This is a genomic window from Stenotrophomonas sp. YJH_SMC_73, from assembly GCF_059370155.1.
Window position 1 is genome coordinate 56077 of sequence record NZ_JCAFTJ010000014.1, and the last position, 56190, is coordinate 112266.

General features: G+C 67.6%; 51 protein-coding genes and 7 tRNA genes (2 of these 58 cut by a window edge). 32 read left to right on the forward strand and 26 right to left on the reverse strand.

The features are described from left to right. Positions 1–129, reverse strand: the beginning of a protein-coding gene (locus tag AC5P8R_RS19185) for an MFS transporter (protein ID WP_142234901.1). Its footprint begins 1230 nt before the window's first position; only the first 129 of its 1359 coding nucleotides appear in the window; the start codon lies at positions 127–129; its stop codon lies off the left edge, out of view. A 105-nt stretch (positions 130–234) separates the two neighbouring features. Here AC5P8R_RS19185 and AC5P8R_RS19190 point away from each other — a divergent pair, with 105 nt between their 5' ends. Continuing rightward, positions 235–1131 (forward strand): LysR family transcriptional regulator, encoded by an 897-nt coding sequence (locus tag AC5P8R_RS19190; protein ID WP_014647501.1) that lies wholly within the window; start codon positions 235–237, stop codon positions 1129–1131. 98 nt (positions 1132–1229) lie between these two features. Here AC5P8R_RS19190 and AC5P8R_RS19195 read toward each other — a convergent pair whose 3' ends face one another. Then, positions 1230–4025, reverse strand: a complete 2796-nt coding sequence (locus AC5P8R_RS19195) for a beta-glucosidase family protein (protein WP_169410357.1) — start codon at positions 4023–4025, stop codon at positions 1230–1232. Between the two features lie 337 nt (positions 4026–4362). Here AC5P8R_RS19195 and AC5P8R_RS19200 point away from each other — a divergent pair, with 337 nt between their 5' ends. Together AC5P8R_RS19200 and AC5P8R_RS19205 are read left to right on the forward strand one after the other, a co-directional pair. Beyond that, on the forward strand, positions 4363–4797 hold the full coding sequence (locus AC5P8R_RS19200; RefSeq protein ID WP_014647503.1) for a VOC family protein: 435 nt from the start codon (positions 4363–4365) through the stop codon (positions 4795–4797). Positions 4798–4962: 165 nt separating this feature from the next. Then, positions 4963–5667 (forward strand): AraC family transcriptional regulator, encoded by a 705-nt coding sequence (locus tag AC5P8R_RS19205; RefSeq protein WP_169410356.1) that lies wholly within the window; start codon positions 4963–4965, stop codon positions 5665–5667. Between the two features lie 9 nt (positions 5668–5676). Here AC5P8R_RS19205 and AC5P8R_RS19210 read toward each other — a convergent pair whose 3' ends face one another. Beyond that, a complete protein-coding gene (locus tag AC5P8R_RS19210) occupies positions 5677–6567 on the reverse strand; it encodes a sterol desaturase family protein (protein WP_046431202.1) in 891 nt (296 codons plus the stop codon). 177 nt (positions 6568–6744) lie between these two features. On the opposite strand from AC5P8R_RS19210, the gene AC5P8R_RS19215 reads away from it, so the two are divergent. The 7 genes from AC5P8R_RS19215 to AC5P8R_RS19245 all read left to right on the forward strand — a co-directional run bounded on the left by AC5P8R_RS19215 (position 6745) and on the right by AC5P8R_RS19245 (position 15395). Next, positions 6745–7650: a LysR family transcriptional regulator gene (locus tag AC5P8R_RS19215; protein WP_041864222.1), complete on the forward strand. Its 906-nt coding sequence runs from the start codon at positions 6745–6747 to the stop codon at positions 7648–7650. 92 nt (positions 7651–7742) lie between these two features. Continuing rightward, entirely contained in the window at positions 7743–8393 is a 651-nt protein-coding gene (locus AC5P8R_RS19220; RefSeq protein WP_053496081.1) for a DsbA family oxidoreductase, read from the forward strand. A gap of 36 nt (positions 8394–8429) precedes the next feature. Continuing rightward, complete coding sequence (locus tag AC5P8R_RS19225) at positions 8430–9437, forward strand: cyclase family protein (RefSeq protein ID WP_049418880.1); 1008 nt, start codon at positions 8430–8432, stop codon at positions 9435–9437. A gap of 219 nt (positions 9438–9656) precedes the next feature. After that, a complete protein-coding gene (gene imuA / locus AC5P8R_RS19230; RefSeq protein ID WP_014647509.1) occupies positions 9657–10271 on the forward strand; it encodes a translesion DNA synthesis-associated protein ImuA in 615 nt (204 codons plus the stop codon). 9 nt (positions 10272–10280) lie between these two features. Further along, positions 10281–11690, forward strand: coding sequence for a Y-family DNA polymerase (locus AC5P8R_RS19235; RefSeq protein ID WP_046431214.1), 1410 nt, complete (start codon positions 10281–10283; stop codon positions 11688–11690). Between the two features lie 6 nt (positions 11691–11696). Next, the gene (locus tag AC5P8R_RS19240) at positions 11697–14807 is read left to right on the forward strand and encodes an error-prone DNA polymerase (RefSeq protein ID WP_053496085.1); all 3111 of its coding nucleotides are present in this window, start codon (positions 11697–11699) and stop codon (positions 14805–14807) included. Positions 14808–14888: 81 nt separating this feature from the next. After that, complete coding sequence (locus AC5P8R_RS19245) at positions 14889–15395, forward strand: hypothetical protein (protein ID WP_032957269.1); 507 nt, start codon at positions 14889–14891, stop codon at positions 15393–15395. 102 nt (positions 15396–15497) lie between these two features. On the opposite strand, the gene ptsJ is transcribed toward AC5P8R_RS19245, so the two are convergent. After that, positions 15498–16784, reverse strand: a complete 1287-nt coding sequence (ptsJ, locus tag AC5P8R_RS19250) for a MocR-like B6 salvage transcription factor PtsJ (RefSeq protein ID WP_046431219.1) — start codon at positions 16782–16784, stop codon at positions 15498–15500. 76 nt (positions 16785–16860) lie between these two features. Here ptsJ and AC5P8R_RS19255 point away from each other — a divergent pair, with 76 nt between their 5' ends. From AC5P8R_RS19255 to AC5P8R_RS19295, 9 genes are all read left to right on the forward strand, one after another. After that, complete coding sequence (locus AC5P8R_RS19255; RefSeq protein ID WP_164167525.1) at positions 16861–17634, forward strand: YggS family pyridoxal phosphate-dependent enzyme; 774 nt, start codon at positions 16861–16863, stop codon at positions 17632–17634. Further along, entirely contained in the window at positions 17631–18332 is a 702-nt protein-coding gene (locus tag AC5P8R_RS19260; protein ID WP_329889983.1) for a glutamine amidotransferase, read from the forward strand. The genes AC5P8R_RS19255 and AC5P8R_RS19260 overlap by 4 nt, the downstream gene beginning before the upstream one ends. Then, the gene (locus AC5P8R_RS19265) at positions 18329–18553 is read left to right on the forward strand and encodes a hypothetical protein (RefSeq protein ID WP_329889984.1); all 225 of its coding nucleotides are present in this window, start codon (positions 18329–18331) and stop codon (positions 18551–18553) included. Before AC5P8R_RS19260 ends, AC5P8R_RS19265 begins: the two co-directional genes overlap by 4 nt. Before the next feature lie 98 nt (positions 18554–18651). Continuing rightward, positions 18652–19158, forward strand: coding sequence for a hypothetical protein (locus AC5P8R_RS19270; RefSeq protein WP_495223738.1), 507 nt, complete (start codon positions 18652–18654; stop codon positions 19156–19158). 122 nt (positions 19159–19280) lie between these two features. Beyond that, complete coding sequence (locus AC5P8R_RS19275; RefSeq protein WP_014647518.1) at positions 19281–19790, forward strand: RNA polymerase sigma factor; 510 nt, start codon at positions 19281–19283, stop codon at positions 19788–19790. Beyond that, positions 19787–20713 carry a FecR family protein gene (locus AC5P8R_RS19280; RefSeq protein WP_495223739.1) on the forward strand — a complete coding sequence of 309 codons (927 nt, stop codon included), beginning with the start codon at positions 19787–19789 and terminating at the stop codon, positions 20711–20713. Before AC5P8R_RS19275 ends, AC5P8R_RS19280 begins: the two co-directional genes overlap by 4 nt. A 64-nt stretch (positions 20714–20777) precedes the next feature. Further along, positions 20778–23249 carry a TonB-dependent receptor gene (locus AC5P8R_RS19285; protein WP_495223740.1) on the forward strand — a complete coding sequence of 824 codons (2472 nt, stop codon included), beginning with the start codon at positions 20778–20780 and terminating at the stop codon, positions 23247–23249. Continuing rightward, positions 23236–24036, forward strand: a complete 801-nt coding sequence (locus AC5P8R_RS19290; RefSeq protein ID WP_014647521.1) for a ChaN family lipoprotein — start codon at positions 23236–23238, stop codon at positions 24034–24036. The genes AC5P8R_RS19285 and AC5P8R_RS19290 overlap by 14 nt, the downstream gene beginning before the upstream one ends. Beyond that, positions 24029–24742, forward strand: a complete 714-nt coding sequence (locus AC5P8R_RS19295) for an energy transducer TonB family protein (RefSeq protein WP_495223741.1) — start codon at positions 24029–24031, stop codon at positions 24740–24742. The genes AC5P8R_RS19290 and AC5P8R_RS19295 overlap by 8 nt, the downstream gene beginning before the upstream one ends. On the opposite strand, the gene AC5P8R_RS19300 is transcribed toward AC5P8R_RS19295, so the two are convergent. From AC5P8R_RS19300 to AC5P8R_RS19335, 8 genes are all read right to left on the reverse strand, one after another. Continuing rightward, positions 24739–25173 (reverse strand): RidA family protein, encoded by a 435-nt coding sequence (locus AC5P8R_RS19300; protein ID WP_014647523.1) that lies wholly within the window; start codon positions 25171–25173, stop codon positions 24739–24741. The genes AC5P8R_RS19295 and AC5P8R_RS19300 overlap by 4 nt on opposite strands. A 185-nt stretch (positions 25174–25358) precedes the next feature. Then, positions 25359–26261, reverse strand: a complete 903-nt coding sequence (locus AC5P8R_RS19305) for a cation diffusion facilitator family transporter (protein ID WP_014647524.1) — start codon at positions 26259–26261, stop codon at positions 25359–25361. Between the two features lie 28 nt (positions 26262–26289). Beyond that, a complete protein-coding gene (locus AC5P8R_RS19310; protein ID WP_014647525.1) occupies positions 26290–28578 on the reverse strand; it encodes an Orn/Lys/Arg family decarboxylase in 2289 nt (762 codons plus the stop codon). A 20-nt stretch (positions 28579–28598) separates the two neighbouring features. Next, positions 28599–29951: an arginine/agmatine antiporter gene (gene adiC / locus AC5P8R_RS19315; protein ID WP_021204506.1), complete on the reverse strand. Its 1353-nt coding sequence runs from the start codon at positions 29949–29951 to the stop codon at positions 28599–28601. A gap of 76 nt (positions 29952–30027) precedes the next feature. Next, entirely contained in the window at positions 30028–31461 is a 1434-nt protein-coding gene (locus AC5P8R_RS19320; protein ID WP_495223742.1) for a DcaP family trimeric outer membrane transporter, read from the reverse strand. 525 nt (positions 31462–31986) lie between these two features. Further along, positions 31987–32829, reverse strand: coding sequence for a thiol:disulfide interchange protein DsbG (gene dsbG, locus AC5P8R_RS19325; protein WP_014647528.1), 843 nt, complete (start codon positions 32827–32829; stop codon positions 31987–31989). 30 nt (positions 32830–32859) lie between these two features. Further along, positions 32860–33663: a redoxin family protein gene (locus AC5P8R_RS19330; RefSeq protein WP_041863574.1), complete on the reverse strand. Its 804-nt coding sequence runs from the start codon at positions 33661–33663 to the stop codon at positions 32860–32862. Between the two features lie 81 nt (positions 33664–33744). Further along, positions 33745–34812: a GlxA family transcriptional regulator gene (locus AC5P8R_RS19335; protein WP_014647530.1), complete on the reverse strand. Its 1068-nt coding sequence runs from the start codon at positions 34810–34812 to the stop codon at positions 33745–33747. Between the two features lie 186 nt (positions 34813–34998). Here AC5P8R_RS19335 and AC5P8R_RS19340 point away from each other — a divergent pair, with 186 nt between their 5' ends. The 7 genes from AC5P8R_RS19340 (at position 34999) to AC5P8R_RS19370 (ending at position 36310) form a co-directional block, all read left to right on the forward strand. Beyond that, on the forward strand, positions 34999–35397 hold the full coding sequence (locus AC5P8R_RS19340; protein WP_032957298.1) for a heavy metal-responsive transcriptional regulator: 399 nt from the start codon (positions 34999–35001) through the stop codon (positions 35395–35397). A 78-nt stretch (positions 35398–35475) separates the two neighbouring features. Continuing rightward, a tRNA-Ala gene (locus AC5P8R_RS19345) sits at positions 35476–35551 on the forward strand. Between the two features lie 54 nt (positions 35552–35605). After that, positions 35606–35681, forward strand: a tRNA-Glu gene (locus AC5P8R_RS19350). Between the two features lie 184 nt (positions 35682–35865). Continuing rightward, positions 35866–35941, forward strand: a tRNA-Ala gene (locus AC5P8R_RS19355). A 49-nt stretch (positions 35942–35990) separates the two neighbouring features. Beyond that, positions 35991–36066 (forward strand) — tRNA-Glu (locus AC5P8R_RS19360). 45 nt (positions 36067–36111) lie between these two features. Then, a tRNA-Ala gene (locus AC5P8R_RS19365) sits at positions 36112–36187 on the forward strand. A gap of 47 nt (positions 36188–36234) precedes the next feature. Then, a tRNA-Glu gene (locus AC5P8R_RS19370) sits at positions 36235–36310 on the forward strand. A gap of 101 nt (positions 36311–36411) precedes the next feature. Here the strand turns inward: AC5P8R_RS19370 and AC5P8R_RS19375 are convergent. Next, positions 36412–36828, reverse strand: a complete 417-nt coding sequence (locus AC5P8R_RS19375; RefSeq protein ID WP_014647532.1) for a GNAT family N-acetyltransferase — start codon at positions 36826–36828, stop codon at positions 36412–36414. Between the two features lie 76 nt (positions 36829–36904). Between AC5P8R_RS19375 and AC5P8R_RS19380 the strand changes: the two genes are divergently transcribed. Further along, positions 36905–37861 (forward strand): SOS response-associated peptidase family protein, encoded by a 957-nt coding sequence (locus AC5P8R_RS19380; protein WP_049420855.1) that lies wholly within the window; start codon positions 36905–36907, stop codon positions 37859–37861. Between the two features lie 123 nt (positions 37862–37984). Here AC5P8R_RS19380 and AC5P8R_RS19385 read toward each other — a convergent pair whose 3' ends face one another. Beyond that, complete coding sequence (locus tag AC5P8R_RS19385; protein WP_032957303.1) at positions 37985–38365, reverse strand: response regulator; 381 nt, start codon at positions 38363–38365, stop codon at positions 37985–37987. A 132-nt stretch (positions 38366–38497) separates the two neighbouring features. Between AC5P8R_RS19385 and AC5P8R_RS19390 the strand changes: the two genes are divergently transcribed. Beyond that, a tRNA-Leu gene (locus AC5P8R_RS19390) sits at positions 38498–38583 on the forward strand. Between the two features lie 305 nt (positions 38584–38888). After that, the gene (locus AC5P8R_RS19395) at positions 38889–40328 is read left to right on the forward strand and encodes a GGDEF domain-containing protein (RefSeq protein WP_495223743.1); all 1440 of its coding nucleotides are present in this window, start codon (positions 38889–38891) and stop codon (positions 40326–40328) included. Here the strand turns inward: AC5P8R_RS19395 and AC5P8R_RS19400 are convergent. Continuing rightward, positions 40325–42151 carry a methyl-accepting chemotaxis protein gene (locus AC5P8R_RS19400; RefSeq protein ID WP_014647536.1) on the reverse strand — a complete coding sequence of 609 codons (1827 nt, stop codon included), beginning with the start codon at positions 42149–42151 and terminating at the stop codon, positions 40325–40327. The two genes, AC5P8R_RS19395 and AC5P8R_RS19400, sit on opposite strands and share 4 nt — an antisense overlap. Before the next feature lie 580 nt (positions 42152–42731). Here AC5P8R_RS19400 and AC5P8R_RS19405 point away from each other — a divergent pair. From AC5P8R_RS19405 to AC5P8R_RS19415, 3 genes are all read left to right on the forward strand, one after another. Further along, the gene (locus tag AC5P8R_RS19405) at positions 42732–43820 is read left to right on the forward strand and encodes a DUF5694 domain-containing protein (protein WP_014647537.1); all 1089 of its coding nucleotides are present in this window, start codon (positions 42732–42734) and stop codon (positions 43818–43820) included. 62 nt (positions 43821–43882) lie between these two features. After that, positions 43883–44173, forward strand: coding sequence for a putative quinol monooxygenase (locus tag AC5P8R_RS19410; protein ID WP_046431272.1), 291 nt, complete (start codon positions 43883–43885; stop codon positions 44171–44173). Positions 44174–44192: 19 nt separating this feature from the next. Further along, a complete protein-coding gene (locus AC5P8R_RS19415; RefSeq protein WP_154582529.1) occupies positions 44193–44339 on the forward strand; it encodes a hypothetical protein in 147 nt (48 codons plus the stop codon). A gap of 140 nt (positions 44340–44479) precedes the next feature. On the opposite strand, the gene AC5P8R_RS19420 is transcribed toward AC5P8R_RS19415, so the two are convergent. From AC5P8R_RS19420 to AC5P8R_RS19470, 11 genes are all read right to left on the reverse strand, one after another. Continuing rightward, positions 44480–46669 carry a PAS domain S-box protein gene (locus AC5P8R_RS19420; protein WP_495223744.1) on the reverse strand — a complete coding sequence of 730 codons (2190 nt, stop codon included), beginning with the start codon at positions 46667–46669 and terminating at the stop codon, positions 44480–44482. Positions 46670–46876: 207 nt separating this feature from the next. Continuing rightward, entirely contained in the window at positions 46877–49264 is a 2388-nt protein-coding gene (locus AC5P8R_RS19425) for a Tex family protein (protein ID WP_312580953.1), read from the reverse strand. A 207-nt stretch (positions 49265–49471) separates the two neighbouring features. Then, the gene (locus AC5P8R_RS19430) at positions 49472–49687 is read right to left on the reverse strand and encodes a hypothetical protein (protein ID WP_006452005.1); all 216 of its coding nucleotides are present in this window, start codon (positions 49685–49687) and stop codon (positions 49472–49474) included. Between the two features lie 564 nt (positions 49688–50251). Then, the gene (locus AC5P8R_RS19435) at positions 50252–50704 is read right to left on the reverse strand and encodes a hypothetical protein (protein WP_495223745.1); all 453 of its coding nucleotides are present in this window, start codon (positions 50702–50704) and stop codon (positions 50252–50254) included. Continuing rightward, positions 50701–50904, reverse strand: a complete 204-nt coding sequence (locus AC5P8R_RS19440) for a PspC domain-containing protein (RefSeq protein WP_014647543.1) — start codon at positions 50902–50904, stop codon at positions 50701–50703. Before AC5P8R_RS19440 ends, AC5P8R_RS19435 begins: the two co-directional genes overlap by 4 nt. 64 nt (positions 50905–50968) lie before the next feature. Further along, positions 50969–51337: a YfeK family protein gene (locus tag AC5P8R_RS19445; RefSeq protein ID WP_049408149.1), complete on the reverse strand. Its 369-nt coding sequence runs from the start codon at positions 51335–51337 to the stop codon at positions 50969–50971. A gap of 33 nt (positions 51338–51370) precedes the next feature. After that, on the reverse strand, positions 51371–52438 hold the full coding sequence (gene phaC / locus AC5P8R_RS19450; protein WP_032956096.1) for a class III poly(R)-hydroxyalkanoic acid synthase subunit PhaC: 1068 nt from the start codon (positions 52436–52438) through the stop codon (positions 51371–51373). Then, positions 52435–53499 carry a class III poly(R)-hydroxyalkanoic acid synthase subunit PhaE gene (gene phaE / locus AC5P8R_RS19455; protein WP_262225318.1) on the reverse strand — a complete coding sequence of 355 codons (1065 nt, stop codon included), beginning with the start codon at positions 53497–53499 and terminating at the stop codon, positions 52435–52437. The genes phaC and phaE overlap by 4 nt, the downstream gene beginning before the upstream one ends. 22 nt (positions 53500–53521) lie before the next feature. After that, positions 53522–54136: a CDP-alcohol phosphatidyltransferase family protein gene (locus AC5P8R_RS19460; RefSeq protein WP_014647547.1), complete on the reverse strand. Its 615-nt coding sequence runs from the start codon at positions 54134–54136 to the stop codon at positions 53522–53524. 455 nt (positions 54137–54591) lie between these two features. Then, positions 54592–55953, reverse strand: coding sequence for an MATE family efflux transporter (locus AC5P8R_RS19465; protein WP_495223746.1), 1362 nt, complete (start codon positions 55951–55953; stop codon positions 54592–54594). A 118-nt stretch (positions 55954–56071) separates the two neighbouring features. Further along, positions 56072–56190: the end of a DUF2239 family protein gene (locus AC5P8R_RS19470; protein WP_329889994.1), read on the reverse strand. The gene runs 499 nt beyond the window's last position; only the last 119 of its 618 coding nucleotides appear in the window; its start codon lies off the right edge, out of view; its stop codon occupies positions 56072–56074.

Consider the following 56190-nt stretch of genomic DNA (forward strand, 5'->3'; position numbering starts at 1 on the left):
GGTACCGACATCAGCGTGCAGTTCCGCTGCCAGTGCCGGATAGGCCACCGTGGCGATGAACATGTTGACCAGATCCAAGGCGAACACCAGCAGGAAGATCGCCTCATGGCGCAGGCGGGGGGACGGCATCGGCGGTGCTCCAGCAGAGAGACCGCCAGCATGCCGCCCGGGAGCTGTTGGAAAAACACGACAACACCTGCAACACTGTCAAATCTGTTTTGACAATGAACCGCCATGGTCAGTCTCGATCGCTTCGATATCTTCCGTGCCGTGGTCGAGGCCGGCAGCCTGACCGCAGCGGCCGATCGGCTCGGCCTGAGCCGTGCGGTGGTCAGCTTCAACCTGAAACGGCTGGAGCAGGAGCTGGGCGTGACCCTGCTGCTGCGCAGTACCCGCCACCTGGCCCTGACCGACGCTGGCGAACAGTTCCTGCAGCACTGCGTACAGGCGCTGGATGCCGCGCAGGCGGCAATCGATGCCGCGCGGCGCGACCAGCACCAGCTGCAGGGTGTGCTGCGCCTGACCACCACCCCGGAGTACGCGCAGCTTCGCCTGATTCCCGCACTGGAAGCCTTCCGTGCGCGGCATCCGGCCCTGCAGCTGCATCTGTCCACGTCTCCCGCGCCGGCAGACCTGATTCCCGAGCGCTTCGACCTGGCGATCCGTCTCGGCCGTCTGCCCGATTCGGGCCTGCATGCCAGTGAACTGGAACGGCACCCGCTGTGCGCGGTGGCGGCTCCGTCCCTGCTGGCACGCCTGCCCTCTGCCGATGCGGCCAATGACCCCGTGCAACTGGGCACCCTGCCCCGCCTGGGTTACCCGCGCCTGGCCGACGTGCCGGTGGTCGCGCCCGACGGCAGCGACGCCTTGTTTGCCACCAATCCGGGCAATGCAGTGGTGCGCGTGGATGGTGCCAGCAGCCTGCGCGCCTTCGCCGTGGCCGGCGCCGGGGTCACCGTGCTGCCACGCTGGCTGATCGAGGACGACCTGGCCCAGGACCGCCTGCGCCCGGTGCTGCGCCAGCACCGCTTCCCGCAGCAGAGCGTGTACGCGGTCTACCCGCACAGCACGCAGCCCTCGCCGAAGGTGCGGCAGCTGATCGATTTCCTGCGCGGGTGGTTCGCCATATGAAAAGGGGACGGAGGGGATTAAGTCGTTTATGCATAAACGACTTAATCCCCTCCGTCCCCTTTTTCAGGCACGGCCCTTGCGGGCCGTGCCTTCAAGCCTCAGCGCAGCACCTGCTCCACCAGCTGCACGTCCACCGTCTGCAGCGGTTCGGCGGCGTTGCGCGACAGCTGCACCTGGTAGGTGCCGCCATCGATCTTCCACTGGCGCGCCTGTGCATCGTAGTGGGCCAGCGTCTTCGGCTCGGCTTCGATGCGGATGCGGCGCTGTTCGCCCGGCTGCAGGGTCACCTTGTCATAGCCGATCAGGCGGATCGGCGTGGTGCTGCCGGCCGGCAGCTTCAGGTACAGCTGGGCCACGTCGGCACCGGCGCGCTTGCCGGTGTTGCGGATGTCGACGCTGGCGACCAGGCGCGAACCTTCCACGCTCACCTTCAGGTTGTCATAGGCGAACGAGGTGTAGGACAGGCCATGGCCAAAGGCGAAGGTCGGGGTCAGGCCCTTGGCCGCCATCCACTTGTAGCCGACGTTGGCGCCTTCGATATCGAAATCGAACACATCACCGAACGGCTTGGCCGGCTTGAAGCCGAGGCCGTCGATGTGCGGGCGCGGCAGCTGCGATTCGTCCGTCACCCAGGTCACCGGCAGGCGGCCGGACGGATTGACCTGGCCGGTCAGCAGTGCGGCAATGCCTTCGCCACCGCGGATGCCCGGGTACCAGGCCTGCAGCATCGCCGGCACCTGCGCCAGCCACGGTGTGCGCACCGGGCCGTTGGTTTCCAGCACCAGCACGGTCTTCGGGTTGGCCTTGGCCACTGCCGAGATCAGGGCATCCTGGTTGTCCGGCAGCTGCATGTCCGGCAGGTCCACCGATTCGGCAGCCCACTGCGTGGCAAACACGATGGCCACATCCGCCTGCGCGGCCGCCTTGGCCGCAGCAGCGGCGTTGGTGCCATCGACATACGTGATAGTCGTGTCCGGGCGCGCCGCACGCAGCGATTCCAGCGGCGAGGACGGATGGAAGATCACCGGGCCCGGCCAGGTGGTCGGCATCACGCCGGGCACCGCGTTGGTGCCCTTGGCGGTCACGCCCACCATCGATGAACCACCGCCACCGATCACGCCCTTGTCGGCATGGCCGCCGATGATGACGATGCGCTTCACGCTGTCGGCCAGCGGCAACAGGTTGCCCTCATTGCGCAGCAGTACGCTGCCCTCCTCCACCGTGCGCTGGGCAACGGCGAAGCCGGCCTCGGCATCCACCTTCTGGTGCTGCGGCGGGTTGTCGAAGTTGCCATGCAGGAACATCGTGCGCAGGATGCGCGCCACCATGTCGTTCAGGCGCGCCTGCGGCACCACGCCGCCATGCACGGCCAGGCGCAGCGGTTCATCGAAGAACACCGCCGCGTCGAACACCTCACCGGCCGACTGCTGGTCCAGGCCGGCCAGCGCAGCCTTCGAGCCACTGTGCACGCCACCCCAGTCGGACATCACGAAACCGGGGAACTTCCATTCCTGCTTCAGCACCTGGTTCATCAGGTAGCCGTTCTCGCAGCCGTAGGTGCCGTTGATCTTGTTGTACGAGCACATCGCCACGCCCGGGCGACCGGCATCCAGCGCGATCTCGAAGGCCAACAGGTCCGACTCGTGCATGGCCTGCTCGCCGATGCGCACGTCGTGGAAGTTGCGACGGGTCTCCATGTCGTTCAGCGCGAAGTGCTTCATCGAGGAGATCACGTGCTGGCTCTGCACGCCCTGGATCAGCGCGCCAACCATCGAGCCGGCCAGCAGCGGGTCTTCGCCGGCGTACTCGAAGTTGCGGCCGTTGCGCGGGTCACGCTGCAGGTTGACGCTGCCCGACAGCAGGATATTGAAGCGCTGCTGCCACGCCTCGCGGCCCATCGTGGCGCCACCGGCGAAGGCAACTTCGCGGTTCCAGCTCGATGCGGTGGACGGGCCCGATGGCATCGCCGTGGCGAAGTCGCCCGGGCGGATGCCCCCCGGATTGGTCACGCCGACACCGGCATCGGCCGACTGCTGCGACGGGATGCCCAGCCGCGGTACGCCCGGCACGAAGCCGGCCGAACCGACCGCACCTTCCGGCAGCGGGCCGCCGTCCTTGCCCAGCCCGAAGTAGCTGTGCAGCATCTGGAACTTCTCATCCTCGGTCATCGCCTTCAGCAGCAGCGCAGCGCGCGCATCGGCGTTGAGCGTGGTGTCCATCCACGGCGTGTCGCCGTGCTTGTCGGCGGCATAGGCCAGGGTCAGCAGGGTGGCATGCAGCGTGCTGCCTTCCACCTTGAACGGCGCGCTGCTGGCGGCCTGGAAGCCGTCGCTGAAATAGCTGGCATCGGCTTCCAGCGCCACACGCGCCGGATCGAAGCCTGCGGCCTTGGCCGATTCACCGGCCACCGCGCCGAGCAGCACCGCCGGTGCACCCAGCCGCGAACGGGTGACCAGCGCCGGCAGCTGCGCCGCACCTGCACCGGCATCGGTATAGACCGCCACAGTGTGGCGGCCATCGTCCAGGCGCAGGTAGTTCAGGCCCGGCTGGTCGGGGCCGGATTCAGCGGCGATCGGCAGCCGGGTCAGAACAGCCTGGCCGCGCTGGGTCTGGCCATCGTCCTTGCCGGCGGCAATGAAGCGGTACTCGTAGCCCAGGCCATCGGCCAGCACCTGCAGCGGATCGACCTGGCCGATGCCGCGCTGCACCTGGCGCACGCTCACCGCGTCCACCTTCAGGCTCTTCAGTTGCGCGGCCAGCGCCGGCATCGCCTCGGCGTGGGGCGCCTGTTCCAGGGTCAGCACAGTGAACGCGGCCGGGTCGGCCCAGGCCGGAGCGGCCAGTGCGGCAGACAGGGCCAGAGACAGTGCAAGCGGTTTTGTAAACGTTTTCATCGGCAGGCGTAATTCCGTTGCCAAGGCAATCGGTCCAGGGAAAGTGCCGCCGAAGGGTGCAGCGTTCATGCCGCGCAGGGGTTGCCAGGCAACGCCCCGCAGGCCGATGGACGGGCCGGTCTGCGCGCGGGACCCTCCTCCCGGCGTGACAACCTGCCTGCCCGGGCCGCGCAGGGCGACCCAATCCTGTGAAGATTGTGCGAGGGCGTTCACACCTGTCAACAGGACCTAAGTCACAGGGGCAACCCGGCCAATGGTTATCAGGCCATCACTGGCGGTCATCAGCGCGCCGCGCGAGGCTGCTGATAATGGAGATCCCTGGCCACGAATCGAGCCCATGACCGTACATCGCGACTTCGATCATCTCTGGCGCGACCGCTGTGACACCTCCAGCCAGCGCGCACCGCGCGTGCTGATCCGGGTGTTCGTGGCCCCGGGCGAGCTGGAGCGCAGCGTGGCGTTCTACGAGCAGTTGCAGGGCGTGGTAGCCGATGCAGGGTTCCCGTTCCCGGAAGCCGGGCTGCGCCTGGCGATGGTCGGCGCCTTCCTGCTGATCGAAGGCAGCCAGGCGGCACTGGCACCGTTCACCTCGACCACGGGGACACTGCTGGTCGATGACGTTCGGCCCTATCACGACAAACTGGTCGCCGCCGGCGCCGAGATCATCTTCCCGCTGCAGGTAGTCCCGACCGGGGCGGCGTTCAATGCGGTGCATCCCGATGGCACCGTGGTTGAATACGTGCATCACCGGCCGGATCCGCACGGGCGCTGAGGGGGCGCACGGCCGGGCGGCGCCCGGCACCCGCGGTAGGCAACCTCAGAAGCAACAGCCGAAGCAAAAGCGGGCTTCCTGTGGGTTGGCGGGGTAGGGCCGGTTGCGTTGACGCCGTGAATCCGTCTGTCGAAATAATCGATTTCGATTGAGATTCATCCACGCATGGTGTGGATCTACAATCCCTCAATGTCCTCCCCCGCCCTGCCCTGGAATGGCACGTTGCTGCTGGATGCTCACGTGGCCGTGCTGCAGGGTCATGCCGGTGACAGCGCCGCGCACGCGCACTACGCCCATCAACTGCTGCTCAGCGACGGCGCAGCCTGGCAGGTCGAGGTCGATGGCGTGCAGCAGCAAGGCCAGCGGCTGTGGCTGCCATCATTCCAGCCGCACGCGATCCTGTTAGCGCCAGAAGCAGGCTGCACGGTGTTTCTTGAGCCGACGCATGCCAATCCCGCACAGATCCAGCAATACCTGCACGCACTGCCGGGCAACGCGCTGGAACTGCACGGCTGGCTGCCACGGCTGAGCCGCCCGCAACCGCTGGACCGCCGCGTGCAGGCGGCATTGGCCCGTATCGCCCAGCACCTGCCCGGCCCGGTGCCGGCCGCCGATATCGCCGGGGCGGCGCACCTGTCGACCAGCCAGCTGCACCGGCGTTTCCAGTCTGATCTGGCGGTGACCCTGCGCGGCTGGGTGCTGTGGCAGCGGCTGCGCCGCGCACTCATGCATCATCTGCACGGGCACACCCTGACCGACAGTGCGCATGCCGCTGGATTCGCCGATCTGGCCCATCTGTCGCGCAGCCTGCGCCGCATGTTCGGTATCGGTGCCGCGCAGCTGCAGGGCCTGCAGCTTCAAGCGGCCTGACACGGCCCATCATCCGCGCCTGCGCAGACCTTCCGGCAGCTCCGGCACCTCGCCATGCGGCAGTTCGCGGAACGGCGCCAGCAGCTGTCCCGGATAATCGCGCGGATAGTCCGGTTGGCTGCCGATGCCGAGGTCGCGCTGCTGCAGCCGATAGCCCGGCGCATCGAAGGCGGTCCCCAGCAGGTGATCCCAGACGGTCAGGAACAGGCCGAAGTTGACGTCGCCAGCGTTGCCGTAACGCATGTGGTGGAAGCGGTGCAGCGGTGCCCACGCCATCACCCGGCCCAGCAGGCCCGGGCGCATGTCCACGTTGGAGTGCTGCAGCAGCAGCTGGATGGCAATGGCGAAGGCCAGCACCGCAGCCACCGGCATCGGCAGGCCCAACAGCAGCAGCGGCAGTACGCCGCCCACTGCTTCGGCCGCCTGGTGCAGCGGATGCTTCATCAAGCCGTTGAAGCCGTACATGCGGGTGACGCTGTGATGCACCGCGTGCAACCGCCACAGCCAGCCGATGCGATGGCTGGCGTAGTGCACCAGGGTAATGCCAAGGTCGGCGCAGACGATGGCCAGCAGTACCTGCAGAACGAACGGCCACTGCAGCGGCCACAGCTGCCACGGAAGGAGCGCTGCCAGCAGCGGCACCGCAGCGATCGACAGCAGGTTCAGGCTTTCGTTGACCAGTGCATGCAGGGTGTCACGCAGACTGTCGCCGTGGTCGTGGTTGAACGCGGGGTCATACGGCCAGGCACGTTCGGCAGCGAACGAAACTGCGATGGCGACCGCCAGCAAGGCCAGCAGCCATAGCGGATCGCCATGGAGGTGGCCGACCCAGACGACGGCGGCGGCAACGAAACCGAGCAGGAACAACGGGGCATACAGGCGGAGGATCCAGTGTTTCATGGGCAACCCGGAACGTGAGGGGCCTGCATGCTGGCGCGGCACGACGGTTGCGCGCTTGAACAAACGGCGCAACCCGCCCCGCCTCGGTGGATATCCCCCCTTTGGCCGACACCGCGTTTCCCCCACCCACGGACGGCGTGGATCTACAATGGCGCCCTCATCGCGCCCGGTACCGGCATGGATTCCTTCAACCTGATGCGCGCCTTCCGCCGCATCGTCGAACGCGGCGGGCTGGCCCGCGCTGCCGAAGACCTGGGCATGTCGCCGGCCGGGCTGAGCAAGCAGTTGCGCGCGCTGGAAACGCACCTGGGCGTGGTGCTGCTGCAGCGGACCACGCGGCGCATGAGCCTGACCGAGACCGGCCACGCCTATTACCGCGAATGCTGCCGCCTGCTCGACGAATTGGACGCATTGGAACGTGGCATCGCCGAACAGCGTGGCGAGGTGGCCGGGCGCCTGCGTGTCAATGCACCGCAGTCGTTCGCACTGAGCACGCTGTCGCCGCTGCTGCCACGCTTCCTTCAACAGCATCCACAGCTGTCGCTGGACCTGGTGATGGAAGATCGCCTGCTTGATGCGGTCGGTGAGGGTTTCGATGTGTCGTTGCGGCTGCGTGCCGAGCTGGACGACTCGCGACTGGTGGCGCGCCGGCTTGCCTCGCTGCAACAGGTGCTGTGCGCTGCCCCGTCCTACCTGCGGCAGCGTCCAGCACCGCAGTCGGTGGACGATCTGCAGGTGCACAGTGTGCTGGCCTACAGCCTGTCCGACTCCCCCGGCAGCTGGCCGCTGCTCGGCCCGGATGGGCAGGTGACCATCACCCTGCCGGCACGCGTCACCGTCAACAACAGCCTGCTGCTGCGCGACCTGCTGGTGGCCGGCATGGGCATCGGCGCCCTGCCCTCGTTCCTGGCGGCACCAGCGCTGGCCCGTGGCGAACTCCAACAGGTGCTGCCCGACCACCGCTATCCGCCACGCTTCGTGCATGCGGTCTATCCCACGTCGCGCCACCTGCAACCCAAGGTGCGTGCCTTCATCGATTTCCTGCACGCCGAGCTGCCCCGCTGCGCCGGCCTGGATTCGTAACCGCCAGCGAAAACTGAGCTGCCCACGGCGCGCTGTTTCGGCCCCGCCGCGCTGCCTAATCTGCCGCCTCCCCTCTCACCGATGGCAGGCAGATGTCTCCCGTTCCTTCCCCCGCCACCGCCGCGCCGGTGGTCGACTTCTTCCACGACGTGGTCTGCGGCTGGTGCTTCGTGCTGGCCCCGCGCCTGCAGCAGGTCTCGGCCGAACTCGGCATCCAGGTGCGCCATCGCAGCTTCGTGCTGCAGGACTCGCGCGCGCAGATGGTCGAGGTGTTCGGCTCGATGGAGCGCGCCAAGGCGATCATCCTGCGCCACTGGACCGACTGCGCCGCGCATGAAGACAGCGCGCGCATCGATATCGAAGGCATGCGCGCACAGGACTTCGAATATCCCTCCGGCTGGCTCGGCGCACTGGCCTGCCAGGCCGCAGGGTTGATCGGCGGCAATGATGCCCATGGCGCAATGTTCGACGCGGTGCAATGGGCGCACCTGCACCAGCACCGCAACATCGGCGACGCCGAAGTGCTGCTGGATATCGCCGAATCACTGGGCCATCCCCGTGGTGCCTTCGCTGACCACATGCGCAGCGACGCAGTACGCCAGCACGTGCAGGCCGATCGTGCCGACGCCGCTGCCCTCGGCATCCGCTCCATTCCCACCGTGATCGGCGGCAACGGCCTGCGCCTGCAGACCCTGCCGCTGCCGCAACTGCGCCAGGCCCTGGCGCCCCTGGTCGCGGCCTGAGCCGCACCCTCCCCCACCCTGCAAGGAGATTCCCCCATGACCCCACGTATCCTGGCCAGCGCGCTGGCCCTGCTGCTGGCCGGCACCGCGGCGTCCACCACCGTGTCCGCGCACGAACGCGTTCCCTCCGGCCAGCAGGTCGGCACCAGCCCCTGGGGGCCGAAGGACGAGATCGGCCGGCTCAACCTGATCACCGAAGCCTCGCGTGCGGCGATCCTGTCGCGGGTCAGCGGCGGCAAGGCCTATGACCTGGCCACCGACTACTACGTCGGCATGCCCAGCTGGCAGGACGCCGGCGACCCGCACTACCAGTTCTGGATGACCCACACCCCGCGCGGCACGGTGATGGATGATCCGATGGGCGTGGGCGAGAGCATGAACCTCACCCGCAGCTACACCGGCACCGCGTTCTCGATGTACAGCCACACCGGCACCCACATCGATGCGCTGAACCACTTCGGCATCCACGGAAAGATCTGGAACGGCTTCGAGGCCGACAAGCATCTCGGCGATCGTGGCTGGAATGTCACCGGCATCGAGAAATTCCCGCCGCTGATCGCGCGTGGCGTACTGATCGACGTGGCCGCCGCCAAGGGCGTGGACATGCTGCCGGACAGCTACCGCGTCACCCGCCAGGACCTGAAGGATGCGCTGGCACGCCAGCGGGTGAAGCTGCAGCAGGGCGATGTGGTGCTGATCCGTACCGGCCGCATGCGCCTGTTCGAACAGCCCAAGGCCTACATGGCCAACCCGCCGGGCATGGGCCTGGACGCGGCGCGCTTCCTGGTTGAGGACAGCGGCGCGATGATCGTCGGCGCCGACAACCTGAGCTTCGAGACCTTCCCCTCGGAGGTGGCCGACGACTACGTGCCGCTGCACACCTACCTGCTGGCCCAGCAGGGCGCGCCGATCATCGAACTGGTGGCGCTGGATGAACTGGCCCGCGACAAGGTTTACGAGTTCGCCTTCATCGGCGGCCCGCTGAAGATCCGCGGCGGCGATGCCGCGCCGCTGCGCCCGGTCGCGCTGCCGGTCCGCCCGTAACCGGGCCCTGTGGGTGCCGACCTGGCTCGGCACTCCTTTCCCACTTCAGCAACCTGAAACCCGGCCCGCCAATTTCATTAGTAATTCTACTCACAAGACGAGTAGCATGTCTGGTCTCAGCCCCTGATACCAGCCCGCCGATACTCGCTCCATGCCTGTCGTTTCCGCCCGTTCCTGCCGATTCCAGCCCGCCCGGCGCCTCCCTTGGAGGACCGGCTGATGGGCGCCGTCGTCGCCCTCGACCGGCTGCTGGACGGCCGCCAGTTGTGGCGCGGCCCGGCCCGCCAGGGGCCGGCCAGCGACCACCTGGCCAGCGGCCACCCGGCGCTGGACGCACGCCTGCCCGGCGGCGGCTGGCCGGCCAGCGGGCTGTGCGAGGTGCTGCAGGCGGCGCCGGGCGTTGGCGAACTGGCACTGGTCTGGCCGGCGCTGGCCAGGCTGAGCCAGCGCGACCGCCCGATCGTGCTGGTCGCCCCACCCTATCGCCCGCATGCCCCGGCCTGGGCCGCGGCCGGGCTGGATCTGGCCCAGCTGCAGATCATCCACGCTGCGCCGAAGCAGGCGCTGTGGGCGGCCGAACAATGCCTGCGCTCTGCCGCCTGCGCGGCGGTGCTGTGCTGGCCGCACCAGGCCGACGATCGCGCCCTGCGCCGGCTGCAGGTCGCCGCCGACAGCGGCCAGTGCCTGGGCTTCGTGTTCCGCGAGGCGCAGGCAGCGCGCAACCCCTCCCCGGCCAGCCTGCGCCTGCAGCTCGACCACGGCCAGGTAAGGGTGCTGAAGTGCCGTGGCGGCCTGCCACCCGCGCAGCCGTTGCCACTGGCCATCACCCACTGAGGCCGCGCCATGCACTGGGCCTGCCTGTTGTTGCCGCAGCTGGCGCTGGACAGCGTGCTGCGCCTGCAGCCGGACCCCCAGCGGCCACTGGTGCTGCTGCAGGGCCCAGCGCAGCGCCGCGTGCTGCGTGCGGTCAGCCCGGCCGCGCGCGCAGCAGGGCTGCGCCCGGGCATGCTGCTGTCGGCCGCGCAGGTGCTGGTGCAGGACATGCACCTGCACGACTACGACCCTGACGCGGAACAGCACACCCGGCAGCTGCTGGCCAGCTGGGCCTACGCCTACAGCTCGCAGGTCAGCCTCGATTTCCCGCATGCACTGGTGCTGGAAATCGGCGCCAGCCGTGCCCTGTTCGGTGACTGGCTGACGATCGAAAAGCGCCTGCGCAACGAACTGCATGAACTCGGTTTCCGCCACCGCCTGGTGGCCGCCCCCACGGCACATGCCGCGCGCGTGCTGGCCAACGTCCACGACGGCCTCGGCATCGATGCGCAGCAGCTGCCAGCGGCACTGGCGCAGCTACCCTTGCCGCGCTGCGGCCTGCCCAGCGACGCGGTGACCGTGCTCGGCCGTTCCGGCCTGCGCACGCTGGGTGCGGTGCTCGAGCTGCCGCGTGACAGCCTGGCCCGGCGCTTCGCACCGGAGGTACTGCAGCAGCTGGATGCACTGCGCGGCCTGCCCACCGCGCCGCTGCGCTACTACCAGCCACCGGACCGTTTCGATGCGCGCATCGAATTCGAATACGAGATCGAATCCAGCCAGGCCCTGCTGTTCCCGCTGCGCCGCCTGCTGCTGGACCTGGCCGCCTTCCTGTGTTCGCGCGATGGCGGCGTGCAGCGCTTCGACCTGCATTTCGAGCACGACCTGCTGCCGGCCAGCGTGCTGACCATCGGCCTGCTGGCCCCCGAACGCGATCCTGCGCTGCTGTTCGAGATCGCACGCAACCGCATGGAAGCGTTCGCCCTGCCGGCCGGCAGCCGCGCACTGCGCCTGCAGGCCGAGCAGCTGCCACCGTTCGTGCCCGCCGCGCGTGACCTGTTCGATACCCGGCCGGCGCAGGCGATGCCCTGGAACCAGCTGCGCGAGCGCCTGCGTGCGCGGCTGGGTGATGACGCCGTGCAGCCGCTGGCGGTGCAGGCCGACCATCGCCCCGAACGCGCCAGTGGCACCCAGCCACCGGCCAAGCCCCCGTCGTACTGGCCACTGCGCCCCGGCTGGTTGCTGGACACCCCACAACCGTTGCGTGACCCGCGCCTGCGCATCGTCGCCGGGCCGGAGCGGATCGAATCGGGCTGGTGGGACCAGGCCGACGCACGCCGCGACTACTACGTGGTGGAAACCGCACACGGCCAGCGCGGCTGGGCCTTCCGTGAGCGCAACGATCCGCATGCGCCGTGGATGCTGCACGGCTGGTTCGGCTGAGCCGCCATGCACAGCGAACTGCCCGGCTACGCCGAACTGCACTGCCTGTCGGCCTTCAGTTTCCAGCGCGGTGCTTCGATCGCCGAAGAACTGTTCGCGCGCGCCGCTGGCCAGGGTTACCGGGCACTGGCGATCACCGACGAATGCTCGCTGGCCGGCATTGTGCGCGCCTGGCAGGCGGCGAAGGCGCATGGCGTGGCGCTGATCGTCGGCGCCGAATTCCAGGTCGAGGACGGCCCGAAGCTGGCCCTGCTGTGCACCGACCAGGCCGCCTATGCCGGGCTCTGCCAGTTGATCACCACCTGCCGGCGGCGCGCAGCCAAGGGCGAGTACCGCTGCCTGCGCAAGGACCTGCTCGGCCTGCCCGACGGCCTGCTGTGCCTGTGGCTGGACCGGCAACCGGCCGCCACCGACCTGGAACTGCTGCGCGCCGGCTTCAATGATCGGCTGTGGTTGGCGGTGGAGCTGCACCACGAACACGACGACGCACGCCGCCTGCAGCAGCTGCAGGCCTTCGGCCAACGCCACCGCCTGCCGCTGGTCGCCAGTGGCGACGTGCACATGCACGTGCGCCGCCGCCGCGCCCTGCAGGACACCCTGACCGCGATCCGCCACCGCTGCAGCGTGGCCGAGGCTGGCTGGCGCCTGTTCCCCAACGGCGAGCGCCATCTGCGTCCGCGCACCGCGCTGGCCCAACTGTATCCGCCCGAATTGCTGGCCGAGACCCTGCGCATCGCCGAGCGCTGCCACTTCACCCTGGAACAGCTGCAGTACACCTACCCACGCGAGCTGGTGCCCGAGGGGCATGACCCGGACAGCTGGCTGCGCGTGCTGGTCGAGCGTGGCATCCCCTGGCGCTGGAAAGGCGGCATCGAACCGAAACAACGCGAGCAGATCGAACACGAACTGGCGTTGATCAAGCAGAAGAACTACGCCTCGTACTTCCTCACCGTGCAGGACATCGTGCGCTTCGCGCGCAGCCAGGACATCCTCTGCCAGGGCCGCGGCTCGGCGGCCAACTCCGCGGTGTGCTTCGTGCTGGGCGTGACCGAGATCGACCCGGCACGCAGCAACCTGCTGTTCGAGCGCTTCATCTCCGCCGAGCGCGACGAGCCACCGGATATCGACATCGATTTCGAGCACGAGCGCCGCGAGGAAGTGCTGCAGTACGTGTTCAAGCGCTATGGCCGCGAGCGCGCCGCACTGACCGCGGTGGCAATCAGCTACCGTGGCCGCAGCGCGATCCGCGACGTGGCGCGTGCACTTGGCCTGCCGATGGACCAGGTCAACGAACTGGGCGCGGCGATGGACCACTGGGGCGGCAACATCCCATTGCCGGAAACCCTGCGCGAGCGCGGTTTCGATCCGGACACGCCCTTGATGCGGCGCCTGCTGGCGCTGACCGCCGAGCTGATCGACTTCCCGCGCCACCTGTCGCAGCACCCCGGCGGTTTCGTGATTTCCGAACATCCCCTGTCGACCCTGGTGCCGGTGGAAAACGCGGCGATGGCCGACCGCACCGTCATCCAATGGGACAAGGACGATCTGGATGCCACCGGCCTGATGAAGGTCGACTGCCTGGCGCTGGGCATGCTTACCGCCATCCGCAAGTGCCTGGCCATGCTGAAACAGCATGGCCTGCATGAAGGACGCATGGATGCGATCCCGCCCAAGGATGCAAAGACCTTCGACATGATCTGCGCCGCCGACACCATCGGCGTGTTCCAGATCGAATCGCGCGCACAGATGGCGATGCTGCCGCGCATGCAGCCACGCACGTTCTATGACCTGGTGATCGAGGTGGCAATCGTGCGCCCTGGCCCGATCCAGGGCGACATGGTGCACCCCTATCTGGAGCGGCGCCGGATCCTGCGCGAACAGGGACCGGACGCGTTGAACGACCCGGACAACCCGCTCTACCCACCGCAGCTGGAACGCGTGTTCGCACGCACGCTGGGCGTGCCATTGTTCCAGGAACAGGTGATGCAGCTGGCGGTCGAAGCAGCCGGTTACACGCCTGGCCAGGCCGATGCCCTGCGCCGTTCGATGGCGGCCTGGAAACGCCGTGGCGGCTTGGAACCGCATCGTGAAAAACTGCTGGCAGGCATGTTGAAAAACGGCTTCAGCCGCGAATACGGTGAGCACCTGTTCGAGCAGATCAAGGGGTTCGGTGATTACGGTTTCCCGGAAAGCCACGCCGCCAGCTTCGCCCTGCTGACCTATAACAGCTGCTGGCTGAAATGCCACCATCCGGCCGCGTTCACCGCCAGCCTGATCAACAGCCAGCCGCTGGGTTTCTACAGCCCCGACCAGCTGCTGCAGGACGCGCGCCGGCATGGCATCCGCGTGCTTCCCGTGGACGTGCGCCACAGCGACTGGGACTGCACGCTGGATTTCAGCAGGGGCGCGGCCGCGATCCGGCTCGGCCTGCGCCTGGTCGACGGCTGCAATGAAGCGGCTGTACAGGCCATCATGCGCGAACGTGCACGGCGCCCGTTCGACGATGTGGGCGACCTGTGCCAGCGCACCGCCCTGGATCGCCGCCAGCAGGGCCTGCTGGCCGATGCCGGTGCGCTGCGCGGGCTCAGCGGCCATCGCCATCGTGCACGCTGGGATATCTCCGGCGTGGAGAACCGGCTGCCGCTGTTCGACCAGGCCCGCGCCACCGCTGAAGCACGCGTGCCGCTGCCCCTGCCCAGCGCCTGGGAGGACATGCAGGCCGATTACCGCAGCATCGGCACCACCCTCGGCCGCCACCCGATCTCGTTCCTGCGCACGCAACTGCGCAGCCGCGGCTGCCTGGATGCCGCGCAGCTTGCGGGCCACGGCCATGGCCGTCGCGTGCGCATCGCCGGCCTGGTCCGCATGCGCCAGCGCCCGCAGACCGCCAGTGGCGTTACCTTCCTCACCCTTGAAGACGAGACCGGCATGGTCAATGCCGTGGTCTGGCGGCACCTGGCCGATCGCCAGCACCGGGTCCTGGTCGATACCCGGCTGATGCAGATCGACGGCCGCCTGGAACGCGTCGATGGCGTGCAGCATGTCATCGTGCAGCGCATGCACTGCCTGGATGAACTGTTGCAGGGGTTGCGCAGCCACAGCCGCGATTTCCATTGACGATACACAGCGTCACACAATGAACTGGCCATCGGTCGCCCGCATCCGCTATCGTCGCTGCATCCAAGGAAGGACGACACGATGCCGCGCGCACTGCTGCTGACCACGCTGGTGGTCTCCACACTCGCCCTGCTGGTTTCCGGCTGGACCGCCTGGAGCCTGCATCGCAGCCAATCGCCACAGCGCATCATCGAAGCGCGCGGGCTGATCATCCACGATGGCACGGGCCAACCCCGGGTGATCCTAGGCGCGCCGGTGCCCGACCCCCTCAGCCGGGGCCGTATCCAGGGGCCGCGCGCCACCGCCCTGTCCGGCCTGATCCTGCTCGGCCCGGATGGCTCCGAACGCGGGGGCTATGGCACCAGCGATCGCGGCGGTGAAGCCGTGCTGACCCTGGACGATGCCAATGGCACCACGGAAGTGTTCAAGGTGGTGGCCAACCCGGACCGTGGTGCCAGCCTGATGGTCAAGCACCAGAACAACACCGGCGCCATGCTCACCTCATGGCAGGGCAAGCCGGAACTGATGTTCGTCGATGACAGCGGCCAGTCCTACTACGTGCGCCCGGGCGCCAACGCCGCGCCCTGATCTGCTTCTGTAGCGTCGAGCCATGCTCGACTGCTTCTACCATCAGCAGCCGAGCATGGCTCGGCTCTACAAAGGCGAAGCAACGTCGAGCATCGCTCGACGCTACAGACCGCACACCGCCGCCAGGTCGTCAGCCAGCGGCCGCAGTTGCGCCGCGCCCAGCGCCGCGCAGGTGATGCGCAGGCCATGTGCCGGCGCCGCCACCGCGAACACCTCGCCAGCGCGCACATGCCATCCGCGCGCGGCCAGCGCCAGCACCTGCGGATGGCTGTCGCCCGGCAACGGCAGCCACAGGTTCAATCCCTCCATCGGCAGCGGCGTCGGCACGCCACGCGCGCGCAGCAGTTCCTGCAGCGACTGCAGGCGCTGCTGGTAACGCTCGCCTGCCGAGGCGATCTTCGCCCGCTGCGTTGACGACGCCAGCACCGAGGTTGCCGCGTCCTGCAGCAGGTGACTGACCCAGCCGATACCGGATGCCAATCGCAGCCGCAACCGCATCGCGGTTTCTTCATCGCAGGCCAGCCAGGCCAGCCGCAGGTCGGGGCCGAGCGGTTTGGACAACGAACGCAGCAGCGCCCAGCGCCGCCCATCCAGCGGCAGTACCGAGTGATAGGCCTGCTGCGAGAGCAGCGCATAGTGATCGTCGATCAGCACTGCTACCTGCGGGTACGCCGCCAGCAACTGCCGCAACGCCCGCGCCCGCTTCGCATCCAGGCTGGCCCCGGTCGGATTGTGCGCCCGGGGGGTGAGCAGCACCGCACGTGCACCAGCCTCCAGCGCCTGCCGCAGCGATTCGACCTGCATGCCCTGGGCATCCACCGCCACCGGCAACGGCGCATGACCCGACGCATTGAGCACATTGAGGCTGCCGAGGAAGCATGGATCCTCCACCGCGATGCGATCACCCGGCAGCAGCCACGCCGCCAGCAGGCGCTCGATGCCATCGACGGCGCCATGGGTCAGCTCCAGCGCATATCCCTCGGGGCAATCCGCATCCAGCGAGGCGCGTGCCAGCGCCTGCAACCTCGTGTCGACCGTACCCACGCCATACAGCCGCGGCGCCGCCGGGGTCAGGCGCAGGTTCGGCAGCAGGCGCGGATCCGGGTTGCCACCGGCCAGGTCCTGCAGCGCCAGCCCCGGGGTGCTGCCCTCGCGCGCCAGCGGCGGCGGCAGGCCACGCACCACCGTGCCGCGGCGGCCCGCCGTGCTGGCCAGTCCCGCCGCATCCAGGCGCTTGTAGGCAGCAGCCACGGTGTTGCGGTTCACGCCCAGCTGCTCGGCCAGTTCACGCACCGGCGGCAGCACGCTACCGGCCGGCAGGCGGCCCTTGCCGATGCCGTCGCGGATGCTGTCGAAGATCGACTCGGCGCTGTGCCCGGTGATTTTCATTTTGTCCTATGCCAAAATATCTCTTGTCCTGTGCCAGTGTATCCCACCCTGGCCACCCTGCATTGGAGGTGCCCGCATGCCCCTTGCCGCTGCCGACTGGCCCGTCGCCCAGTCCGTTGAACAGATCGCCGCCAACCTGGTCACGGTGCGCCAACGCATCGCCGATGCCTGCGCCCGCGTCGGCCGTGACCCGGCCAGCGTGCGCCTGCTGCCGGTCAGCAAGACCGTCGATGATGCCCGCATCCGCATGGCGGTGGCCGCCGGTTGCCGCGAGCTGGGCGAGAACAAGGTGCAGGAGGCGCAACGCAAGGCCGAGACGATGGCCGATCTTGGCGTGCACTGGTCGGTGATCGGGCATCTGCAGACCAACAAGGCGCGCTACGTGGCGCGCTTCGCCAGCGAGTTCCAGGCGCTGGACAGCCTGCGCGTGGCCGAAGCACTGCAGCAGCGCCTGCAGCTGGAAGACCGCACGCTGGATGTGTTCGTGCAGGTCAACACCTCCGCCGAACCCAGCAAGTACGGTCTGGAACCCGCTGCCGTCGAGGCCTTTGTGCAGCAGCTTCCAGCGTTCGATCGCCTGCGCGTACGCGGCCTGATGACGCTGGCCATCTTCACCCCGGAGGTCGAACGCGTGCGTGCCTGCTTCGTGCGCCTGCGCGAACTGCGCGACCAGCTGCAGCGCACTGCACCTCCCGTCATCGACCTTTCGCAGTTGTCGATGGGCATGTCCGGAGACTTCGAAGTGGCGATCGAGGAAGGTGCCACCGTGGTCCGCGTCGGGCAGGCCATCTTCGGCGCACGCGCAACCCCGGACAGTTTCTACTGGCCCAGCAATGGAGCCCCCGCATGAAGCACGCGGTCGTCCTGCAACACGTCGCCTTTGAAGACCTCGGCATCCTGCAGCCACTGCTGTCGGCACAGGGCTGGCAGCTGCAGGTGCTGCAGGCCGGTATCGACGCGCTCGACTCCGCCGAAACCGCCGACCTGCTGGTCGTGCTGGGCGGCCCGGTCAGCGTCAACGATGTTGATCGCTATCCCTTCCTCAACGACAGCATCGCGTTGTTGCAACGTCGGCTGCAGCAGCAACGGCCCACGCTGGGCATCTGCCTCGGCGCGCAGCTGATGGCGCGCGCACTCGGTGCCGACGTCGCCGCCAGTGGCGGCAAGGAGATCGGCTTTGCGCCGCTGCTGCTCACCGATGACGGCCAACGCTCGCCACTGCAGGCCCTGCAGGGCATTCCGGTACTGCATTGGCATGGCGAGGCGTTCGAACTCCCGGCCGGTGCACGTCGCCTGGCCAGCACGCCGGCCTGCCGCCACCAGGCCTTCGCCATGGGCAGCCATGCGTTGGCCCTGCAATGCCACCCGGAACTGGATGCCCGCCAGTTCGAACGCTGGCTGATCGGCCACACCCTGGAGCTGGCGCAGGCCGGCATCGATCCGAACGATCTTCGCGCCCAGGCACGCCGTTACGGTGCACCGCTGGCGGCGGCGGCCACCGCGATGTTCGACCATTGGCTGCAGGAGCTGCCGGAGACACCGCAATGAACTACCGATTGCAGATCCACCGCGATGGCGCCCACTGGGGCCACTTCGACTGCAGCGGCCCCGATGCCATGCAACGCATGGACACCATCGCCGCGCAGCTGCCTGCCGAACACGGCTTCCAGCTGAAACGGCAGAAAGGTGTCGGCGAAGAGCGCATCCTGTCCAGCAATGCCGACGGCCTGCGCGTACTGGCTTCGCAGATCCAGTACCGCGACATCTGACGATCGTCACGGTAGTGCCGGCCGCTGGCCGGCACCCGAATCTGCCGGCCAGCGGCCGGCACTACCACGGCTGTTCGCCCGCGTGCGAAGCTTCACGCATGCTGACCCTGCAACGCGGCAGCCACCACGGGCTGCTGGTCGCCCCGCGCTGGCCCTCCACCCGTATCCAACTGGAAGAAGAGGTACTGCAACGCCTGCTCGATGCGCAGGCAATGCTGCCTGACGGGCTGCGACTGCTGCTCACGCGCGGCTTCGAACCCAGCCGCAGCCGGCTCGGCAGCTTCCGTCGTGGCGTGCGTTGGCTCGGTATCGCGTTGTTCCGGGCCTGCTATCCGCAACGCCATGATGAGGTCGATGCCATCTTCGGCGCCAACGGCCACGACATCGATGGCCGTCATATCGATGTCTCGCTGGTACTGTACGGCAAGCGGCTACGGCTGCTGCCCGTGGGCGTATTCACCCCGCCACGCTGGCAGGATCGTCGCGTCGCCCGCCATGCCGAAGCGGTCGCGCGGGTGAAGCGCAGCCTGCAGCGCTGCGGCTTCAAGCTGCATCACAACCCCACCGAAGCCCTGCAGATCCACTGCGATTATCGCCCGCGCTGATCTCCCACCCGGGCAGGCGTGTCACGCCCATCGATAGATGCAAATGATTCTCTTTTGCTGTAAGGTGCAGCCGCTGCCCTTGCCGCCGCGGGCTGTTCCCTTTCCCAGTTGTCGTCCGCCCCGTGTCCACGCCTGTCGAACCGACGGATGTCGCGCAGCTGTGCGCGGCCCATTACCGGCCGCTGCACGCCCATGTCCGCCGTAAACTCCCGCAACGCAGCGACGCCGATGACGTCGTCCAGGAAACCTGGCTGCGTGTCATCAAGGTCGCCGCCAGCGGCCTGCTGAGCAACGGCCGCGCCTACCTGTACCGCGTCGCCCACAATCTGATCGCCGATCACTACCGGCAACGCCAGCGCCGTCGTGAGGAAGCGCTGGATGACGCCCAACTGCACGCCCTCGCCGATCCTGCACCGCTGCCGGAGCAGCACCTGCTGGACGCCGAACAGCTGCGCCATCTCGACGCGATCATCGCCGCGCTGCCACCGCGCTCGCGCCAGGTATTCCTGCTGGCCCGGGTGGAGCAGATGGCACTGGCCGAGATCGGCCGCCGGCTCGGCATCAGCCGGCAGACCGCGCACGGCCATCTGCTGCGTGCGCTGGTGGCGCTGCAGCAGGTACCCGGCGCATGAGCCCGGAGGCGATCGCGCGCGAGGCCGCGCGCTGGTGGCTGGACGGCCACGACGGCGGCCGCGACGAGCGTGCCTTCAACCAGTGGTACTACGCCGATTGCCGCCACGCCGCGCAGTACCAGCACCTGCAGGCGCTCTGGCAGGCCGGTGATGCCACGCCCAGCCTGCAGCGGCATCAGCGCAAGCGGCAGCGCCGGCACCTGCGCGACGCCGGCACTGCCGTGCTGCTGCTTTGCGCCTTGGGCCTGTATACCCGCCAGGCCGCACCACCGGCCGCGCAGGTGATGCGCACGGCGGCAGGCGAGATCCGTGAAGAAGTACTGCCGGACGGCTCGCACGTGCTGCTGTCACCCGGAAGCGAAGTCCATGTCCGCATCGATGCACAGCGCCGCCAGCTGCAGCTGCAGCACGGCCAAGCCTGGTTCAAGGTAGCCGCCGATGCGCAGCATCCGTTCCAGGTGCATACGACGCACGGCATGGTCACCGCGCTCGGTACGGCCTTCGACCTTGCCGTGCAGGACAACGACAGCGTGGTCACCGTCACCGAGCATCGCGTCCGTGTGGACAGCGGCACCCGCAGTGAGCAGGCCATCGAAGGGCAGCAGCTGCGCTTCGATGGCCAGGCACCGATCATCGGCCTGGCCGCCAGCCACAGTGCCCTGGCCTGGCGCGAGCGTCGCCTGCATTGGGTCTCCACGCCCTTGGCCGAGGTCACCCAGGGCCTGGATCGCTGGCATGGCGGCCACACCTGGATCATCGGCGCACACCTGCGCCAGCAGCCGGTCACCCTGCTCGGCAGTGCAGACGCTGCGGCGCGCAGCCGCGACCAGCTGGCCACGCAGCTGCATGTACGCGTGCTGCGCCTGGGCGCGGGCGTGCAGGTGTGGCTGCCGCCACGCAGGGAACATCGCGATGCACCCTGACATCGGCCCTGCCACTGCGTCTATCCAGGATGACGACGCGCTGCGTCAGCCCCTGGAGCTCCCGATGCTGTTTCACCGTCCCCTTGTCCTCGCCCTGTCACTGGCCTGCGCCGGTCCGCTTCCGTTGTTATCTGCCAGCGCACACGCGCAGGCCGCCTCCCGTCACTTCGATCTTCCTGCGCAACCGCTGGCCAGCGCGCTGGATGCCTACAGCCGGCTGACCGGTGTCGATCTGGTGATCGGCGCGGCATTGCCAGGCGGCCAGACGGCGCCGGCACTACGCGGACGGTTCGACGACGCGCAGGCCCTGTCGCGCCTGCTGGCCGGTAGCGGCCTGCGCCCCCGTTTCATCGACGCGCGCCGCGCCACCCTGGAACCGGCGCCGGCCGCCCCCTCCGATGGCAGCCGTCGAACCGGCCCGCTGCGCGTACAGGGCGATATCGCACACGGCCATTCCCCCGGTGCAGGCGCCAGCCAGTATGTCCCGGCGGCCCGCGATGGCTTTGCGCCCGCCGTCGGCAGCGAGCGCGTGGCGATGGCCGAACGCCAGGACGGCAACAGCCTGCTGCGTTCGATGCCCGGCACCCACACTTTCCACTCGCGCAGCCAGCCCGGCCTGCAGGTCAACATCCGCGGCATGACCGGCGCCGGGCGGGTCAACACCATGATCGATGGTGTCACCCAGACCTTCCGCAACAACGCGGGCCATGGCTCCGGTGGTCCGTTCGCCTACGTCGACCCATTCCTGCTGGCCGGTGTGGACGTGCAACGCGGTGCGGTCGCCGGTGGTGATGGTGCCGGCACGCTGGCCGGCAGTGCCAATTTCCGCACGCTGGACATCGACGACCTGCTCGGCGAAGGCCGTGACTGGGGCCTGCGTGCGGGCTATCGCCATGGCAACAACGGCTATGGCAGCGGCCGCACCTTCGCCGGCGCATGGCGCCACAGCGAGGACGGCGGTGACCGCCAGTTCGGCCTGCTGGCCGCTGCCAGCAGCAGTCGCAGCGGCGAGTACGCCACGGCACGCGGGCAGAAGAACAATGCCGACCCCGGCAGCCAGCAGCCCAGCAGCTGGCTGTTGAAAGCACGCCTGCAGCCCAGTGACCAGCATCGGCTGGACCTGAGCCACATGCGCTACGAAAACGACTTCTACCACAACTACCCGTGGCAGATTTCCACACGCAACCAGCGCGCCAGCTACCACTACACGCCCTACACGCCGTGGATCGACCTGCGCGCGACCTTCGCCGGCAACAAGACCCGGCTGTTCTATCCGCCCGTGGAGGATTCCAGCTACATCGGTCGCCGCACCCACAGCAGCCTGAGCAGCTGGACGCTCGACAACACCAGCCGCTTCGACATCGGTGCACTGCAGGCACGCTGGAACACCGGCATCAAGCACCAGTCGGACGTCTACGTGGCCGACACCCCCATCCTGCGCGGCGCCAACCCGCAGGGCCGCAGCCAGCTGGACAGCGTGTTCAGCACGCTGGAACTGCAGTACGACATCTACGCGCTGACTGCAGGCCTGCGCCAAGATCGCTATGGCATCCGCGGCCACGTCCCGGTGTGCTCGGATGTGCCCGGCCAGTGCGCCGAGATCAACGGCGGCGGCATCGACGTGCGCCGTACCCAGCGCGCACTCAGCCCCAGCCTGGCGGTCTCGTGGCAGGCCACCGACTGGCTGCAACTGTTCGCCGAAGCCTCGCGTACTTCCCGCCCGCCGCGGGTGCAGGAGATGTTCTTCGAGAAGATCCCGCTGGAAGGCATGAGCGATGCCGACGGCGTGGGTGCCAACCCGTTCCTGCGCCGAGAGCGCTCGCGCAACCTGCAGTTCGGCGCCAACCTCAGCGCCTCCTCGCTGCTGGCCGACGGTGACCTGGCGCAGCTGCGCGTCACCCGCTTCGACAACCGCATCCGCGACTACATCAAGCCGCAGTACCTGCTGATCGTGCACCCGCCGGAGGTGGGGCCTTTCGTGGTACCGATCGACAGCGATCAGCAGCTCACTGCCTGGACCGATGCCCTGGACGTGGACGACTTCAGCACCACCACGCGCTGGATGAACCACCCCGGCGTGGTGCGCATGCGCGGTATCGAGCTGGAAGCGCACTACGCCAGCGCGCACTACCACGCCACGCTGAGCTGGACCCGCTCGCGCACCAGTGCGCCTGCCATCGAATTCGTCAACCTGGAAGACATCACCGCCCTGCCCGACCGCTTCTGGACGTTGGATGTCGGCGGCCGCTGGTGGCAGCAGCGCGTGCAGGCCGGCCTGCGCGCCGAATACTCCGGGCCCACCGAAGAAGGCTACGACTTCTTCCAGACCCGCAGGACCGGCGGTACCGGTGTACTGCTCGACTTCTACGCCAGCTTCAAGCCCCAGCCCAACACCACGCTGTGGCTGAACATCGAAAACCTGCAGAACAAGGCCTATGACAACAATGCCTCGATCGACAGCATCTTCAGCCCGATCCTGGACCGCGGCAACGGCCGTGGCCGCACCGTCTCGATGGGCGTCAATGTGGCGTTCTAGCCGTCGCTGGCTGCCGCTGTGCCTGCTCGCACTGGCCGCAATCGCCAGCGCGCAGCCGATGCCCGGCACGGTGATCGACCTGGCCAGCGGGCAGCGCCTGGACGAAGCCGCGTTCGTGAAGCGTGCAGCGAACGCCCCGCGGCTGCTGCTGGGCGAACGCCACGACCTGGCCGGTGACCACGCCGCCCAGCGCTGGCTGCTGCACGCGCTGCAACGGCAGCGTCCACAAGGCGCGCTGGTGATGGAGATGATCGCCAGTGAACGCCAACCGCGCCTGCAGCGGGTGCAGCGCTGGCTGGCCAAGGGCAACCATGCCGATGGTGCGCGCCTGCAGGCGCTGCTGGGCTGGGATACACGCTGGCCGTGGGCCACCTATGGCGGGCTGGTACAGGACGCCACCGCCGCCGGCATCCCCCTGTTCGGCGGCAACCTGTCGCGTGCCGAGGTCAATGCGTTGCTTGCCTCCAACACGTCGGTGCGGTTTCCGATGCCCACCGCCCGGCAACGCCTGTCGGCCGTGGTGCTGGCCCAGCACGCAGACGCCGCACCGATGCTGGAAGGGATGCTGGCCGTGCAACAGGCCCGCGACACCCGCATGGCACAGGCACTGACCGCAGCCCCTGCACCCGCGCTGCTGGTGGCCGGCCGCTGGCATGTACTGCGCGGCACCGGCGTGCCGGGCTACCTGCCACCGGAGGTACCGGCACTGGTGATCGCGCTTGCGTCACCCGACGAAGGCGTCGATGCGGCCGACGCCGATCTGCTGTGGGTGCCGGGCGATGAGTGAACGCGGCCAACACTGGCAGGCGATTGCCATCAGCATCGGCATGCACCTGTTGCCCTTGCTGCTGTTGGTGCACTGGATGGCCGCGCCACCGTTGCTGCCGCCGCCTGAGCAGGATGTGCGCATCAGCCTGCGCCTGCTGGCACCGGCTACGCCTCCCCAGCCGGTCGAAGAGCGCCAGGCCGACACCCCCAGCCAGGCGCAGCAGGCGCGCGCGTCGCAACCGGCGAAGTCGCCCCCTCCGCCAAAGCCCACCGCCGCGCGCGAGGGCGAGGTGGCCGCCAGCGAGCTCGGTGGCCCTGGCCGGCAAGCCCTGCCGGTCGCCCCGCCTGCGGCCGTGACCGATGCAAGTCCCGCACCGGCATCGATCACGGCCGCGCCGCCCGCTCCCGACGCACCACCGGCGGACTTCCAGGCCGGCGCCGCCAGCGACCAGTGGGAAGCCCGCCTGATGGCGCGGCTGGAGCGTTATCGCTACTACCCCGCCGCCGCGCGCTCGCGCCGTCAGCAGGGGACGGCCTGGGTCAGGGCCAGCATCGATCGCGAGGGACGCCTGCAGGCCCTGCGGCTGGAGCAGTCCAGCGGCCAACCGATGCTCGACGACGCCGCACTGCAGACGTTCCGCCGCGCGCAGCCGCTGCCGCCCATTCCCATGGAAATGAAGGCACCGCAGGAACTGGTGGTGCCGGTGGAGTACTACCTGCGCTAGGCGGCGTAGGCCTCCGCCTCGATCTCGAACAGCATGCCGTCCAGCGCCAGCCGTGGCACAGGAATCAGGGTGCAGGTCGGCGCTGCGCCGTTCGGCCAACGCCGCCGTACCTGCCGGGCGATGATGCCCAGCCGGTCCTCGTCGTGGTCGACCACCAGGATGCGCAACCGCGCGACATCGGCCAGGCTGGCCTGCGCCGAACGCAATGCGATCTGCAGGTTGTCCAGTGCCTGCTCGACCTGTTCCCCGAAGCCGGGGGAGAGATGACCATCGGCATCCTCACCGCCCTGCCCGGCGATATGGATCACCCGGGCGGGAAGGCGCACCACCGCCACGTGCGAGTAGCCGTTGGCCGAGGGGTCGTAAAGCCCCGCAGGATTGAACAGTTCCAGCAGGCCGTGACTGAGGTCCGGGGTGGTCAACAGGTTCATGCCGCATGCCTCGTGGGGGATGCGAGGCAGTCTGCGACCTCAACCATAGTTGAGGTCAAACCGAGCCGCTGCAACAGTCCGGTCCGCCATGCGCAACGATCGTGCCCACGTGTAGAGCCGAGCCCACGCTCGGCTGCTCAGCGCGAATGGCAGCCGAGCATGGGCTCGGCTCTACCGTTCACGGCTCACGTCCACGCCGGGTCTGCGGTGAAATCAATGGTCAGCCAGAACGTGCTGCCCCGAGCATCCAGCCGCACCGCGATCTCGTCACGCATCGCATCGACCTCACCCACCGAGCCCAAGGGCGTCGCCGGATCGGCCAATACGTGGATCTCGATGAAGCGCATCCGCCCCATCTTCGCCACATGGCTGGTGAAACCGGCATAGCCACGCTCGGCCACGAACGCCTGCATCACCTGCTGCACGCGCCGGTCCAGATCATCCGGCGCCACCTGCAGCACTTCGCGCATGGCCTTCCACGCGCTGCGCGCCGGCACCGGCAGCATCGCCAGGCTGATCAATGCCAGCACGATCGAATCCAGGTACGGCACCCAATGGTGCCACTCACCACCGTGCAGGACCAGCGCCAACACGAAGGCCAGCACCACTGCCAGGCTCATCAACCCGCCCAGCAGCCAGCCACGCACATCCAGCCATAACAGCGCCGAGCGCAGATGCCGCGCCCGCTGCGCAACGAACGCCGCCATCGCCAGGTTGCTGGCACTCAGCAGCGCCGCCCACCACAGCGCGGGCCCGAATTTCACTTCGTGCCCGCCCGTGGTCAGGCCGATCACCGCGTTGGCCAGCGCATACACGCAGGCCAGCGACAGGATCACACCACCCAGCGCTTCGACCATCGGCTCCAGGTGCCAGTAGCCGTACTGGAAGCGCGGGCTTTGTTCCCGCGCCACCAGCCGCAGCACCGACAACGACACCAGGGTCAGGGCGACGTCGACCAGGCTGTACACGCCGTCGAACAGGATGGCCTGCGATCCCACCAGCAGGCCACCGCCGAAGCCGACCGCGCTCACCGCAAGGGTGACCCCGATCGAGAACGTCAGGATGCGTTGCTCGCGCGCGGTATCCATCGTTCGCCGATGAGCCGACCGTTACGGGTCAGGCCTTCAGCACCTCCACCTTGTACGAGACCGCATCACCCTCCTGCTCGATGATGAGCCCGTGCACGTCCGATTCGAAGCCCGGGAAACGGGCGTTCTGCTCGCGGGCGATGCGCAGCGACTGGATGATCGGCTCGTCGCTGTCGCCGAAGCGCTCGCCCGGCATGATGGTCGGGATGCCCGGCGGGTACGGCACCAGCATGGTCGCCGCGATGCGGCCACTGATCTGCTCGATGTCGACCCGCTCGATCTCGCCCTTGACCAGGTGGTTGTAGGCATCGGCCGGGGTCATCACCGGCGTCGGCAGGTCCACGTACATCTCGCGCATCACCTTGGCCACGGCAAATTCCTGGTTGAACGCATGCAGCGCGTCGCACAGGTCACGCAGGCCCCAGCCAGCGTAGGCATTCGGATAATCGGCGGCCAGCGTCGGCAGTGCCTGGCTCAGCGGCGCATTGCGGTCGTACAGTTCCTTGAACGCCATCAGCTCGGTGACCAGGGTGCTCCACTTGCCCTTGGTGATGCCCATCGAGAACAGGAACAGCACCGAGTACAGGTTGGTCTTCTCCACGGTGATGCCGCGGCCCCACAGGAACTTGCTCAGCACCGCCGCCGGGATGCCCAGCCTGCCCATGCTGCCGTCCATTGCCAGGCCCGGGGTCAGCAGGGTCACCTTGATCGGGTCGATCAGAACATAGTCATCCACCAGGTTCTCGAAGCCGTGCCAGTGCGCATCCGGCTGCAGGTACCACTCCTCGCGCTTGGCCACCATCGGTGCCGGCGTATCGCCCTTGTCCAGGCTGCGCTCGACCTGGGTCGGCTGCCACACGCTGAACCACCAGTCGTCGCGGCCGAGATCATCGCGGACGTGCAGCATCGCGCGGCGGAAGGCGATCGCCTCGTCGTGCATTTCCTGCACCAGCGAACGGCCGGCGTCGCCTTCCATCATCTTCGACGCCACATCGCAGGCCGCGATCACCCCGTAGTGCGGGCTGGTCGAGGTGTGCATCATGAACGATTCGTTGAAGCGCTCGGCATCGAGGTTGCGTTGCGCCGAGTTGCGCACGTGGATCATCGAGGCCTGCGAAAACGCCGCCAGCAGCTTGTGGGTGGAATGCGTGGTGAAAATGATCGCATCCTGCTCACGCGGCTTGCCCTTGGCCATGCCGTAGTGGTTCTCGTAGAACGGGTGGAACGCGGCGTAGGCGTACCAGGCTTCGTCGAAATGCAGGAAATCGACTGCGCTGCCGATCTCGTCAGCGATCTTCTCGGCGTTGTAGCACAGGCCGTCGTAGGTCGAGTTGGTGACCACCGCGATGCGCGGCTTGGAGCCGGCCTTGTAGGCCTGGCTGGCCAGCGGATTGGCGGCGATGCGCTGCTGCAGCGACTCCGGCGTGAACTGGTCCAGGCTGATCGGGCCGATGATCCCGTGCGCGTTGCGGCTGGGCGTGAAGTACACCGGCACCGCACCCGTCATGATCAGCGCGTGCAGCAGCGACTTGTGGCAGTTGCGGTCAACGAACACCACGTCGCCGCGGGCCACCGTGCCATGCCAGACGATCTTGTTGGCGGTGGAGGTGCCGTTGGTGACGAAGAAGGTGTGGTCGGCACCGAAGTTGCGTGCCGCCTCGTTCTCGGCATCCTTGATCGGGCCGGTGTGATCGAGCAGCGAGCCCAGCTCCGGCACCGAGATCGACAGATCGCTGCGCAGGGTGTTCTCGCCATAGAACTGATGGAATGCGCGGCCGACCGGCGACTTGGTGAATGCCACGCCGCCGGCATGGCCCGGCGTATGCCAGGAATAGTTCGACTCGGCCGCATGATGGATCAGCGCCTTGAAGAACGGCGGCAGCAGGTTCTTCATGTAGTCTTCGGCCGCGCGCATCACCTGCCGCGAGATGAAGCTCTTGGTGTCTTCGAACAGGAAGATGAAACCGTGGATGTACTTGAGCAGCTTGCTCGGCACCTTCTCGATGGTGCGGCGCTCGCCGTACAGGAACACCGGCAGATTGGCACGGCGTGCGCTCTGCTCGCGCAGGAAGGCGGTCAGGCGCTGGAACTCGCCATCCACCTCTTCGCTGCCATCGATCGAGATCAGCACCGCCGAGGCCGCCACGTAGGTGCGGGCACCGGCCCGGGCGTCATCCAGGTTCAGCCCGCACAGCACGCGCTGGTCGTTGCTGCGCAGCTCTTCCACCAGCGCACGGATCAGGATGCCACCGATGCGCGGCGACTCGTAGTCGTTGTCGATGACAATGACCGGGTAGTCCAGGGACTTGAAGTACACGTTGATTCTCCTTGTCGAACTCAGGAATGCCGGGCGCCGGCGCTGATCGCCGAGGCCTCGCGGGCGCGCTGCCGCTGCTGGCGGCGCTCCTCGCTGAAGAAGGGATAGAACACGGTGATGAACAGCACGAACAGGAAGGCGTACTGCACGATGGTCCCCGACGAGCCGTAGATCGCCCACAGGCAGTACACGACGGTCAGGCTGGTCAGCGTCCAGAACGCACCGGTGTGGACCAGGGTGTGCGAACGCTCGACCACGAAGTAGCACGCCACGCACGAGTAGATGTAGGGCAGCAGGGTCAGCACCACGGCCGCCGACGTGATCACGTCGAACTGGGCCGACGCGGTTTCCGAGGTGGAGGTCACCAGCACCGCCAGGGTCATCAGCACCGCCACGATCAGCACGCCCTTGACCGGCACGTCGTCCTTGTTGGTCTTGCTGAAGATGCTCGGGAACAGGCCGTCATCCGACGCTGCCTTGGCACTCTGCGCGGTCAGCAGGATCCAGCCACCCAGCGAGCCGGCGGCACCGATGAAGGCGCACAGGCTGACCAGCGCGCCGCCCCAGCCACCGACCGCCTTGGCCGCCGCCAGCGCGAACGGTGCGTCGGACACCTGCAGTTCCGCGTTCGGCACCATGCCCATGATCACCGACGAACTGGCGATGTAGGCGATGGCAGCCAGGAACACGCCGGCCAGCGTCGCGCGGGCGACGTTCTTCTCCGGATTTTCGACCACACCGGCAGTCACCGATGCAGACTCGACGCCGATGAAGGCCCACAGGGTCAGTGCCGCAGCGCTCGAGATCGCACCGAAGTTCGACTCGCCAGACACGTTGTAGGCGCCCTTGAAGATGTCGGCATCGAAGAAGAACCAGCCGAAAATGGCGATGCCCAGGATCGGCACCAACGCAAAGCTGGTGGTGACCGTCTGCACGCGGCTGACGAAGGCCGGACCGATCACGTTGGCAAAGCTCAGTGCCCACACCAGCACCAGCACCGCGATGCAACGCACCAGCGGCTCGGACAGGATCGGGAAGAAATAGCTGAAATAGCCCACCGCCGCGATCGGGATGGCGACGTTGCCGATCCAGTTGGCGAACCAGTAGATGGTGTTGGTCTGGAAGCCCATGTACGGCCCGAACCAGTCGCGCGCGTAGGCATAGGGACCGCCCGCCTTGGGTGCGAGCTTGCCCAGCTTGGCGAACACGAAGGCCAGCAGCAGCGCACCGGCGGTGGTGATCAGCCAGCCCCAGATCGAGGCGGTACCGATCTTGGCCAGGCTGGACGGCAACAGGAACACGCCTGAGCCCATCATGTTGCCGGCGACGAGGAAGGTGGCTCCGACCACCCCGATTTTCTTTGCTTCTGCCATGACGATCTCCGGTACTGGCATGAGCCCGGCAGCACCGGGCGTGGGGACGGTTACGCTGGCGTACGACCGCTGGCGTCTATTTGATGAAGTTGTATTGCAGGCTGCCCTGCACCCGGACCGTGTCGCCGCGTGCGCCGCCCTGCTGTTCCAGCCGGCCGTACAGCAGCTCCATGCCCATCGTCCAGGACGGCGCCGGGCTCCAGATCAGGTTGAACACGCCGTAGCGGCTCTGCCGGAATGCATCAGCGGCGAGTGCGGCGTTGCGCTCCAGGGTCAGCTGGCCAAAGATCAGGTTGGAGCGCCACAGCGCGGACCAGTAATGGGTGTAGCCGACGAAACCGCCGTGCAGGTCCAACGCGGCGAGGCGGCCATCGGCACCGACCACTGCGTCCAGTCCGGAGCCGGTCAGGTCGGCGGTGTAGCGACTGAGGCCGCGCCCGCCGAGTACGCCGAACAGCAGCAGGTCGCGCTCGCCCACTGACGCCGAGCCGCTCAGCTGCAGGCCACCGGCCATGCGCCGGTCGCGCTCGCCATCGCCGTCGTAGGCCAGGCTGCGTGCCACCGCGCCCAGCTGCAGGTGGCCCCAGTCGCGCTCCAGGCGCGCGGTCACGGTCACATCGGGCAGGCGGTTGACTGCCGTGCGAGCATCGCTGGCGCCGGCGAGTTCAGTCTTCGGGTCTTCAGCAGCGACGGTCAGGGTGTTGCCCTTGCCTATCGCAAAACTGTGGTGGATGCCCGCCACCAGCAGGTATCCGGCGCCGCCCGGCCCGGCGAAGTCAAGCGTATCGGGCAGGCTGTCCGGGTCCATGAAGCTGGAGTAGCCATAGCCGGCATAGGTGTTGCCAAGCTGTCCATAGGCGTGTCGCAGGCGGAACTCATACCCCTCACTGCTGCCGAAGAAATCGTTCTCCAGGTAGAAACGCAGGTTGCCGTGCGTGGTCGGGCGCCGCGCCTCGAAGCTGAAGCGGGTCTGCTTGGCATGGATGTTGAAGTTGGAGACATCGCGATGGCTGCCACCCACCGGCATCGACGACGGAATGAACTGATCTTCGTCACCGGCCGCACGCGAATCGGCAATCGCATCGAGCTTGGCGTAGCCGCCGATGCGGATCACCGTATCGGTGCCGGGAATGGTGAAGAAGCCTTTCAGATCGGGGTCGGTCGGACCGGCTGCGCTGTCGGGACGCGACGCCGCCGTTGAGGGATCGGCCACCGATTCGCGCTGCGGCAGCACCGGTTGCGCCACGCCCGGCACCTGGGTCGGGTGCAGCATGCTGGCGCTGCCGCCCGCCGTTGCTGCCGGGGTCGGGGCCTGCGCCACGGCGGCAGGCGCTGAGCCCTCGCGCTGCTCAAGCCGATCCAGGCGCTGCTGCATGCCTTCCAATGCCTGGCGCATGGCAGCGATTTCCTGCCGCAACGCCTGCGCATCTTCCTGGCCATGCTGCTGCGCATACGTTGGCGCGATCGCCAGTGCGGTCGAACAGGCCAGACTCAGTACCGCCAAGCGCATTGCATCCTCCCTGGACAAACATTCGCAGCGCGCTGGTCGGATACAGGCGCACAGTGCCCTGGCCTCGCGTCGCCGTTGCTGGAAATGCGGATACTGCGTTGACGACACCGGCCAGCCTGCATCCGGCAGGCAACAGGACGATGACACTGCCCTGCCCGCACCGGTGTCGAGCCCATCAAGGCCGCGCTGCCAGAGAGGTGGCGACCGCAGCGGTCTGGGTAACAATCGGGGAGTGAGAGTGTCGTGAATGGCTGTGCCGACCGCCCTGGTTCAAGGCATGTCTGGCGCGGCATCCATGGCGCGTTGACGCTGTATTCCATGCGTCAACAGGCTAATCCGCCTGTCGTTTTTGACCTTGATTGGAATCAAGGCGCGATGCTTGATGTCAGTCACGATTCAGATGTGACGACGAACAGCTGCTGCGCAGCCCTGCTGCCCTCTCCGCCCGCCGCAGGAGCGCCGAAATGCAACAGGCCCGCATGCTGCCATGCGGGCCTGTCGGTTACATCACGACGTTGGCGGCGATCAGCGCGGACCCAGCACCGTCTGCAGGTCGGCGCCCTGCGGCAGGCCCGCGCGACGCTGCACCTGCCCTTGTCCATCCTGGAACAGGATGCCCGGCGTGCCCTGGAAGCCCATCTCGATCATCAGGACCTGGTTGGCATCAAGCTTGCCTGCGATCTCGCGGCTGATGCTCGGTAGCGCCTTGATGCCGCCACGGTCGAACTGGTGCTCATTCTCCAGCAGCGCCGCGCTCGGATCACGCGCGGCGAGGATGGCGGCGGCCTTGGCCGGGCTGTCCTCGCGGATCACGCCAACCATGATGTGGCGCAACTGCACCTTGCCGGCGTCAACCCACGGACGCGCCGCTTCCCAGAACTTGTGGCAGTACGGGCAGTTGGCATCGCTGAAGGTATAGACCACACGCGGTGCATCGGCCTTGCCGTCACGCACCCAGGCGCTGGCTTCCAGCTTGGTCCACATCTTGGCCGACATCGGTGCAGCGACCAGCTTCTCCACCGCCTCGGCGGCCACATCGTTGCCTTCGGCATCGAACAGGCTGCCCACCAGCACATGCTTGCCGTCGGCGGTCACGTACGCGGCGGCGGGCTGCTGCCCCCCCACCACGCCGGCGAAGCCACGCAGGCCACCCGGTGCATCAAACTCGGCAACGACTTCGAAGCCGTGCTTCTCGATGCCTTTCAGCACTGCGGGACGGTCGCCCTTTGCCGCGGTGGCCGGAGCGCCGGCGGCCGGCGCTGCCGCCGTCTTGCCCGGCGGGGTCTGGGCCTGGCTGCAGGCGGCCAATGCCAGCATGACCGGCAGCAACAGCACCGCCGGAGCGATGCGCAGGGAAGTCGACAACATGGGAACTCCGTAATGAGATGCCCGCGCAGGCTACCGCAGCCGGCGCAGTTTGTGTTCAAGACCCGCCGCCGTCAGTTCGCCAAGGTGCAGTTCACGCAGGCGACCTTCGGCGTCGAAGAACAGCGTCGACGGATAGGCCTGCACACCCAGCACGGTTGACGCCGAGGCGGTATCGTCCAGCAGCACATTGCCCAGCCGGAGCTGTTCGGATGCAATGAAACCCTTCACTTCGTCCAGGGTTTCCCCCTGGTTGAGGAACACGAACTGCACGTCGGTGTGGGTCTGCTGTGCGGATGCCAGCACCGGCATCTCGCGCCGGCAGGGCCCACACCAGCTGGCCCAGAGATTCAGCACCAGTGGCTTGCCCCGGAACTGCTGCAGGTCGATCACGCGCCCCTGCAGATCGGCCACCTGCACCGCCGGCAGCGGCATCCGCTGCTCCTGCCAGGCTGCCAGCAGGTGGCTGCCCACCACCCACGACACCACGCCCACCAGTGCGCCCGCCAGCACCGGCGCACGCAACGCGCGCCAGAGCCGCAGCCGCCAGGTGCCCCACGCCAGGCCCGCAGCCAGCACGACTGCAAGGTGATACCCACCGTCGGCGATCTGCAGGATGCTCCACGGGGCCTCACGGTAAAGCGCGAAGTTCAAGGCGACGAAGCTGATGCGTCCGCACAGCAGGCCGATCAGCAACATGTCCAGAACCAGGCTGGCCGCGGAAGGCACTGCCATCCCGTCTTTCCGACGCGGCCACAGGCGTGCTACCGCCATGGCCAGCAGCACGCACATCAGGATCAACACCACCGGCATCGGCACCGGTCCCACACTCGACATCAGCCCACCTGCCCCATCATCCGTTACCTGCATGGTCGAAGCGTCGCGCCCAGGTTGCAAGCGCGACGCCTACTGCAGGCATCAGGCCATGCTGCGCGGCATCTGCATGCCGGGCGCCGGTTGCAGCCCGCGCAGGCTGCCTGCCACCGATGGCAACAGCGGCCGCTCGCGCCGCTTGTTGTTGACCAGCCGGCGATAGTTGGCCGGCGTCATTCCAACAATGCGCAGGAACAGGCGACGGAATGCGCTCTGGTCGGCATAGCCCACGCCCCAGGCCACTTCATCGATGCCCGCCCCCTGCTGCAACAGCGTCTGCGCCTTGGCGATACGCAACCGCTGGCAATACTCGATCGGGCGCAGGCCGGTGGCCTTCAGGAAGCGCCGCTGCAGGGTGCGCGGCTCCAGCCCGGAAATCTCACAGATCGCACCGAGCGTGGCGCCGCGCGCAGCGGTGGTATGCAGCCAGCGTTGCGCCTTCAGTACGTCGCGATCGCCGTGGGCGAAGTTGGCACTGAAACGCTCGAGATCCTGCTGGATCGCCGCCGGAACCGTGATCCCCAGCTGCTGCGCCACGGAACTCGCCACGCCCTGGCCGTGCAGCCGGTACAGCAGGCGCAGGGCGAGGAAGCGCCAGGCCTGGGAACCGGCCACCGTCAGCAGGTCGCCGTCATCGACCAGCGCGCGCTCGCTGGGTACCCAGCTGGCCGACTGCCCCTGCAGGCCCGGATGGCGCCCGAGGTCCGGACCACTGACGGTGCGCCCAGCCAGCAGACCGGCGCGTGCCAGCATGCTGACACCGTCGCTGGCGGCAGCCAGCAGACTGCCACCGTCGTAATGCGCGCGCAGCCAATCCAGCAGCACCTCATCGGCGCGCAGGCAGACGCCCTGGCTGATCTGGCCAGGCACGGCGATCACGGCGGGGATGTCCGCCTCGAGCATCTCCGCGCCGGCAATGCGATGCACGCCGGTCTGGCTGGCCGGCACGATCCAGCGGGTCACCAGGACACGCTTGAACGGACGGCGCTGCTGCTGGGCAAGCCGGTTGGCGACATGTGCCATCTCGGTCAGCACGGAGGCGGCCGACGGGTCGCCTCCCGGGTATTCGACCACCGCGACCTCGACGAATCCTTCGTTCCTGAATCCTTCCACAGACCATCTCCTCGGTTCGTTGCAGGCCGTCCAGCGGCCGGTTCAGGCGCAGGGTAGGAACTGCCACGACGGTGGGGCTATGAAGAAAGTTGCAAAGTGCGCTGAATGCGCCGTCAGCGACGGGACCTTGACCCTGGACCAGACTCAAGGCTTCACAATGAGCGGCAGCATCCGCAGGAATCCGCCATGAACATTGGTCAACTGGCACGCCAGGCCGGCGTGCCGATCGATACGGTGCGCTACTACGAACGCCAGCAGTTGCTGCCCACGGCGGCACGCTCGGCCGGGGGCTACCGCATCTTCGGTGAGCAGGACCTGCGCCGGCTGCGCTTCATCCGCCGCGCCAAGACGCTGGGCTTCAGCCTGGAAGAAATCGCCGAACTGCTGGCGCTCAGTGACCGCCACTCACAGGACATGGGCAGTGTGCGCGACACGGCGCAGGCCCGGCTGCAGGACATTGCACAACGCATGGCCGAACTGCAGCGCATGCACACCGCGCTTTCTCAGCTGGTCGACGCCTGCCCCGGCCACGGCACGCTGGATCAGTGCCCGATCCTGGCGGCGCTGACCGACGACGCGGCATAGCAACGCGCGTGAAGAAAAGTGCAACAAATGCTTGCCAACCCCCGGGGGCAAGGCTATTATTTCGCTCCTCAGCGACGTGGGGCCATAGCTCAGCTGGGAGAGCGCCTGCATGGCATGCAGGAGGTCAGCGGTTCGATCCCGCTTGGCTCCACCAATCTTTCGGCATTAGGCCGTCGAAAGGTCGCTAAAGAACATTGATGAGAATTGCGTCCCCATCGTCTAGAGGCCTAGGACATCACCCTTTCACGGTGGCGACCGGGGTTCGAATCCCCGTGGGGACGCCACTCATCACGAACAACGAGGACCCGGCCGATAACCGGGTCTTTTTTGTTCACCGCCTACCGGCATTCAGGTTGTGGCGTTGCGGTTCCCCTGCCCTCGTGGCGACGGTCGAACCGGAACGAAAAAAGTTCAAAAAAAACTTCCACAAACGTGAACACGCAGGTATGATAGGCGGCTCGGTAACACGGGGCCATAGCTCAGCTGGGAGAGCGCCTGCATGGCATGCAGGAGGTCAGCGGTTCGATCCCGCTTGGCTCCACCACTTTCGACATTAGGCCGTCGAAGGTTCTACAACTTGAAGTTTTTCGTGCGTCCCCATCGTCTAGAGGCCTAGGACATCACCCTTTCACGGTGGCGACCGGGGTTCGAATCCCCGTGGGGACGCCAGTTTCAAAACGGACTCTGCTCCCGGCAGATCATCCGGAGTTTCATGGGGCCATAGCTCAGCTGGGAGAGCGCCTGCATGGCATGCAGGAGGTCAGCGGTTCGATCCCGCTTGGCTCCACCACTTCGACATTAGGCCGTCGAAGGATCTACAACTTGAAGTTTTCGTGCGTCCCCATCGTCTAGAGGCCTAGGACATCACCCTTTCACGGTGGCGACCGGGGTTCGAATCCCCGTGGGGACGCCAATTCTTGAAAACCCCGACTCCGGTCGGGGTTTTTCTTTGCCTGTGATTCCTGGGAAGGCCCTATCCACGCATGGTGTGGATGGCTTCACCCCGATTATGGCTCAGAACCGCCGATACATCCCGATCGATGCCGGTGCCGTGGGCGCGAAACCAAACTGTGCGTACAACCGATGCGCCTCGCCATCGGCCAGCAGGCTGACGTACGCCGATGGCGGCAGGTTGGCCTGCATCCAGCCATCCAGGCGCCGCATCACTTCCTTGCCCAGGCCCTGCCCCTGCAACCGCGGCAGCACCGCGATATCACAGACCTGCAGGTGGCAGCCGCCATCGCCGACGATACGGCCCATCGCCACCAGCTCAGTGCCCTGGTAGGCACACACGCCGAACAGCGTATTGGGCAGCGCGCGGGCGGCCGCTTCCCGGGCCTTGGCACTGAGGCCTGCAAGCACGCGCAACCGGCAGTAGTCCTCGACCGTGGGCACGGCTTCGCGGAACTGGCAGGTGATGGAATCAGTCATGCGGCATCTCCAGATGGGTCGGGCTATCCTGCCGCATCCACGTCGCAGCCGCTGCGACCCAGGCCCCCAGAGTCCCATGTGCTATTCCGCCCTGATCCGCGCTGACTACGCCAAGCTGGTACGCGAGTTCGGCGCCATCCTGTCGCTGGAGGAGTTCGCCGAACTGTACGCACACGATCCAGGCAAGAAGCGGCCGAAGACGCCGAAGGCGATGGATGACGGGTTCGCCGGTGCGCGTACCGAACAGGGCCGGGACATCGTGGCGAAGATCCAGCAATGGCATGCGCAGGAGCAGCAGGCGCTGGAGGCTGAACTGGTCCGGCAGCGCGAACGACGCGATATTGCCCATGCCACGCTGGCCACCCGGCCCACGCAGAAAGCGCGCAATGACCTGCGCGTGGCTGGCAACCGCATCGAGCGCGCGCAGGCCCGGCTGGACGACCTGCATCGGGTGCAGCTGCTGCCGCGCGACAACCGCATTTTCCCCGGCACCTACGCGCCGGTGATGGTCAGCGAGAACGGCCGGCGCGTGATCAAGCCGATGCGCTACCAGTGCCGGTTGCCGGACAAGCCGGCGCGCAACGACGTGCTGTACCCCGGCACCTACAACGCGCGGCGCGACAGCCTGGAAGGTTACTGGCGGGGTGCGTTCGGACTGCGCCACGGCGTGGTGGTGGTGCAGGCGTTCTACGAGCACGTGCCCCGCCACGCCATCGCCGGCCGCAGCCTCGGTGCCGACGAAAAGGAGCAGGACGTGGTGCTCGAATTCCGCCCCGATCCACCCCGCGACCTGCTGCTGGCCTGCCTCTGGGCGGAATGGGAAGGACCGGAAGGCCGCCTGCTTTCGTTTGCCACGATCACCGACACACCGCCCAGCGACGTCGCCGCTGCCGGGCATGACCGCGGCGTGGTACCGATCCGCAGGGAACACCTGGACGTCTGGCTCAACCCCGAACCGGATGATCTGGCGCGCCAGTACCGCATCCTCGATGACCGCGAGGAAATCCGTTACGTGTACGAGGAAGCGGGCTGAGCGCCGGACGCGAATGAAAAACCGCGCGTGGGCAGGGCTCCTGGATCAGGGGTTGCCGCCGCGCATCGCAGACGTGAGGATTCAGCCCCCGCAGCTTCCCCCTGCCGGTGCGTGGCGAGCGGCTCAGGCCTTGGCGCTGGAGCGTCCCACCGCACGCGCCAGCGCCCGCGACAGATCGGCCGACAGGTACGGCTTGACCAGCAACAGGCCGGCCAGCATCGGCGCAGGCAGCTGCTCGGCCAGCATCCCGGTGGCCAGCACGAACGGAATGCCACGCGCCGAAAGCGCTGCAGCCACTGGCTCACTGGTCTCGTTGCGGGCCAGCCGGTAATCCAGCAGGGCCACGTCAGGAGTGCTCTGCTCCAGCAGCCGCAGGGCCTCGGACACACTCGCGGCAAGCCCGACCACAGTCGCACCGGCATGCACCAGCTGCATCTGCAGCAGGGCCGCACTCATCTCGTCGTTCTCGACCACCAGCACCCTCAGGTCCTGCAACACTGTCATCAGCTACCGCTCCTGGAGGCAATTGCACGTCGGGAGTATAGCTACCAAGGGGCCAATGCCGACAGGAACCGCCCTGATAGGCTCTCCTACTAGGCATCTCCTGCCGACCTCGGTTACACTCGCACGCTGCCTGCCGGTGTGGCGGAATGGTATACGCAGCTGACTCAAAATCAGCCGGGGGTGACCCCATGAAGGTTCGAGTCCTTTCACCGGCACCACTGCATCAAAGGCCAGGTCCATGACCTGGCCTTTTGCATTTCCCGGACCGGAGCGCCGACACTGGCGAGGATGCCCCAGCATGCCCCTCCCACGCTCGCCGACATACTGCGCGCCCATCGCCACGTGCGGGGGCAGCCCCGCGACTTCTGGACGTACGCCCACGTCAACGCCGTCGTGTCACCCCGCTGAAACGAAAATGTGACAGCCGACAAGGTTGCGAATAGCACTAGCGCACACTTTTCTTGCCAGCCTCACCTACTTCTGCCTATCGTGATCCCAGCCGGATCTGGGGGCGGGGGAATGCATGACGTTGCGTGCGGCACTGTTTTTCATGGTCACGCACGCGCTCGTCATTGCCTTGATCGGCCCGCAGGACCCGGTTGGCTCCTACCTGATGCTGATCACCGCCCCCCTTCTGGCCGCTCTGGCCTGCGTGCGACGCGCGCGCGACAGCCAGGCGGCCTGCAAGTGGCGAACGCTGGGCGCTGCCGTCGGCCTGTTCTCGCTGGCCCTGCTGGCCCTGCTGTATCGCAATGTGGCCGGCCTCAGCCCTGCGCAGATGAGCGCCTCGTCGCTGATCCTGTATGTGTTCTACCGGATTCCGCTGACCTACGTGGCCGCCAGCCCAGGCGGCGGCAACCGCTGTATCCGTGCGGTGGACCTGGCGGTCATCGCGCTGCTGTGGTTGCTGTACTTCGTGCATACGCGGGCGATGGCACACCTCAACACCGCATTGTGGACGCAATGCCTGCACACCCTGAGCAACGTGCAGAACAGCCTGGTGTTCTGCTTCGCGCTGATCCGCTTCCTGGCCGAGGACAATGCCGACCGCCGCGACTTCTTCCGCACGTTGACGATCTACGCGCTCGGCTACTTCCTGATGGCGCTCTACATCAATACCTGGCAGCCGCAGGTACCCGATGGTGGCTGGGGCGACCTGCTGATCAGCGGGCTGTTCGTGCTGCTGGCAGTGCTGGCCGGCAGCACGTACCGCCCACCGGCGGTGGCTGTGCCGCGCAACCTCCGCCGCATCGTCGATGCCGGCGTGCCGCTGATGCTGCCGTTGCTGCTGATGATGGTGGCGCTGCTGGTGGCACGCCTGCAGCCGACCCTGGCCACCGTGGGGTTCATCGGTGCCATGCTCGGCCATGCCCTGCGCAGCGTGCTCACCCAGGTGCAGATCCAGCGTGAGCGCGACGAGCTGGCGCTGCTGGCCCGGCGCGATCCGTTGACCGGGCTCGGCAACCGGCGCAACTTCGATGAAGCGCTCGGCAGCGCGCACGGCCGCGCCCGTCGCCAGGGCGTGGGGCTGGCGGTGCTGATGATCGATATCGACCACTTCAAGCGACTCAACGACACCTACGGGCATCCGGAAGGTGATCGCCGCCTGCAGGCGGTCGCCGCGATCCTCGACGGCTGCCTGCAACGCGGTGATGACCTGCTGGCCCGCTACGGCGGCGAGGAGTTCATCGCCGCCCTGCCCGCGCCCGACATCGGCCACGCCCTGGGCCTGGGCGAGCGCCTGCGCGCCGCCGTGGAAGCCGCCGCCCTGCCCGCCGCCCAGGCCCACGTGACCATCAGCATCGGCGTGGCCTGGCAGGCCGCGCATGACCAGGGTGACCCGCGCAGCCTGGTCGAGCGCGCCGACCAGGCCCTGTACCGGGCCAAGCATGCCGGCCGCAACTGCGTGCACGCCGCCCCGGCCGTCGAGGCCGGGGAACAACACGCCGACCGCCGCGCCTAGACCGCGCGCAGCACCGCCGCACCATGCAGGTGCCCCGCCCCACCCTGCACGCGGAAGCTGGCCACCGTCTGCAGCAGCTGCGCCGACTGTTCTTCCATGCTGCGCGCCGCGGCCGAAGCTTCCTCGACCAGCGCGGCGTTCTGCTGGGTGCCCTGGTCGATCAGATCGACGGCATGGTTCATCTGCTGGATGTCGTCGCTCTGCTGCTGCGCGGCCGTGCTGATCTCGGACATCAGGTCGCTGACCCGGCGCACGTTGACCACGATCTCGTCCATGGTGCGGCCGGCGCTCTCAACCTGCGCGGTACCGGCACCGACATTGGCCACCGACGCATCGATCAGCTGCTTGATCTCCTTGGCGGCACTGGCCGAGCGCTGCGACAGTTCCCGGATCTCGGTGGCGACCACGGCGAAGCCACGCCCGTGTTCGCCCGCACGCGCGGCTTCCACCGCGGCGTTCAGGGCAAGGATGTTGGTCTGGAAGGCGATGCCGTCGATCACGCCGATGATGTCGACGATGCGGCGCGAGGACGCGTTGATCACCGCCATGGTTTCCACCACTTCGTGCACTACGTTACCGCCGCGCGCGGCGACATCGGCGGCACCACCAGCCAGCTGACTGGCCTGCCGTGCGTTGGTCGCGGTGCGCTGCACGGTCTCGGCCAGGCCCTTCATCGACACCGCGGTCTCCTCCAGCGACGCTGCCTGCTGCTCGGTGCGCTGCGACAGATCGCTGTTGCCCTGCGCGATCTCGGTGGCACCGACGGCGATGGTGTCAGCGGCGAACTTGATCTGGCCGATGATCGCGGCCATCGCCTCGACCAGCGAATTCACCCCTTCGCACAGCTCGGCGATCGGCCCGGTCTTGTCGGCGGTGGCCACGCGCCGGGTCAGGTCGCCCTCCTTGGCGGCCGCCACCACTTCACGGGTCTGCGCCACGGCACGCTGCATGGCCTGGTTCTCATGCACCTGCGCGGTGATGTCGGTGGCGTACTTGACCACCTTGAACGGCTTCCCGTTGAGGTCCAGGATCGGGTTGTAGGACGCCTGGATCCAGACCTCGCGTCCGCCCTTGCCGAGGCGCCGGTACTGGCCGGCATCATATTCGCCACGGCCGAGCTTTTCCCAGAACTGCCGATACTCGGCACTGCTGCGATACTCAGGTTCGACGAACAGCGAGTGGTGCTGGCCACGCACATCATCCAGGCTGTAACCGGTGGCAGCCAGGAAGTTGTCGTTGGCCGACAGGATGCGGCCATCCATGCTGAACTCGATCACCGCCTGCGACTTGTCGATCGCCGCCAGCTGGCCGGCCGAGTCGGCCGCCTGCAGCTTCTGCGCAGTGATGTCAGTGGCGAACTTGACCACCTTGTACGGACGCCCCTGTCGGTCCAGCACCGGGTTGTACGAGGCCTGGATCCAGATCTCGCGCTGGTTCTTGCCAAAACGCCGGTACTGGCCCGCGTCATATTCGCCACGACCCAGCCGCGCCCAGAAGTCACGGTATCCGGCGCTGCGCGCCTGCTCGGGGTCGACGAACAGGGAATGATGCTTGCCCTGGATCTCCTCCAGCCGGTAACCCATCGCCTGCAGGAAGTTCTCGTTGGCCTGCAGGATGGTGCCATCGAGGGCGAACTCGATGACCGCCTGGACCCGGTGCAGCGCCGCGACCTGCGCCTCCAGCTCGGCACGGCCATCGGCCGCCGCCTCGACGCCGCTGCGGTGCTGCGGTGCCAGCGCGCCCAGCAGGGCGCGCCACGGCGACCAACGGGTATGCAGCTCGGCCGGCGCCTGCGCGCCCGCCGTAAAGCCTGGAATGAGCATTGTCTGATCCTCGGTGTCCGGTAAGCGGTTGCGACCCGACGGGCGGGATGCCCGGCGGCAACTTCAGGTGCTTGGGACTACAGGTACCGGCAGGCACCCCTCGAGCGGCTGGCAAGAACGTCTGGTGCGGGTGCGATCGGCATAGGGAGCGGCGGAACACACAGCGCGGGCCGCCCGTCGGGGGCAGCCTGGGGTCCTGCAGCGGGCGACTTGAGCGGGATCCAGAGGGAATATCGGCGATGCGATCGGTGGCTTTAGCCGGATTCCGCGACGTCCGTCGCATCTTCAGATGCTGCTGCAGGGATGCGGTAGACAATCGCGATGCACTTCACATTCCGCTCACGCGCGACAGGGGCACCGCCGAGCGGTTTCGCCAGGCGCCGGCTGGGCAGGTTCTGCTCGGCACCGGCTGTCGTCAGGGCATATGTCGCGCGTTGTCGCCGTCACTGGGCATAGCCTTGCCCGGCACGCGGATGCAGTTCAAGCGGAAAAGGTTTGCATGACCAACGGGAGATCCGGTGGTAGATGAAACTGGCCAGCATGCAGCGAACCGCAGGACGCTCACTGACACGGAGATCGCATGTTCCCACGCCTGGCCAGTTTCCTCATCCTGGGCCTGTGCAGCAGCGGCGCCTTCGCTGCCGACGCCACCTACCGCCCCAGCTTCCATCCCGACCAGCTGAAGGGCCCGCCTGCCGGGCGCCCGAACGAAGTGCTGGTACTGGGCACCCCCCACTTGTCCGGCCTGCCCAAGTCCTTCCAGCCCGCCTTGCTTGAACCGTTGCTGCAGCGACTGGTCGCCTGGAAGCCCGAGCTGATCGCCACCGAAGACCTGTCAGGCCTGCAGTGCGATTTCATGCGTCGCTACCCGGCACGCTATGCGGAGAGCGTGGCCACCTACTGCTTCGACACCACCGCTGCGCAGGCTGCGACCGGACTGGACGTGCCTACGGCGAACACCCAGGCCGAGCACCTGCTTGCGACCTGGCCGGACGAGCCGACGCCCGCCCAGCGTCGTCGGCTCGCAGCATTGTTCCTGGCAGCGGGTGAACGCGGCTCGGCGCAGGTGCAGTGGCTGCGCCTGCCTGCGTCCGAGCGCAAAGGCGGTGATGGACTGACACCTGCCCTGGTCGAGATCCTCGAAAAAGGCCTGGTTCGCCGCAATGAAACCCACCTGATCGCCGCCGAGGTCGCCGCCCGCCTCGGGCAGGAACGCCTGTGGGCCGTGGACGACCACACGGCCGATTCGCCCACGCCCGCCGAGGATGAAGCGGCGGCCAGCGCGGCCATCACCGGTGCCTGGAACAATACGCACTCGCGCGCGCGGCGGGAGGCCGATGAACGCCTCGTGGCCGATCTGGACAAGCCCGGCGGCGTCATGGCGCTGTATCGGGACTACAACAGCCCGGCGGCGGCGATGGCCGCCTACCAGAGCGACTTCGGCGCGACGCTCGTCGAGCCGTCCTCCAAGGCGTTCGGCCGGATGTACGTCGGTTACTGGGAAACCCGCAACCTGCGCATGGTCGCCAACATCCGCGACGTGCTGAGCCAGCATCCTGGCAGACGCATGCTGGCCATCGTGGGTGCCTCGCACAAGGGCTACTACGAGGCCTACCTCAATCAGATGCATGACGTGCGGCTGGTCAGTGCGGACACGGTATTGCGTTGACGGGAACAGGTGCCGGCCATGCGCCGGCGCTATCCTGCAAGGCCCGATTCGCAGGTGCCGACATGCTGAAAGTGATCGCCGAGGATTTCATCCATCCCGATGCGGTGGACACCGTGCTTCCCCTGTACCGGGAGCTGGTCGCGTGCACGCTGCGCGAGCCGCGCTGCCTCGGCTATGAACTGTTCGTCGACCAGAAGGATCCGGGCCACTTCATCTTCATCGAGCTGTGGCCCGACCGCGCCGCGCTCGACCTGCACTGTGCCAGCGAACACTTCCAGCGCCTGGTGCCACAGATCAATGCCTTCCAGTGTGCGCCGTGCCGGTTCCTGCTGATGGATGCCGTGCGGGTGTAGTGCCTGCAGCGGGATGCACATGATCGCTGCGGCCATGCCGCCACAGCAACAGGCAGGCCGCAACCGTGCAGGACAGGCTCAGGACCAGCAGCGCGACCGCACCTTGCTGCAACACGGGCAACAACGCCCGTGCGTGCAGGTCGCCGCGCAGCTGTTCGGCGCGTAGACAGGCGGCCAGCGCCAGGCACCAGCCGATCAGGGCCGGAATGAACTTGCGTACCGCAACCGGGTTCCAGGCATTCATGGAGGTTACCTGCGTGAGTGGAGTGCGCGCAGTATTCGCGCGCGTCCTCTCACAGGCTGAGATCAGTCCTCCGCGGCGTCGGGATCGTCACCCGGAAGCTGGGACAACTCGCCCTGCACCTGCACGTTGTTGCGCCCCATCGCCTTGGCCCGGTAGCACTGGGCATCGGCCGCAGCCACCGCCTGGTCCACGCTCATGCCGCCGGCCAGCGGCGCGATACCGATGCTGGCACCGATCCGCAGCCGGTCCTGGTCCCACGGAATGGACAGCGCAGCCAGGGTGTGCAGCAGCTCGCCCCCGATGCGGGCCGCACGCCGCGGCGTACAACCGGACAGGATGACCGCGAATTCGTCACCGCCCAACCGCGCCACCACGTCCGAATCGCGCACGCCATGGCGCAGCACGCTGGCCACCGCCCACAGCACGGCATCGCCGGCCAGATGGCCCCAGGTGTCGTTGACCGGCTTGAAGCGGTCCAGATCGATGTACATCAGCGAGGCGGCCTGGCCGGTGCGCTCCACGCGGGTGATCGCCTGCTGCAGGTGCACCTCGAAACCGCGGCGGTTGCTCAGTTCGGTGAGCGGATCGATCTCGGCCAGGTGGCGGGCTTCGCGCTGGCGTGCCCGCTGCTGGGTGTCGTCGCGCAGCACCCACACCGCGCCGCGCACGTGGCCTTCGTCATCGCGCAGCCAGGCGCGGGTCAGGTCCACCGGCACCGTTGCCGTGCCCAGGCGCAGCAGCAGGTCGGCGTGCAGGTCCACCGCGTTGCTCTCCGGGTCCAGCAGCACCGTCACATCCAGTACCGAGCCGGGCGCGTACTCGGTGGTCAGCGCCAGCACGTCCTGCACCTTGTGCCCGGCCAGCGACAAGGCGCCATCACCGGCCAGGGTGCGCACCGCAGCCGCGTTGGCGTAGTCGATGCGGCCATCAAGGCTGACGCTGAGCACCAGGTCGGCCACCGCATCCAGCGTGATTCGGCTGCGTTGTTCACTCTCGAACAGGCGCTGCTCGCTGCTGCGCTGGGCGGTGATGTCCTGGATCTGCGACACGAAATGCAGCGGTTCGCCATGCTCGTTGCGCACCAGCGACACCGACAGCCGCGCCCAGATGATGCGGCCGTCGCGGTCGAGGTAGCGCTTTTCCAGGTGATAGTGGCTGCGTCGCCCGGCCAACAGGTCCTGTACCAGGGCCAGGTCGGTCTGCAGGTCATCGGGATGGGTCAGGCGCTGGAAATCGACCTGCAGCAGCTCTTCTCGCGGGTAGCCCAGTATCCGGCACAGCGCGTCGTTGACATCCAGCCAGCGTCCTTCCAGCGACACCAGTGCCATGCCCAGTGCGGCGGAGGTGAACGCGCCAGCGAACTTCTCTGCCGAAAGTCGTGCTTCGGCGCGTGCCTGCAGGATCTCGGTAATGTCGATGGCCATGCCGACGTAGCCGATGCGCGTTCCATCGGCACTCTCCATGCGGCTGATCGACAGGCGTACCTGGCGTGACTGGCCATCCTTGCGCAGCAGCGTCCACTGCCGCGAGTAGGTCTGCCCGTCGGCACGCGCGCTCAGCGCCTCGAACACGCCGGGAAGATTGCCATCAGCATCAGCCAGCGGCTGCAACCACGCTTTCAGTTCGGCTGGATCGTGGAAGGCGTCGAGCCGGCGCTGGCCGACCACCTCCGCCGCGCTGTAGCCCAGCAGGCGCTCCGCCCCCGTGTTGAACAGAGTGATGGTGCCATCGGTATCGGTGGCGATCACCGCCACCTCATCGGACGCATCGACCACCGCCTGCAGGCGTTGCCGGGTCTCGGCCGCGTCCTGCCGCGCCTGCTGCAGCTCGGTCACGTCGGCGTGGGCACCGGCCATCCACAACGGCCTGCCCTGCCCGTCCCACTCGAACACCCGGCCACGGTCCTGGATCCAGATCCACTGGCCGTTCCTGTGGCGCATGCGCAGCAGGCAGGCGTAGTTGTCGCTGCGCCCTTCGAAATGGTCGTCCAGCGCCGCATCCGACAGCGCGATGTCATCGGGATGGACCAGTTTCAGGAAGGTCTTCTGGCAGATCGGTTCCAGCTCTTCCAGGCGGTAGCCGACGATCTCGGCCCAGCGCGCGTTGACCCGCATCTCGCCGGTCTGCACGTTCCACTCCCAGGTTCCCGCAGCGGTACCGTCGATGATCATCGCCAGGCGGCGACGCTCTTCCGCCAGCTCATGCAGGCGGCGCTCCAGCAGTCCATTGCCGTGCGTGCCCTGGCCCGCCATCAATCCGGTCCCCTGCCGGCACAGGCAGGCGCCGACCGCAGCAGGGTGCTGCGGCCGCCGGTACAGGCGACGGGTGGTGCTGGCGTCATGGCCCTCCCCAGCGACAGCGGGGTGGCCGAACGCCCCCCTCAGGCGCAAGTGTGCGCAATCACGGGGAAAACCGACAAGTCCCCCGCCACGAGCCAAGCGTGACGGGGGGCACGATCCTCAACTGCGCTTGGCGCGGGCGAAGGCCTCGGCCAGGGCGTTGTTGGCCGGCGGAGCAGACTGGGCGGGACGACCGCCCGCCCCCTGGCCCCGGTTCGGACCGCGGTTCTGGCCGCCTGCGTCGCGGCGCGGTCCCGGCGCCTGGCCGCGTTCATCACGCTGGCCCGGACGGCTGGTGGCCTGGCCGGGGGTGTCGTCCAGGCGACGGGTCAGGGCAATGCGCTTGCGCGCCACGTCGACCTCCAGCACCTTCACTTTGACGATGTCACCGGCCTTGACCACATCGCGCGGGTCCTTCACGAACGTATCGGAGAGCGCCGAAATGTGGATCAGGCCGTCCTGGTGGACGCCGATATCGACGAAGGCACCGAAAGCGGCCACGTTGCTGACCACGCCTTCCAGCACCATGCCTTCGCGCAGGTCCTTGATGTCCTCGACCCCCTCGGCGAACCGCGCCGCCTTGAACTCCGGGCGCGGGTCGCGGCCCGGCTTCTCCAGTTCCCTGAGGATGTCACGCACGGTCGGCACGCCGAAGGTGGCATCGGTGAACTGCTCGGCCTTCAGGCCGCGCAGGAAGCTGCCATCACCGATCAGCGCCTTGATCGGGCGCGCGGTGCTGGCCACGATGCGCTCGACCACCGGGTAGGCTTCTGGATGCACCGCCGAGGCGTCCAGCGGTTCATCCCCGTCGGCAATGCGCAGGAAGCCGGCGCACTGTTCAAAGGTCTTCTCGCCCAGGCGCGCGACCTTCAGCAGCTCCTTGCGACGCTTGAACGGCCCGTTCTCGTCACGATGGCGCACGATGTTCTCGGCCACCGTGGCCGACAGCCCGGACACCCGCGACAACAGTGCAGCCGAAGCGGTGTTCACGTACACGCCCACGGCATTCACACAGTCCTCGACCCGTGCATCCAGCGCCCGCGCCAAACGGTACTGGTCCACATCGTGCTGGTACTGGCCGACACCGATCGCCTTGGGATCGATCTTCACCAGTTCGGCCAGCGGGTCCTGCAGGCGGCGAGCGATCGATACCGCGCCCCGCAGCGACACGTCCAGCCCCGGGAACTCCCTGGCCGCGAACTCGGACGCCGAGTACACCGACGCCCCGGCCTCGCTGACCACCACCTTCTGCAGCTTCGGGTTGGCGCAGGCCTTGATCGCTTCACCGGCCAGCTTGTCGGTTTCGCGGCTGGCAGTACCGTTGCCGATCGCGATCAGTTCAACGTTGTGCTTCACGCACAGCTGCTTGATCGTCTGCAGTGACTGCTCCCACTGCCGGCGCGGTTCATGCGGGTAGATGGTGTCGGTGGCGACCAGCTTGCCGGTGGCATCGACCACGGCGATCTTGCAGCCGGTGCGGATGCCCGGGTCCAGGCCGAGCACGGTCTTTGGACCGGCCGGCGCGGCCAGCAGCAGATCCTTCAGGTTGTCGCCGAACACCGCAATGGCCTCGGCCTCGGCCTTCTCGCGGGCCTGGTTGAACAGGTCCAGCAGCAGATGGGTGTGCAGCTTGGCGCGCCAGGTCAGGCGACAGGCATCCAGCAGCCAGCGGTCGGCCGCGCGGCCCTGGTCGGCGATGCCGGCCTTGCGTGCCACCCGACCCTCGGCGTACTGGTGGCCGGCCTCGGCATCACTGCCCGGGTCCAGTTCCAGGAACAGGATCTCTTCGCGGCGCGCGCGGAACAGTGCCAGCAAGCGGTGCGAGGGAATCCTGGCCAGCGACTCGGCATGATCGAAATAGTCGCGGTACTTGGCGCCTTCGGTCTCCTTGCCCTCGACCACGCGGGCGCGGATCACCCCGGTCTCGCCCAGCCAGGTGCGCAGTTCACCGACCAGCGCGGCATCCTCGCCCCAGCGCTCCATCAGGATCGCACGCGCGCCTTCCAGCGCGGCCTTGGTGTCGGCCACACCCTTGTCGGTATCGACGAAGGTGGCCGCGAACGTCTGCGGGTCCTGCGTCGGGTCGGCCAGCAGGCCATCGGCCAGCGGCTCCAGCCCTGCCTCGCGGGCAATCTGCGCACGGGTGCGGCGCTTGGGCTTGTACGGCAGGTACAGATCTTCCAGCCGGCTCTTGGTATCGGCCGCCAGGATGTCGTTGCGCAGTTCATCGCTGAGCTTGCCCTGTTCGCCGATGCTGGCCAGCACGGCCGCGCGGCGGTCCTCCAGCTCGCGCAGGTAGGTCAGGCGCACCTCCAGGTTGCGCAGCTGGGTGTCGTCCAGGCCGCCGGTCACTTCCTTGCGGTAGCGCGCGATGAACGGAACGCTGGCGCCCTCGTCGAGCAGGCCGACGGCGGCGCGCACCTGGGCGGACTGGGCACCGATCTCGTCGGCGATGGTCTGGGCGATCTGCTGGGCGAGCGCGCTCTGGGCGTTCTTGGCGTCGTGCATTGCTTCAGGTCTGAACCGCGTTACGGGAAGACCCCATTCTGGCAATCCACGACGGAGCCGGACAAGGCATTGACAGGGCGCGAGGTTCAGCGGCGTCGCCGGAGTGGACGCCGGCATCCTGGCAAGGAGCGGGCTCGGACTGGCCCGGGGCTGGGATGCCGGCGCGGGCGCGCGATGGTGGGCGCGCCCTGCCGCGTGTTGCGAAGGTCAGCGGTAGTGGCGGGCGGCACGCTGCATGACGATGTCGTCACGCATGCTTTCCAGGGCCATCAGGCGGACCTTGCCGACACCCTGCAGTTCCATGAACCGCTCCGTGTAGAACTCCGGCCCCAGCGCGGTGTCGGCGCGGGATTTGCTGAAGCCGTAGGGCACCACGCCCTTCTCGCCATCCTTGCTACCACCGACATAAAGAACGATTGCCATGTGATGTATTCCTCCAAATTGCTACTGCGTACTGCACTCGATGAGCGATGCTGCGAGCTCATCGGGAGAGAGCTTACCGCGTCGAACCTGACTGGAACGTCACGAAGGCTAATGACGATCGGTTGCATGCAGATGACTGCGGGATCGCAGCAGAATGCTTACGGATCCTTAACTTCCGGCTAACGAATCCGTGGGGGATTCCCGCCAACGGCGCAGCCCCTCGTGGGTGGTCGTGTAACGCGTTTGATGTGATTGGGCCGGGCGAGGTGGGTGCGCGTGACACGCCGTGAACCCGTCCCTGGGGGCTCGATGGCGCCATCCATGGCACCAACGGTCCCGCGCACCCACCCCGCCCGGCCCCTGACAGTTTTTCGGGCACGTCCAGCCACGGAAAAGAAAAAAGAAGATCAAAAGCAAAAACAGCTTGCCTGGCCGCTTTTTGTAGAGCCGAGCCCACGCTCGGCTGCTTTCCGGCCAGTCCGCGAAGCCGAGCGCAGGCTCGGCTCTACACGAGCAAGCGCAGCGCGCGACCCGCTTTTGCTGTGCTGTGCCGTTGGCTGGAAACTACGGCCACCAGCCGTGCCCGAACCGGGCGAAATGATCGGCCGCCCGCTCGAACGGATTGCGCGCACTCACCCCGCCACACAGCAGGTACACCGGCAGGTACAGCGGCCCCAGCACCATGTACTGGTAGACATGCGCACGCTCATGGTCGTCCAGCCGGATCAGCGGCTCCACGCCCCACCCCGCCTGATGCGCGTAGGTCCGGCAGGAAATGCCAAGATCGTGGCCCGTGTGCAGGATCACATTGCCCAAGGTGATCGCCCCACCCGGCCCCCACGGCCAGCGGTCGAACACCAGCGCGCAGTCACCCCGGCTCCAGCGCAATGTCGCGCCGCCGAGCATGCCGGCCAGCCCACCCATCAGGCCGATCAGGGTGTTGGGCAGGGTCCACACCGCGCCCAGCACCTGCAGCGCGCGCAGCCAGATCGGCCAAGGCCGGGAGACGGTGTTCAATCGGCCTCGTTCGGCATCAGCAGCCACAGGATCAGGTAGACCAGGATGCCGGGGAAGGCCGCCGAGGCCAGCGACAGCAGCACGTAGACCACCCGCAGGAGGGTGGCATTCCAGCCGAAGCGATGGGCAATGCCACCCATCACGCCGGCGATCATGCGGTCGTTCAATGAACGCGACAGTGTCTTGGGCGTGGTGTTCATGGCGGCGGCTCCGGGCAACGGACAGGGCAGTCGAGCGTGGCTCGACTCTACACCCTGCCCATGTCTACGGCGTGCGGTGACGCAGCGCCTGCAGGCGCGCACCGAACCAGGCGGCTGCGGTCTGTTCAGGCTGCCCCGGGCACTGGATGCGATAGGGTTTGCCGCTCATGCTGCTCTGGCTGGCGGCGCGCTCGATGAACTGCTCGGCGCTGTCCACCATGTCCTTCTTCAGCAGATAGTCGTACTTGCGCTGCAGATGCGCGCGCGCATCGCCGCCGTCGTACCAGCTGCCATTGCGCTGGAACCGGCACTGGGAGCCGTCCAGGCTGGCGATCAACTGGGCGATCTCCCGCCGTGCATCCGCACCGGGTGCGGCCTGGGCAAGGGGCGCTGCCAGCAGTACCGCAAGAATCAACAAAATCCGGTACGTCATCATCCCTCCAAGTCAGTCGAGCAGGGCTCGACTCTACAGGTCGCGCGCCTTCAGCCAACCATCGATCGTGGCCGGCACTTCGCGCTGCGCGCGCCCGGACACGTAGATGCCGATATGGCCACCGCGGAAGCTGGACTCGGTGTAGTCGTCCGTGCCCAGGCGCCCGCGCATCGCGCGCGAGGCGTCCGGCGGCACCAGATGATCCTGCTCGGCGTAGATGTTCAGCACCGGCAGCGTCACCTGCGACAGGTCCACTGCTTCCTCGCCGATCCTTACCGTGCCCTTCATCAGGCCATTGGCCTGGTAGAACTGCTTGATGAAATCGCGGAACGCCTCGCCCGCCAGGTCCGGCGAATCGAAGATCCACTTCTCCATGCGCAGGAAGTCCTCCAGCGCCGCCTTGTCATCGAGGATGTCGAGCAGGCCGACGTACTTCTGCACGTTCAGGCGGAACGGCTTGAGCATCAGGTAGCTGGCGTTCATCAGGTCGGCCGGGATGTTGCCCAGCGTATCGACCAGCAGGTCCACGTCCACCTGCCGCGCCCAGTGCGAGAGCATGTTGTCGGCGGTCTGGAAATCGACCGGGGTGACCATGGTGATCAGCTTGCCCAGCTTCTGTTGGCGCAACGCTGCGTAGCAGAGTGCGAACACGCCGCCTTGGCAGATGCCGAGCAGGTCGACCGGGCCACCACTGCGCACGCGCAGCGCATCGACCGCTCCGTCAATGTAGCGCAGCAGGTAGTCCTCCAGGGTCTGGAAGCGTTCGGACCGGTCCGGGTAGCCCCAGTCGAGCACGTACACGTCCTGGCCCAGCGCCAGCAGCTTCTGCACCAGCGAACGGTCGGCCTGCAGGTCGACCATGTACGGCCGGTTGACCAGCGCGTAGACGATCAGCAGCGGCGTGCGCCGGGTCGGCGCCTGCTCACCGACGAAGCGATACAGCACCACCTTGCCGTCGCGCCAGACTTCCTCGCGCGCGGTCACGCCATAGTGCACGTCTTCCACCTGCGGCAGCAGCTTCAGCCCTTCCATCAGCTTGCGCTGCATGGCCAGGCTCTCCTGCATCAGGTCATCGGCGTTGAAGCCCAATGGTCCCTTCATCGGTCACGCGCCCGAGCGGAAGCGCGAGGTGCGGCCTTCTTTGCAGATGTCTTCTTCGCAGGCGCCTTCTTTGCCGGCGCGGCCTTCTTCGCGGCCTTGCGCGCAGTTGGCTTCACCTTCGCCGGCGCCGGCTGCGCCACCGGATCGACCTCAGCGGTTCCAGCCAGCACAGCCACCTGCGCCTGCAGGCGGCGCAGGCTGCGCTCCAGCTCGGCGATGCGGCGGTGTGCGGCATCCATCTCGCTGCGGGTCGGCAGGCCGATCCGTTCACTCATCTGTTCCACCTCCCGCTGCAGGCCGGCGCGCAGGCGCATCTGCGCGTTGCCCAGCGAGGCGTACACCTGCTGGAACGGTTCGGACATGGCGACCTTGGCGTAGGCCTCCTCGGCAACTTCGATCCACAGGTCGAACATCGCGCGGGCGCTGGTCAGCTGGCTGCCGGGCTGTTCGTGCTCGGCCAGGCGCTGCTCGAACAGCGCAAAGGCTTCGTCCAGTGCCTGCTTGATCTGATCGACATAGGCGCGCGAATGCTGCTGGTATTCCTCCTGCGCACGCAGCAGGGCCTGCCAGCGCGCCTGGTGCTCGCGGCCGGGGCCGAATGCCGGGCTCTGCAGCCACGGGCCCGCCTGCAGCTGGAACTGCTGCAGCCAGGCGGCGAATTCGGGTATCGCGGCGCCGGCGTGCGTGCTGCCACGGGCGCCCTGCAGCATCCACTGGAGCATGCCGTCGCCCTGCCCCTGCACCGCCTCGCGCCAGGCCTGGGCAACATCGGCACTGCTGGCGTCGCGGCCCGCAAACCGTGCGGCGACCTCCTGCATGGTGCCGTACCAGCTGCCCGCCTGTTCGCGGAACCGGCGCACGGCATCTTCCGGCGCGCCCTGCGCCTGCTCGGGCAACAGCTGGCCCCACCAGTCGAACAACCGCTGCCAACTGCCGGGATCGTCACCGGCGGGTGCGCCGGGCGTGCTCGCATGGCGCAGGGCATCGCCCCAGGCGCCGAAATACTGCCGGGCCAGGGTTTCGAAATCGCTGCTGCCGGTGTCGTGGGCCGAGCTGGTCATCGCAGGCCTCCGCAGGGCTGGCTCATGGCTTGGGAATACGCAGGGTCTTGCTGATCATCAGCGACCCGGACAGGGCGAACAACAGCACCATCGGGTGCAGCTGCCACGGGCCGATCTGCCACTGGCCGAACCAGATGTTCTGGCCGATGGCATCGGTGCCGGCGGCAATCGCCAGTACGATCACCAGCACCAGGCTGGTCGGGATCGGGGTGCCCTCGAAATACGTGACCTTGCCCTCGTCGCCGGCGAGCGCCTCGGCAGTGACGTTGTAGCGTGCCAGGCGGCTGACGCCGCAGCAGACGAAGTAGCTCAGCACCAGCCAGTCCCATCCGCCCTGCATGCCGCAGGCATAGGCCAGCGCCGCCGGCGCCACGCCGAAGGAGATCACGTCGGACAGCGAGTCCAGCTCGCGGCCCAGGGTGGAGCTGGACTTGCGCCAGCGCGCGATGCGCCCGTCGAGGGCGTCGAAGATGAAGGCCAGCGGGATCAGCGCCATGCCGAACAGCAGATAGCCGCGCTCGCCGTCCTGCAGGAAGCGCATCGCGGCAAAGACCGCACCGGTGCCGCAGAAAGCATTGGCCAGGGTGAACCAGTCGGCCAGCTGGAATTCGCGCAGCATCGAGAAGTGACGTTTCATGGGGTCTCACGGAGCATCAAGGCCCACAGGTTACCGCGAGCGCCGCCGCTGGCGACAGCGCTGGCTCAGCCGAGCCTTCACCGCCCCCTCACCCGTCGTCACCGGCGGTGAATTTTTCGCCACCCATCTTGACAGCCTAGGGGGGTGGCGCCTGTCGGGGCTTATCCACAAAGTTGCCCACGCGTAATCCACACCCCCTGTGGACAACCAGATCTCACCGACTGCGACGGTGGACATTTCCTCATCACTCTTCCGCGGGGTTTCCCTACTTCCCAAGCCGCAGAGTCGGCGCTATGGTCACCGGCGGGCCCGCCGCCGCCGCGTCCGATTCCTGGTGACGGGCGGCGATGATGCCGGATGCTTCCACCTGCCGCTGGCGCAGCGGCCCTGAAGTGGTAGAGCCGGCCGCTCGCCGGCTGCCCCGACCGTTCAGCGTTGCCGGCCAGCGGCCGGCACTACCCAGCCTGCACCCGCCGCCAGCGCTCGAAACAGAACACCTGCATCACCAGCATCGCCAGCAACCCCAGCGGCCACGCCCACCACACGCCGGCCAGCCCATGCCGCGCCTGCAACCACATCGCCAGCGGCAGCTCCAGCAGCAATACCGCCGTCATGCCCAGCAGCGCTGGCCGCCATACCGTGCCGCTGCCGCGCATCACCCCTACCAGCACGGTGCTGCCGCCCATCGCCAGCACGCCCCATGCCACCGTGCGCAACTGCAGCGTGGCCAGTTCATGCGCTTCGGCAGCCACCAGGATCAGGCCGGTCAGCCAGGGCGCAAGCGCCATCACCAGCAGCACCACTGCACTCAGCATCGCCAGTCCAAGCAGCACGCCGGTGCGGGCGATGGCCGGCAGCCGTGCCTTACGCCCCGCGCCCATCGCATGCGCCGCGAGGATGGTGGCGGTAATGCCCAGCGACATCGCCGGCAGCTGCACCCAGCTCATCAACTGGTTGACCGCACCGTAGGCGGCCGTGGCCGTGTAGCCGTAGCGGTTGATCCAGCCCAGCAATACGATCTCGGCAATGGCCAGGCTGAGCATCTGCAGCGAAGACGGTACGCCGATGCGCAGCATCGCGCGGATGAGCGCGCCATCGAAACGGATGGCACGCAACTGCTCGCGCCGTGGCGCCAGGGGATGTCCTACCCGATGCCAGCGCCACAGCAACCAGCCCAGGGCCAACAATGAGGCAAACGCCGCCGATACAGCCGCACTGGCCGACCCCAGCCGCGGCAGGCCGGTCCAGCCCAGGATCAGCAGCGGCGTGCACAGCAGGCCGACCACCGTGGCCAGCAGCAGCGCCTGCAGCGGCGTCTTTGCATCGCCCACTGCGCGGCTCACGGCAGTGGCCAGCCACAGCAGGAAGAACACCGGAGCCGCCAGCAACAGCACGCGCGCGTACACGATGGACTCGCCGAGGATCGCTGCCGGCGTGCCCAGTGCCGCCAGCAGCTGTGGCGCGAAACCGCCGCCCAGGGCCATCACCAGCACCGACAACAGCAGGATCAGCGCCACCGCGCTGCCGGCCACCGCGCGCGCCTGTTGCGGGCGGCCCGCGCCCCAGGCCTGGCCGATCAGCACCATCGCGCCCGTGGCCAGGCCCATCACCAGGGCCAGCAGCAGGAAAAAGACCGGGAAGAACGCCGCGGCCGCAGCCACCGCCTGTGTGCCAAGCAGGTGGCCGAGATAGATGTTGTCCAGCGTGCCTGCGGCCAGCTGCAACGCATTGGTCAGCAGCATCGGCAGCAGCAGCGTCAGGTAGGTGCGCCACAGCGGGGGTGCTGCCGGAGGTGTCGGATGTACAGGGGGGCTCATGGGATTCTCTGGGCAAGGCGCCGCCCTGCCCGGCGTTTCCGCCAGCAAAGCAAGCACAGGGGAAGCGGGCCGCGGCCCGCGATCAGATGACGCCGTCGCTCAGCAACGGCGCGATGGCTCAGCCGTCAGCGTCTTCGAACGCCAGCCGCAGGGCGTGGTCGCGCACATCCCTGGGCCAGGAATGCAGCGCCGCTTCCAGGCCCGCGCGGTCATGCGCGAACAGCACCCGAATGGCCT

Coding starts and splice junctions, on each gene's coding strand:
- AC5P8R_RS19380 (WP_049420855.1), top strand. CDS start 36,905: ATGTGCTATTCCGCCCTGATCCGCGCTGACTACGCCAAGCTGGTACGC.
- phaE (WP_262225318.1), bottom strand. CDS start 53,499: ATGACCAGCTCGGCCCACGACACCGGCAGCAGCGATTTCGAAACCCTG.
- AC5P8R_RS19300 (WP_014647523.1), bottom strand. CDS start 25,173: ATGAACCTGTTGACCACCCCGGACCTCAGTCACGGCCTGCTGGAACTG.
- AC5P8R_RS19200 (WP_014647503.1), top strand. CDS start 4,363: ATGACCGTACATCGCGACTTCGATCATCTCTGGCGCGACCGCTGTGAC.
- AC5P8R_RS19445 (WP_049408149.1), bottom strand. CDS start 51,337: ATGACGTACCGGATTTTGTTGATTCTTGCGGTACTGCTGGCAGCGCCC.
- AC5P8R_RS19255 (WP_164167525.1), top strand. CDS start 16,861: ATGCCCCTTGCCGCTGCCGACTGGCCCGTCGCCCAGTCCGTTGAACAG.
- AC5P8R_RS19460 (WP_014647547.1), bottom strand. CDS start 54,136: ATGAAACGTCACTTCTCGATGCTGCGCGAATTCCAGCTGGCCGACTGG.
- AC5P8R_RS19320 (WP_495223742.1), bottom strand. CDS start 31,461: ATGCGCTTGGCGGTACTGAGTCTGGCCTGTTCGACCGCACTGGCGATC.
- phaC (WP_032956096.1), bottom strand. CDS start 52,438: ATGAAGGGACCATTGGGCTTCAACGCCGATGACCTGATGCAGGAGAGC.
- AC5P8R_RS19440 (WP_014647543.1), bottom strand. CDS start 50,904: ATGAACACCACGCCCAAGACACTGTCGCGTTCATTGAACGACCGCATG.
- AC5P8R_RS19225 (WP_049418880.1), top strand. CDS start 8,430: ATGACCCCACGTATCCTGGCCAGCGCGCTGGCCCTGCTGCTGGCCGGC.
- AC5P8R_RS19190 (WP_014647501.1), top strand. CDS start 235: ATGGTCAGTCTCGATCGCTTCGATATCTTCCGTGCCGTGGTCGAGGCC.
- AC5P8R_RS19305 (WP_014647524.1), bottom strand. CDS start 26,261: ATGGATACCGCGCGCGAGCAACGCATCCTGACGTTCTCGATCGGGGTC.
- AC5P8R_RS19235 (WP_046431214.1), top strand. CDS start 10,281: ATGCACTGGGCCTGCCTGTTGTTGCCGCAGCTGGCGCTGGACAGCGTG.
- AC5P8R_RS19410 (WP_046431272.1), top strand. CDS start 43,883: ATGCTGAAAGTGATCGCCGAGGATTTCATCCATCCCGATGCGGTGGAC.
- AC5P8R_RS19465 (WP_495223746.1), bottom strand. CDS start 55,953: ATGAGCCCCCCTGTACATCCGACACCTCCGGCAGCACCCCCGCTGTGG.
- AC5P8R_RS19330 (WP_041863574.1), bottom strand. CDS start 33,663: ATGTCGAGTGTGGGACCGGTGCCGATGCCGGTGGTGTTGATCCTGATG.
- AC5P8R_RS19425 (WP_312580953.1), bottom strand. CDS start 49,264: ATGCACGACGCCAAGAACGCCCAGAGCGCGCTCGCCCAGCAGATCGCC.
- AC5P8R_RS19240 (WP_053496085.1), top strand. CDS start 11,697: ATGCACAGCGAACTGCCCGGCTACGCCGAACTGCACTGCCTGTCGGCC.
- AC5P8R_RS19205 (WP_169410356.1), top strand. CDS start 4,963: ATGGTGTGGATCTACAATCCCTCAATGTCCTCCCCCGCCCTGCCCTGG.
- AC5P8R_RS19210 (WP_046431202.1), bottom strand. CDS start 6,567: ATGAAACACTGGATCCTCCGCCTGTATGCCCCGTTGTTCCTGCTCGGT.
- AC5P8R_RS19375 (WP_014647532.1), bottom strand. CDS start 36,828: ATGACTGATTCCATCACCTGCCAGTTCCGCGAAGCCGTGCCCACGGTC.
- ptsJ (WP_046431219.1), bottom strand. CDS start 16,784: ATGAAAATCACCGGGCACAGCGCCGAGTCGATCTTCGACAGCATCCGC.
- AC5P8R_RS19290 (WP_014647521.1), top strand. CDS start 23,236: ATGTGGCGTTCTAGCCGTCGCTGGCTGCCGCTGTGCCTGCTCGCACTG.
- AC5P8R_RS19430 (WP_006452005.1), bottom strand. CDS start 49,687: ATGGCAATCGTTCTTTATGTCGGTGGTAGCAAGGATGGCGAGAAGGGC.
- AC5P8R_RS19385 (WP_032957303.1), bottom strand. CDS start 38,365: ATGACAGTGTTGCAGGACCTGAGGGTGCTGGTGGTCGAGAACGACGAG.
- AC5P8R_RS19285 (WP_495223740.1), top strand. CDS start 20,778: ATGCTGTTTCACCGTCCCCTTGTCCTCGCCCTGTCACTGGCCTGCGCC.
- AC5P8R_RS19340 (WP_032957298.1), top strand. CDS start 34,999: ATGAACATTGGTCAACTGGCACGCCAGGCCGGCGTGCCGATCGATACG.
- AC5P8R_RS19260 (WP_329889983.1), top strand. CDS start 17,631: ATGAAGCACGCGGTCGTCCTGCAACACGTCGCCTTTGAAGACCTCGGC.
- AC5P8R_RS19270 (WP_495223738.1), top strand. CDS start 18,652: ATGCTGACCCTGCAACGCGGCAGCCACCACGGGCTGCTGGTCGCCCCG.
- AC5P8R_RS19295 (WP_495223741.1), top strand. CDS start 24,029: ATGAGTGAACGCGGCCAACACTGGCAGGCGATTGCCATCAGCATCGGC.
- adiC (WP_021204506.1), bottom strand. CDS start 29,951: ATGGCAGAAGCAAAGAAAATCGGGGTGGTCGGAGCCACCTTCCTCGTC.
- AC5P8R_RS19415 (WP_154582529.1), top strand. CDS start 44,193: ATGATCGCTGCGGCCATGCCGCCACAGCAACAGGCAGGCCGCAACCGT.
- AC5P8R_RS19245 (WP_032957269.1), top strand. CDS start 14,889: ATGCCGCGCGCACTGCTGCTGACCACGCTGGTGGTCTCCACACTCGCC.
- AC5P8R_RS19395 (WP_495223743.1), top strand. CDS start 38,889: ATGACGTTGCGTGCGGCACTGTTTTTCATGGTCACGCACGCGCTCGTC.
- AC5P8R_RS19195 (WP_169410357.1), bottom strand. CDS start 4,025: ATGAAAACGTTTACAAAACCGCTTGCACTGTCTCTGGCCCTGTCTGCC.
- AC5P8R_RS19265 (WP_329889984.1), top strand. CDS start 18,329: ATGAACTACCGATTGCAGATCCACCGCGATGGCGCCCACTGGGGCCAC.
- dsbG (WP_014647528.1), bottom strand. CDS start 32,829: ATGTTGTCGACTTCCCTGCGCATCGCTCCGGCGGTGCTGTTGCTGCCG.
- AC5P8R_RS19215 (WP_041864222.1), top strand. CDS start 6,745: ATGGATTCCTTCAACCTGATGCGCGCCTTCCGCCGCATCGTCGAACGC.
- AC5P8R_RS19220 (WP_053496081.1), top strand. CDS start 7,743: ATGTCTCCCGTTCCTTCCCCCGCCACCGCCGCGCCGGTGGTCGACTTC.
- AC5P8R_RS19420 (WP_495223744.1), bottom strand. CDS start 46,669: ATGGCGGGCCAGGGCACGCACGGCAATGGACTGCTGGAGCGCCGCCTG.
- AC5P8R_RS19400 (WP_014647536.1), bottom strand. CDS start 42,151: ATGCTCATTCCAGGCTTTACGGCGGGCGCGCAGGCGCCGGCCGAGCTG.
- AC5P8R_RS19405 (WP_014647537.1), top strand. CDS start 42,732: ATGTTCCCACGCCTGGCCAGTTTCCTCATCCTGGGCCTGTGCAGCAGC.
- imuA (WP_014647509.1), top strand. CDS start 9,657: ATGGGCGCCGTCGTCGCCCTCGACCGGCTGCTGGACGGCCGCCAGTTG.
- AC5P8R_RS19280 (WP_495223739.1), top strand. CDS start 19,787: ATGAGCCCGGAGGCGATCGCGCGCGAGGCCGCGCGCTGGTGGCTGGAC.